Here is a 57,671-nt window from a genome sequence, read left to right on the forward strand (position 1 = left end):
TTTATGCGCATCAATCGCTCTTTTATTGTTCCCTTAGATAAAATAAGTTCGATAAGTAAAAACTCAATCTTCATTGGTAAAACCGAAATTACAGTTGGAGAACAATACAAAGAAACCTTTAAAACCATCGTAGACAAATGGTTGAAATAATTATAATACATAATACCGCATGGAAAAAAGATCTAATAAATATTCCCTCACATTAAGCTTAAAGGAATATGCAAACGGGGAAACTGAACCCGCAAAAGAACTAGGAATTGAATTTGATAATCACGACGAAATATTTGGGATTATCGAAAGAATAAAAGACAAAAATATATTTGAAAATCCGCATGAAGCAACGCAATTTGCGCTTGGTTTAAAATTGTTCAGCGAAATCAAATTAAAGCATCGTAAGAATCCACTTTTTGAAGAATTGAATGAAGTGTTTCCTGTCTTCATGAAAAAATTAAAAAGCATGTAAAATAAGAAAGACTGTCGTAAAAGGCAGTCTTTTTTTTGTTTTTATAGCCAAAGCTGCGTCATTGCGAGGAACGAAGCAACCACACTAACAAAAATCACGAATTGAATCTTACAAATGAGATTGCTTCGTTCCTCGCAAAGACCAATCTTTGTAGAGTTTCTTGCGAGGATTTCTCCCTTCGCTCGAAATGACAAACTAGTTCGCCAATCTTTGTCGATCTGCTAGTGTGATTTCTCGTTCCTCGAAATGACAAAAAAATCAATTACAGTTTTCCATTTCAATAATTGAATAACCGTTTTTAAGAATTTGATTTTCTATTTCTATTGGAGCTTTATCGATATGGCAAAATTTACATTCTTTTGAAGTTAAAGGCTGACCTTCTTGCGAAACCGTTTTAAGATATTCTTTTCCATATTCAAAAACCTTTTCGGCGTTGTCTGTACGTTCGTCAACCAGAATATCAAAATGCATAATTTTTCCATCATTTCGGGTTACATAAGTATCCCATACTGCTACTTTCATATGATTTTTATTGTTTTAAATTAAATCTTTTTGGTTTTCTTATTGGTACAAAATTACTCGAGTTTGTAATCTGCTGAATAATCCAGTTTTTTGATTTATAACAATATTCTGGTCTACTTCAAACCCAAACTGGACTATTTATAATACTCAAAACTGGATCTTTTGCCTACTCCACTCTTTTATTACTTTTAACAATTACCAATCTAGAACTTTCAATGAGAATGTCTCAGGATTTAGAATTGGCTATTGCCGAAGGTTCAAATCTGGTAAGAATTGGAACTTCTGTTTTTGGAAATCGCTTTTTAGCAAAAGAAATCTGGAACCAAAATATTGCAGAATAAAGTCTAATTTTGCACCAAATAAAAACTCAAATGAATCTGTTCGAACTTGTTTTAAATGATACTGAAAAAGTAGCGCTGAATGATTTACATTTCAGTCAGGAGAATAAAACTACGCTGCTTCAAACGATTAAAGAACATACTTATATCGAAGAATTAAAAAAGTACAATCTTGCCGTAGACAATAAAATACTTCTTCACGGTCATTCCGGCTGTGGAAAAACGACGACTGCAAAAGCCATTGCAACTTCTTTGAATAAAAAGATTATTATAATAAATCTCAGCACTTTAATCGATGCTAAAATTGGAGAAACGTCAAAAAATCTAAAAGCAATATTTGATCGCGTAATCTCAGAAAAAGCAGTTTTATTTCTGGATGAATTTGACCAAATTGGAAAAAGCAGAGATAATAATGACAAAGATGTTGCCGAAATGAAACGTTTGGTAAACACCTTAATTCAATTAATTGATTATTTCCCAAATAACAGTTTGCTTATTTGCGCCACCAATTATTACGATAGTATCGACACGGCTTTGCTTAGAAGATTTCAGATTAAACTAAAATTTGAAATGCCAAACGAAAATGAACTTCGTGCTTATTATGATAAACAATTAGAGCGTTTTCCTGTTCATTTTCAAGATATTCCACGTAAATTAAATATTTCATACGCTGAAGCTAAAGATTACATCAACACAACAATGAAAAGGCAAATCATAGCTGAATTAGAGCTTCAGAATCAACAAAAACTTAGCGAAACAATACTATAAAAAAAAACACGAATTTCACAAATTTGCACTAATTCATTCGTGAAATTACTTCAGCAAAAAAGTAACCTCCAAAATTTGTGCAAATTCGTGAAATTCGTGTTTGAATTATTTAATAAGTATTAAGCTTTTGCTTTTCTTTTTACTGTACAGCCAATTTCCTTAGTTTGTGTAATCGCTGGTTTTTGATTGCTTTTTAAGGATGCAATTACATCTTCGGCATATTTTGTTTTCTCCGTTTTAGTTCCTTCCGGATCATTATCGATTGCACCTACATATTCTACAACATTTCCTTTAGCGCTTTTTGAAACAATAAAAAGATGTGGTGTATGTTTTGCTCCATATTCATCAGTAATTTTTTGTCCTGCATCAAATAAATAAGGGAAAGGATATTTTTTATCTTTTGCTAAATCCTGCATTTTATCAAACGAATCTGCTTTTGAAGCTTCAGGATCATTTGGATTAATTGCAATTACTGGATATCCTTGAGATTTGAACTTTTTATCAAGCTCAATTATTCTTTGCTCATAAGCCACTGCATATGGACAAGTGTTACAGGTAAATACAACAATAAATCCTTTGGCTTTTGGAAAACTTGCAAAAGAAACTTCTTTTCCATCTACATTTTTCAATTTGAAATCCGGTGCAGTATCTCCGGCTTTAAGTGTTGTTTGCGCCTGAGAAAGCAACATATTAAACAAAAACACCATGGTTGCGGTAATAAAATTTTTCATAATTTATAGTTTTTTATATTCAGTTAATAATTGTTCATAGGTAAATTCAGATTCGACAAATTTCCTTTTATCACCTTTAATAAAAAGTGTTGCGGGAATACTTCCGGACCAATTAGGATCGATTCTGTCAATATATTCTTGTGGATTACTTTCGTTCAATAGAAAAACCTGGCTTTTCATGTTTTTCCTTTTCACAAACGGTATTACCGCGGAAGTCAATTTGGATTTAAAATCAACACTAACTAATAATACAGCCAATTTCTCGGCTTTGTATTCGGCATTTAGTTTTTCAAAATGAGGTAATTCCTTAATGCATGGAGCGCACCAGGTTGCCCAAAAATTCACGACATAAGTACTGTCTTTTCCGTTTTTGATTCTTTCCTGTAATTGATCAATGTTTATCAACTTTACGTTTTGACCAAATGTGGTTATCGAAAAAGCAAAAAACAAAAAAGTATATATTTTAAAAGCGTGGATTTTCATATTTGCGAGTGCTTTAGAAGTTTGCCTTACAAATATAAACTAATGTTAAATTATTTTTTGTTAATGAAAGTTTAATGGTTTGAAAATTGTCCATGAAGCCATGAAGTCGCAAAGTAAAATCTACTATTAATAGCATTATGCGAATCAAGAATTGAAATTTATAATTTGTACCGTTAGGTACTAAATGTTGGTAAACATATCGATTCGAAATTCGTTAGCGTGCCGTAGGTACGCAACAATATCATAACTATTGCGTACCTACGGCACGCTAGATTTTTTCCAATTCATACTTACTACCAACATTTAGTGCCTAACGGCACAATTCAATTTCTTACATTGTTGCTTTTATGTTTGTATTATTTACAAACAAAAGTTTCTCCATATTACTCATATTGACAAGGGATAAAATGCCATTCTTATTTTGATTAATAGCATTTATTTTAAAACAAAATTCATCTCCATCTTTGTCCATTAACGTTAAATACTCAATATTATCATCTGAATTATTCTGACAACTGTGCGAAATAGAATATCGATACATAACCTTGAAACTATCATTGACATAATTATAAACCTTTCCGTCTGGCGTAAAAACCCATCTCGCACTGCGATTTGCATTATTATACCAGGTTCCAATAATTTTTTTAGACGAAGGATCTTCATCTTGATTGTTTCCGAAAATTGTAGGGATTTGTAATACCAATAGCAAAATTAAAAATAGCTTTTTCATAGTTTTTTTTATTTAATTATGTATCTGATTTTCAAAAATAAACTTGAATATTTTTTATATAAAAATAATAATTATTTGATTAACAGAATATTTTAAAAGAATTTAAAATATCCTGTTAATTATTCATTGTTCCATCGGAACATCTCATTGGTAACAAAAATATCTCGATTTCACGTTTTCGTCCCAGAGGGACGTTTGGATTCACGCAATTGGTTCTTTAAAAATATATTGTTCATCATATTCTACTTCAAATGCTTTTAGTATTTTTAGATATTCCTCCAAAAACGTTTCTTTCTTATGATGTTCCTCTTGATTTTGTATATAACGAATTACATTTGGAACATGACTTCTTGAATACGAAAACGCACCATAACCTTCCTGCCACGCAAAAGCCAAACATAATTTCTCTTGTTTAATCCATTTTGTTGTTTCTGTTTTTACATTCTGAATAAGCGAAGAAATAGATTGAGTTGGACGCATTCCTATAAAAATATGGATGTGATCCGGCATACTATTTATACAAAGCATTTTATGCTGATTCGATTGAATTATACCCGTTATATATTGATGCAATCTGTCTTTCCATTCTTTGTCTATTAATGCTTTACGAAATTTTACTGCGAAAACAAATTGTATGTGTAGCTGTGTGTATGTATTTGCCATTATCGATGAGATGTTCCGATGGAACATTAAAACCATTATTTCCAATTATATTGATACCGATGAAACATTTCTATAGAAACAAACATTCAAATACAGGTTGTTCCATCGGAACATCTCATTGGTAGAAAAAAAATATTTATTTTTCGATATCGTTCCGGAGGGACGATTGAAATCGGACAATGTTTTTTTTATATATTGTCCCCATGAAATGTTCCGATGGAACATTAAAACTGTTATTTTTTTATTGTCTACTACCAATGAGTTGTTCCGATGGAACATTTTTTTATGCGAATGTCTAGATTACTATTTTCTTTGTAAATAAATCAATCAAAACTGCAAAAATTTCAAATATAATATCTTCCCCAAAAGATTTAAATATATCTAATTAAGACAAACTACAATTATTAGAAATCTTATTACATGTAACAAATTTTAAAAAATACCGACTTATAAAAAAACCAAAAGCTATGGATACGAAACCAAATACCAACTTGAAAGATTTTGAAGTTAATATCAAAGTTAAACTTGCTTTTCTCTGGACATCAGTAACCTTATGTTATTTATATGGAGATTATTTTGAATTGTATGTGCCCAAAAAAACGGCGGGACTTGTAAGCGGAGACAATTTGCTTGACAATCCTGTAAAATTATTTATGGCAGCAGTTTTACTTGCCATTCCGGCGGTGATGGTGTTTTTTTCTATTCTGTTGAAACCAAAAATTAATAGATTTCTAAATATCTTATTTGGAGTTTTCTATACTTTAATTATGGTTTTAATTGCTTTTACTTCGCTAACGCCATGGAGAAGTTTTTATGTTTTTCTGGCTCTTCTGGAAAGTTTAATTACACTTCTGATTGTGTTTTATGCCTGGAAATGGCCTAGAGAATTGTAATAAATTCAGATTTCTCCAAATTTATCTTTATATCGTTCCAGTTCTGCTTCTGTTTTATGAAGAAGTTTTTCGAGGAGCTTTATTTTATCTTCGTAGAGAACTTTTAACGTTGTGGTATTTTCGGTGTTAATCAGAATGCTTCCGTTGTTGTTTCCGATAACTTTATTGAAATTTCCGAAATATCGCTGACCATCAAAACTTAGAATATCTTCGACGCTGACTTCTAAAATTCGGGCAATTTCGACCAGCTTTACATAGGATAAAATGGTTTTTCCTTTTTCAATTTTGCTATAACCTGCCTGAGTAACGCCAAGTTGTTCTGCCATGTATTCTTGTGTGTAATTTTTGAGCTCTCTGATACTTTTAATTTTATTTTTTATAGAAGTAGACATATTTTTTGGTTTGGGGGATGTAGAATAGACAAAACAACTCAATATCAAAATCTGATATTACAGCAGTTCCATCTTGAATTGTATGCTAAAACTATTTCACTTGTAGGGAAATGAAATCGGGTATTTTGTTATTTTTTCTTTGCAATAATTACAAATCCATATATTACAGCAATAACAATGCATACCAAATCATAATTGGAAATTGGAGGTAATAACATTTAGTAAAATTTTAGTAGATTAGGCAGTTTTCTTTATCATTCGATCAAACTGTAGGTTCAAGTATTGATCTATTTGCCTGCCTATGAGATTCCGGTCTTCGGCTTTGATTTTGATTGAAATTTCTTTTTGATAAATATCCCGAACCAAAACGAAATATTCAAATTCTGTGCGATCATTAAATCTTAAAATGATAAGAAATGTATAACACAATAAGGTTGGAATGATATAATAAACGTCGATTATATCCGAAAAAATCATGCAATAATAAGCTATCGCGGTGACGAGAATAAAGATGGCATTGACGAGAAAATACGTTTTCTTTTTTCGGGATATACCAAGTTCAATTATTTCATCAAAAGAATATTGCCATTGATTTTTGCCATAACAAAAATGGACTTGATTTGGGGTAAGAGTAATGAACATAATAAATAGTAGGTAAAAACAATTTAGGGATTTGTTTAAGGAATATTGCAGTTTTTTGAATGCAATAAACTCTCTTCCGCAATATTACGCAATAACTTCTTTTTTTTCTTACAACACATCTCATAGAATATAACTAAAAGTTATAATTAAATCCTAATTACAATTTAAAACCTATCATAGTTAGATTTTCATAAAACAAGTCTTACTTTTTAGTTTTTTCGATGTTTATCTTAAATATTTTTTACTGGAGAAATAATTTCTGACAATTAAATAAAGAACTCAATTTCCTAAAAAATCCTTCAATACCAAAATATTTAAAAGATTACAATATAATCAACTGAGAATTATAGAAATAGAAACACATATTTTGTAATATTTTGCGTAAATTACTGGGGTAAATTAGCAAATGTAAAAGCCTGTAAAATTAAGTTCGAAAATAAGCCACAAAAACTACTTAAAATAAAATATCATGGAAAAGCTAAACAACCAGAATTATCGCGATTATAGTGATCTTGATACTCTTATCGAAAAGGAAAACAACTATGCTGACAACATTTTTAATGAAGAAGAGCAATTGATAACTGACATTAATCATGAAACAAATGATTATAACAGAAACGAAAATACTCCAAATGAAGAAGCGATCATAAATGGCGAGGAACAAATCACAAATGACGAAGATTCAGAAAATGTGGATAACACTTTAGAAAAAGACGGTGATCTCGACGATGATGATTCTGAGGATGAAGATGATTCTGATGAGATATCTCACGATCCTTTTCCGAGTCTTGAACCTGGAAATTTCTAAAAAATAGCACCCTGTAGAAACAGATAACTGCTAAGAATTATTCTTGGCAGTTACCTGCTTTTGATTATAATCGGCATGAAATTCTATAAGAAAAAATTAAAACTATATAATTTTTCTTCTTCGGATTACCGTAATTTTAAATTATCAGTTTTAAAGAAATTAAACTGATTTTAGAAAATGCAGTAACATATGGATATAACAATTCAAATCATCTGGCTTTTTGTTCTCGCTATTCCAATTGCTTGTATAAGTTGGACGGTTACGCATGAAGAAATTTTTAAAGAACCTCGAGAATGGTGCATTAAACATTCTAAAAACGAAAAGACAATTCTTGGCAGAAAGGCATTTTATCTCTTTACTTGTGAGTACTGTTTTAGCCATTATGTCACAATTGCATTTTTGGTTCTTTGTAATTATAAACTTTTCTTAAATGATTGGCGCGGCTATATTTTGGCAGGATTTTCGCTTGTTTTTATAGCAAATGTCTATATGAGCCTTTTTGCATTATTAAGACAAGCTATAAAAAAAGAAAAAGTCGAAATTGAAAAAATCGAACAAGAAACTGATACTGAAAAGCTATCTAAATAATAAAGTATAACAAACAAAATTCAAAAAATCATGGAAAATTTAAATTTCATAGACCCTCTACTTCACGGAATTACTCCTGAAAAATCGAAAATGCCAAATCTAACTACAAAACAATTGCTTTTTGCCGGAGTAGGTTCACTTATTGCAAGTGCCGTTCTTAAAAAAGCAGGACAAAATAAAACAGCTGCAGTTGTTGGCAGTCTTGCATTGCCTTTAATAGCTTCGGCTTGTTACAAACAATATTCTAAAGTTTCGAAAGCAAAAAGCGAAATCAATGACAGTAGTGGTATTGAATACAATCACTAATTTTTTGTTTCAGGTTTAAAAAATTTGTTTCAAGTTTCAGGTTTTCTTTGTTTGAAGATTACCTTTATCTAAAAAAATAAGCCACGAATTCACGAATACTTCTACATAATAGTAGACAATCATTCGTGAATTCGTGGCTATTTTTTTCATCAGAATTCAACCTGAAACCTGACCCGAGGCTTAAAGCCGAATTGGCGAAGCAAACAAAGAAAACTTGAAACGAGCTTTTAAGAGATATTTATATTTCCTTCGACCCAATTTAAAGCTTTGTTGAAAGCTTCTTTTTTAAAGCCGTGAAATTCTCCCGGAACTACATAACTAAATCCGTTTGTGAAGGAAATTATTTCATCAGAATCTGTAATTATGGCGGCACGATTCCATTTTCCAAGATGTTTAAGTCCTAATAATGCATCTTGCAACCATGCACCCGAAGTAAAGTTTTCTAAATCAGTATCCAAAACCAATAAAAAATTAATCTCATTAGTCTGTTTTACCAAATGTTCTACTGCGGGAACAACTACAGTTAAAAAATCTTCTGTTGTTACTTCTGCCAATGCTCTAAATGCTACAATATTATCTGTTGTGTCGATTTGATGTATCATGATATTTCTATTTTGAATGTTATTAATATCGGGTTTGTGATTTTTAGTTTTCACCGAAATTCCTATCAAAAATACCTATAGAATAGTGTTTAGGTATTATATCATCTCTTTGTATTATTATAAAATAACTACCTGCTTTTTAAGATGCTGATTTACTGAAGCTCTAAGGTGCTAAGTTCTCGATTTACTTTGTAAACTAATTTTGTTTTGCTAGATATTTTAACATACTAAGTTACTGATAATCTGCGAGTATTAAACTCTTATAGAGCATGTTTTTTATAAACCACCGTTTCCTTCATCAACAGATTTTTTGGTTCGTTGGAAGGATTTTATAAGATCTGGAAGAAAATTATTAAAAATGAGTTTTACCTGTACTGCATTAACGAATTTATTGGTGTCTTTTCTTGGCATGATTTCGTTATTATAAGAAGCCTCAACAATAAAATCTTTAATAAATTCATAACCCAATCCAAGTGTAAGCCTGTTTCTGTCAAAATTTTCGGGACCTCCTACTTGGCTGTCCGTTTTAAAAAAAACTTCTTCGGAAGCAAACGAATACAATACGCCTTTGTGAATTTTAAGATCTGTAATAGGATAAACTGCTTTGACCTGAAGCCGAAGTCGTTCTACTGCTTCAAAATAACCGTCGTCGTTATGCAAATGCCGATCTTCAAGTCGGAATCTTAAATTTACTTTTATCCTGTAATCTTTCAATAAACTATAGCTTACCTGCAATGCTGATCGCCATTCGGGTGCTTCAGTCTGATTTAGCTCCGGTACATTTTTATTCGAATAGTAAGCATAAAATATAGACATTTTCCATCGGTCACCGGGATAATAATGTGCCCAGCCTCGAAGATATGTTTGTGTAATATCATGAAAAACAGCTTTATCTTCCGGCGTACTGCTCGAAGTAAATCCTGCATCTAATTCGACTACCCAATTTTGGCTTAAATCTTTTGTAAATGCATATTCGTTCCAAAACTGATTTAGATTATCCGTTTGCGATTTTACAATTGTGGTATATACCAGTAAGAGAACATAAATACTATATTTCATGCTTTATGTGTTGCTTGTGTTGCGATTGAATTTGTTTTTGTTTGCACAAATCTTACTATTACCGGTATTCAAGAAAGCGAAAACACAAATGAATGCATTTTCGCTTTTGATCTTTATTTTATCAATAATTGAAGTTTTTTATCGAAAGTTCTTTACTTGCTAAAATCGTAACTTAAAGAAGCTCCAAGTCCAAATTGAAATGTCGACACATAATCATTAACTGCTACAGGTCCATAATAGTAAGTCCAATAATAATCATATCCAACAGCAGCCGACATAGATTGCAAATAAGCATGTAGGTTTATTGATAATGGTGAACTGGTTTTGATTTTTACACCTCCTTTAAGTTCCCAGGCAAAATAAGTTCCACTGCCGCTTTTTGGTGTTTCAAGAATCGCAACACCGGCACCAGCACCTAAAAATGGTCGGACTTGTTGTGAGCTATCCATAAAATAATAGGTATAATCAGCTAAAACATAGTTTATAGCTCCTTTATCGTCTCCTGCATTAAGTTGAGTTCCAGGAGTAATACCACCAGTTAATGCAGTCTTTGTGTAAAGAGGCATATTTGTATCAAGTCTGTTATATTTTAATTCGATAGAAGCGTTATCCATTATAAAATATTCCAAGCCTAAACCATATTCAAAACCATCTTCGACACGTGCGTATGAATCATCAAAATCTACTCTGTCCGAAAAGGTATAACCTCCGTACAAATTAAGCAAAAATGCTCCTGAACTTTGAGCTGACATTGCCAGCGAGAAGAAAAAAACAACGAATAATAAATGATTCTTTTTCATAATTTGATTTTTTTTAATGGGTTTCCAATTTTGCCACAGCAGCAAGATGTTTTATATTATAAATTTTACCTTACAATATTTTTCAAATTGCCAGATATAGCTTTGATTTTACATTTTTCCAAAATTATCCAAAATGAAAATAAAAATCTTTGAGATACAGCCGTTTAATGGTTGCAAATTAGAATTTGAAACCAATTCTTCTAAGGTTCTAAGGTACTTAGGTTCTGAATTACCAATAAAAAAAAAGCCTGCTTCTTTCGAAACAGGCAATTTGTAAAAAAATAAAACTAACACAAAACTTTTAATTATATCCTTGATTTTGTTTAATTACCTTTTGATCGATAACCGTTTGCGGAATTGGAAATATTCTTCTGAAAGGTTGAGAAGCCGCTTTTGCAGTTCCTGCTAAATCAAATTTTCCAAAACGAATACTTTCTGGTCTTCTTTGTAATTCCCAGTACAATTCATAACCTAATTCTTTATATAACTGCTCTGAGTCTAAAGTAGTAAGTGCTTTTCCCGGAGCGTTTCCAAATAATGATTCTCTTTTTCTGCTTGTACGCAATTTGTTAAGATCGATCATGGCTAAACCAGCGCTTCCTTTTCTAAAATAAGCTTCAGCTCTCATCGCATAAACTCCACCTAAACGAAATAACGGAATATCAACATTACTGTTACCGTTTCCACCTTCCGGATCAAATTCGTATTTAAAAACACGAGCTCCCTGATTGATTTCGTTTTGAGCAAAAACAGATTTCGTAGGATCTGCAAATGTCAATGATGGTGTAAAATTCATTCTGGTAGTCGTGCTTTTTTCCATAAATAATGGAGAAACTTTTATACGATTACCTGCCATTTCAAGAGATCCTGAAGGCAATAATATAGGACCATATTGAAGCCCAGCCTGAATACCTCTGTTAAAATGGAACCAAGGCAATCCCGGACTACTTTTAGGTACAATGTCTGTTGCAGGAACACTTACATCTGTACCATCATTCATAAACCATGTACCATCAGCATATTGATAATGTTGTTCAAATCTTGGATCGTCATGATTTCCATCCCAAGATGCGTAGAACTCCGGAGTTGTACAAGCAGCATTTGTTCCTCTGTTTGCGGCAGATGTTCTCTGGTTACGTTCCATACATACATAAGCAAAACTGTTAGAACCGTTACGGATGTAATCTATCTTTTGAGAAATTGCAAAAATAAGTTCTGTACCATTCTCGTTTGTTCTTGCAAAGTTTTTGAAGAAATCACTTTCTAAACTGTATTTTCCTGAATCGATCAATAATGATGTATAATAAATAACGCGATCCATATCTGTTCCAGTTCCGCTTACAGCAGCTTCATTAAAATTAAAAGCAGACGTAGCATTGAAACGATCTTTAAAAACCGCACGATTCAAATACATATTCGCTAAAAAAGCATAAGCAGCTTGTTTAGTAAATCTTCCGTGGTGCGTTCTTTGCGTACCAATATCAGCCAAATCAGGGATTAGCGCTTCAACATCTTTTATTAACTGATCAATTTGAGTATCAGCTTTTAAAATTTGTAAAGGTGCTGTTGTACTCGATGGATCTCTATATGGTGCTTGTCCGAATAAATCTAATGTTGTGTAAGTATAAAAAGCTAAAAGCGCTTTTGATTCTGCCAAAAACAATGTCTTTTCCGGGAAAGTACTGGCTTCTGCTGACCTAACTGCAGTCAAAGAACGAGTAATACCGTTATTCAATAAATCCCAATTCGAAACGATAATAGCATTCGTTGAACTCCATGTAAATTCGTGCATATCTCTCCATTTTCCACCATCTCCCCAGTCACTTCCGCGAGTTGGCAAAATAGCTTCGTCAGTAGTATATTCCTGCATCGCAAAAACGGCTCCGTGATCTGTAAAAGTTCCGTCTCCAAGTCTGTCATAAGCAGCTGCAAGTGAACCTGCAGGATCTGAAACAGAATTTCCTGATTTCTCATCTAAAACAACTTCATTTAAATCAGTACAACTGTTTAAGAGGATAATAAAAGAGAATAATGTTAAAGTTTTTATGCTAAAAAATGTCTTTGTCTTCATGATTTATAATTTTAAAGTTGCTCCGAAACTGAACGTTCTCGAAGTTGGATAAGCCGCATAATCAATACCAATAGATTGGTTTCCCTGGCTTGGTTTCGGGCTGTTAATTAATGGGTCAAATCCTGAGTAATGCGTTATTGTAACCAGATTATTTCCTGTTACATAAAGTGTTAATCCGTTTAACCAGTTCAGTCCTTTTAAGTCGAAATTATAACCAATACGCGCTGTATTTAATCGGATAAAATCAGACTTTTCTAAGAAAAGAGTCGACAAAATTGGTGAGTTTGTTGGGTTTGCACCAGACTCATAATAATTTGTAGAAACGTTTCTGTCAGAAGCAAGGTTGTTGATATTTAAGGCATTTAATCCTGTATTGTTCAACAAATAACCTCCAGTTTGTCCGATAATTGAGAATGAAAAACTAAAGTTTTTATATCTCATATCACTATTAAATCCGTAGTAAAAAGTTGGTAAAGCTCCTTCGATAATAACTCTGTCGCTGTTATCAATTTTACCATCTCCGTTTTGATCTTTAAAGATGTTACCGCCTTTACTGTCAAAACCTATGTGTTGCAACAAGTAGAAAGATCCTGCAGCATAACCACTTTTATAAATATTAGCATTTACGCCAGATTGTCCAGGTCCTGAAATAGTTCCTGTTAGGATTTCTGAAATTGGTAAATCTTCAATTTTATTATTTAATGTTGCTCCGTTTACATCTACATTCCAAGTAAAATCTTTAGTATCAACTAATTTTGAACCTAACATAAACTCAAAACCTTTGTTCACGATTTTACCTTGATTACTAAGATTTGTCCAAACTGTTGGTGTTGGGCTTAATAGCGGTGAAGTAACGTTTAAGATTGCATCTGTAGTGGTTTTGTTGAAATAATCAAGTGTTCCGTACAATTTATCTCTCCATAAATTAAAATCTAAACCTAGATTGTATTGGGTAACAACCTCCCATTTTAATTCAGGATTTGCTGTTCTTACTACAGAAACTCCGTTTACTAAATTTAAATCATCATATAAATAATACCCGTCAGCACCAGATAAAGAATAACTTGCTTTCGTAATTTTATTTTCAACTTCCTGATTTCCTGTTTGTCCCCAACTTGCTCTTAATTTTAAGTTGTTGATAGCCGTTACATTTTCTAAGAAACTTTCTTTAGAAATATTCCATCCCAAAGCAAATGAAGGAAAGTAACCGTATTTGTTATTATCTCCAAAACGAGTCGAACCATCCGCTCTCATCGAAGCCGTTAAAAGATATCTTTCGTTGAAAGTATAATTCAACCTTCCAAAGTAAGACTGCAATTCATTTTCCTGAGCATATCCAGAAAGTACAGGCAATATTCCTTTGAATCCAGGGTTGATTTCCGGTTTTACACCAACACCTTTTTCAGTAATACCTTCAATACTAAAACTTGTTCCTGATCTTTCGAATTTTTGATAAGAGAAACCACCTAAAGCTTCTACTTTATGTTTTCCAAATGTTCCGTTGTACGTTAAATAATGCTCGATTAATGAGTTTTTTGAATCAAGATTATTCTGAACATATTTACCAATTTTACTTATATCAGTTATGTTTGGATAAATAGTAGTATTTCTTTCAGAAGTTGAACGATCTACACCAACGTTTAATTTATATTCTAATCCGTTAACGATTCTAAAAGAAGCTTCAAGATTTCCTAAAACACGCAAAGTATTCGTTTGATCCTCATAAATACTTAATAAATAAGCAGGATTATAATGCGCATTCATATTAAAATTCGTGTATTTTCCGTTTGCATCAAAAACTGATCTTGTTGGATTTGCCATCAAAGTATGAATAACCAATTGTCCGTTAGAACCACCGTCATCACTTGTTGGAACTCCGTCATCTACAGTTTGACTCGCTGTAAGATTCACTTTTAATTTTAAACGTTTGTTATCCAAAAATGATTCAGCAGCATTAATTCTACCAGAAAGACGTTTGAAATTACTGTTACGAATAATTCCTTGTTGATCCATTTGCGCAACAGACGCATAATAATTTCCAGATTCTGTTTGTTTTGCAAAAGACAAAGCGTTGTTTGTAGTAATCGCAGATCTAAAAATTACATCCTGCCAATCTGTGTTTCCACCATGATCAAAAGACTTATCTTTTATCGCATTTCTATATTCACTTGCATTTAAAACATCCAATTTGTGAGCAACATTAGAAACTCCCATATAAGAGTCATACGTTAATGTTCCTTCACCTTTAGAACCTTTTTTGGTTGTAACCAAAACAACTCCGTTTGATCCTCTTGCTCCATAAATAGCAGAAGCAGAAGCATCTTTAAGAACCGTAATCGATTCGATATCACTTGAATTCAAGAAGTTTAATGGATTTTTTGCAGTCGAACTTCCAAAACCAACATTTGTTCCGCTTGGACTTACATCATCATTAGACAACGGCATACCATCAACTACGAACAAAGGCGTACTTCCGCTTCTGATAGATCCAACACCACGAATCGTAACGTTTACTCCAGCTCCCGGTTCTCCACTTGTGCTTACAACACGAACTCCGGCTACTTTTCCTTGTAATAAATTATCAGGCGAAACAGTAACTCCTTGTCTAAAATTTGCCGCTTCAAGTTGCGTAACAGCTCCGGTAACATCTCTTTTAGCTTGTTTACCATAACCTACAACCAAAACTTCGCTTAATTCAGCAGTATTTGGTTCCAATTGAATTGTCATGAAACCAGTTTGTGCAACAACAGTTTTGGTTTTATAACCCATATAGGTAACTTCGATCGTTTTGCCTTCGCCAACAGTAATTTCAAATTCTCCATCAAAATTAGAAGTTGTTGAATTTGAAGAACTTGTTTCCTTGATATATGCACCAGGAATTGGCACTTTATTTTCATCAACAATTTTTCCTTTAACTTTAACTCTGTCAATTGCTTTGCGAGAGATAGTTTTTGGCGCTTCTGTTTTTTGAATTAAAACTAATTTACCATTAATATTATAGTTAAAATTTGCTTTTTTAGAAAGATCACTTAAAATTAAAGTTACAGAATCATCTGAAAAATCTACAGTATACACCGTATTATCAGCGATAATTGCTTGACCGTAACTGAATTTGTAATCTGTTTGTTTGCTTAATTTTGAAAAAATAGAAACAAGTGTAGCTTTTTCTGTTTTATTTTTTACTTTTGAATTCTCTAGGAAATTAGTTTTACTGTAACCATTTTGAATGGCCAGTAATGCCAGTACTAAAAAGAAAATTCTCTTTAGATTTAAATAGGAAAGTTTAAAATACATGATTTAAGTTATTGGTTTTTTATCGATACTTAATTATTAATCGCAGTTGTTCTCAGCAACTGCTTTTTTTTTGTTTTTAATCCACTTTTACTATTTCGTCATAAACTTTGAATTTTAGGTTTGTGATATAATTAATTTGTTCTAAAACATTCTCTAATGATGCGTCCTTCTTGATGAACACCGTTAATGGCGTTGCTAATACTTGTTCATTATTGTATTTAAATGAAACACCGTATTTATATTGTAAAATGGTAATAACCTGTTTAAGAGTAGTTTGATTTAATGTCACATCCGTATTGTACCAATTAACCAAAAATGATTTATCAGCCATTTGTTTCGTCAGTTTCTGAGATTCAAACAAAGCTTCTTCATTTGGAACCAAGTCAACACTTTGTCCTTTTGAGCTAACATTTACTTTTCCGGTAACGACAATTACTTCACATTTTGATTTTGATAACTGAATGTGAAATGAAGTTCCGACAACTCTGGTTTTTATTTCGCCCGAAGAAATGATAAAAGGATGTTTTTTGTCTTTGGCAACTTCAAAAAATGCATTTCCTTTTAATAGCGAAACTTTTCTTTCATCTCCTTCAAATTTTTCAGGATATTGAAATAATGAATTTGCTGCCAGATAAATTTTCGAGCCATCACTTAATTCGATAGATTTGGGGGAATCTGAGGTTTTAAATGAAAGTTGCTTTTCGACAGCAATATTTGATTTGAAGTAAAAACCCAAACCAACAAGAAAAAGAATACTGGCAGCTGCCATATATTTTAAATAAGGATTAAAGCTTTTTTTCTTCCCTATTCTAAGTTGAATATTTTCGTAGATCTCCTGAGAAACTTCATCTGAATTTCCCATCGAAGCATCATTCCATTTTGAAAGTTGATATTGCGTAAAAGCAAAATCATTTAATAAATTTTCTTCTGCTATAGAAGTTTTATTTCGAGAACTTTTATCTATAAGATATTCTAAACTGTGCTTGATTCTTTTTATCATAATACTTATTATTACTAGTAAGTACTGGAAATGCAAAATCGTACTATCGAGAAATATTATGAAACCATTAACAGAAAGTTATCTTAAAACTTTTGATTCAAAATAATGAATGGAGCAAGCCACGCAAGGTCTTTTAAGCCTTCGCGCAATTGTTTTAACGCCGAAGAAATTTGATTTTTAACCGTTTGTTTAGAAATTCCAAGTTCATCAGCAATCTGATCAATAGACATATCCTGAAATTTGTACATCAATAAAACTTCCTTTCGTTTCTCCGGAAGTTTATCTAATAAGGAATAAAGTAAATCCATTAATTCAGGATCGATCGTCGCAAAATTATCTATAATGTAATCTTCAAATTGATCTTCAAGAATCGTCTTGTCAAAGCGGTTATTTTGATAATGTTTGAAAACCTGATTTTTTACTGCTCTAAACAAATATGGTTCAATAGCATTTATATTCAAGTCGTCTTTTCTTTCCCATAAATCGATAAAAACATCCTGAACAATGTTCTGTGCCAAGTCTTTATCCTGAGTCATCGTATACGAAAACGCATTCAGCTTTTTCCAGTATTCAGTATACGTTTTTTCAAAAATTTCAGGGTTCTTCATAACTAATTTGGGGACTATTTGGTGATGTAAAATAATAAAATGTTATACCAAAGTTTTTTTCCTGAACGTTATCTTTAAATTAAGGAATGAATTCATTTGTTTTACTAATACTACTTTTTTTACCTAAAAATGACACTTGGTTTGCGATTTCTTTTTCTTTAACTAACATAAAAACCAAATAGCGTATCTACTTTAGTGCTTTCTAAAAAAGGTGATTTTCTAATGCTGCGTCCTCAGTACTAATAAAAATTACACTTTTCAATCATGAAACAAATTCTGTTTACACTATTTCTTGCGGGCGCAATCCACAACGGCGTACAAGCGCAAAATGACACACTAAAAATTAATCAAATACAAGTAATTGGATCACACAACAGTTACCGTCAGAATATTGAACCCGATTTATACAATTTCATTCAGGCAAAAGACACTTCTCGATCTCTGAAAGGTCTTCAATACACACATATTTCGCTTACAGAACAATTAAATAAAGGACTTAGAAATTTAGAAATTGATGTTCAGGCCGATAGTAAAGGCGGAAAATATGCACACCCAAAAGGATTAGATCTTGTAAAATCTGAAGCCGCTTATGATCCAAAAGGAGAAATGAATAAGCCAGGTTTTAAAGTTTTTCATATGATCGATATTGATTTCAGAACCTCTTGTTATACGCTACAAATCGCTTTGGCGGAATTAAAAAAATGGTCAGACGCAAATCCAAATCACATTCCTGTTTTTATTACGCTGGAACCAAAAGATGATGATAGTTTCTTGGGTACAAAAGCAGAAAAATTTACTCCGGAATTATTTGACGCTTTAGACAAAGAACTTCGAAAAGGATTAGGTAATAAATTAATCACGCCGGATATGGTTCGCGGAAAATACAAAACCCTCGAAGAAGCCGTTCTAAACAACAATTGGCCAACACTAAAAAAAGCAAAAGGTAAATTCTTGTTTATCCTCGACAATAACGGAGCAAAAAGAGATATGTATGCTTTAGATCATCCTTCGCTGGAAAAACGTGTCGCTTTTATTTGCGCAGATCCCGGAAAACCAGAAGCTGCAGCATTATTAATAGGCAATTCTGAAGATCCAAGAATCACAGATTTAGTCAAAAAAGGATATATAATCCGTACAAGAGCCGATTCAGATACTAAAGAAGCTCGCAAAAACGATTATTCACACTTTGAAGCAGCCAAAAAATCAGGCGCACAAATCATAACCACCGATTATTATTTGCCAAGTACACTTTTTAATTCTCCTTATCAAATAAAATACGATGATGGAACTTATGTGAGAGTGAATCCTGTTACAGGAGAAAAATAGTTTTCAGTCTTAGTTTTCAGGTTGGGATAAATAAAAATTTAACCGCAAAGTTCGCAAAGTATTTTTTTGTTGATTGCGTTTAGTAAACGCTAAGTTCGCAAAGCCTTATCACTTAGCTTTACGAACTTTGCGTTTTATATAGGGAGAAAAATAGTTTTTAGTCTCAGTTTTCAAGTTGGGATGAATAAAAATTTAACCGCAAAGCGCGCAAAGTTTTTTTTGTTGTGGATTGCAGTTAGTAAACGCAAAGTTCGCAAAGCTTTATCACTTAGCTTTGCGAACTTTGCGTTTTGTATAAAACCTTATATATAAAAACCTTTGCGCGCTTTGCGGTTAAATTCATTCCAATTTTCACATACAGTAAAACCTGAAACCTGAAACAAAATAAACTTGAAACTATTTTTCGCTTTTAACTTCGCCGTTCTTCAAATCAACACTAAAATGATCAGCAGGAACTTCGTGCATGAATTTATTGAAGATAATCAGGAACAATCGCATTTGGTTTTGCAACGGTTTATCTTTTGAAGCATCATCTTTATGATTTTCAAAAAACAATTGAGATAAGACTTTATATTGTTTTGCTCTCGCGATTCCAACATCGGCTAAAGCCAATTCATCAGCGCTTCTAAAACGGTAGAAATCCACTAATAAATCATAACCTGTCCAGTTTAAATCCTCCCGTTTTATTTTCTTATCCGATAAAATTAAATCAGTTTTTCCTTCGGCTTCAATCCATTGTTTTTGAAAATCATCTTTATGCTCAAGATTATAATCAAAATCTTTAACCGATTGAATATTCGCTAAAATGAATAAATCTTTTGCAGAAACATTCAAAATAAAATTCTTAAATCCTTCTGGCCAATCATCTTTTAGAAATCTTAAACGAACTAATTCCTTCAAATGAAAATCGGTGAAATCATGATAATTCTTGGTTTTCAAAATATCAATATTCCAAATGTCTTTTGTTTGTTGACTTTCTAAGAATTTATATTCCATTTTATACAAATCAAAAAGTTCGTTATATCTCGGAACGGCATCAATTGTAATCGTTTGAATGTCTACAAGATTGTCTTTTTTTATAGTCAATAGTTTATACGCAGGAATATATGCTGCCAATGAAGGCGTTTGAATATTTACCAAAGTATTTCCTTTTTGTGTCGTGCGCATTCCCGTATCATTGATATGCATATGTCCGCCAAAATGAATTTTCAATCCTGCATCGGCAAAAACCTGCGCCACTTCTTCAACAGGAACTCGGTTTAACTGCCATTTATTTGGACCCAATAATTCTTTTATTTCCGCGGAAGCGTCATCATTAAAATCAATCATCGGAAAATGACTAAAAGCGATCAAAGTTTTGCCTTGTAGTTTGGCTTGCGCCGAAATTTCTTCGACCCATTTTATAAGATGTTTTTTATTCGAAAGCACGTTATTATAACCCGTACTTGCCTCTGAATAATTTTTAGGATCTTTTGGATCTCCATCATTTTTCTTCGGAATATAAACATTACCATCGATTGCCATTAACCAAAGTCCGTCGATAGGTTCAACGACATAACTCACATCCGGAACCTCATAACCGGGCGTAACATTATAAACTCGGTTTGACAATTGAGCGGCTTGTGAAGCCTTTTCGAAACTATAATTTTGAGAACTATAAGTAGAAAATGGAGTTGCCCAGAATTTGTATTTTTTATTTGGATAAAAACCAAAATCTTTCAGATTATCCGTAATTCCAAGATAACCCATTTTAGCAATATCGGCGGTTACAACTACAGGCTGTTCGATTGTTAAGTTTGGCTTATAAAGGCCTTCTTTGCTATAAATGGGTTGACTTTTTCCTTCTGCACCAAGAAAATCTTCCTTGCCTGATTCTTGTGCAAAAGGCCCAACAGGATCGTGATTTCCTGTTGTGATAAAAAATTCTATATTGTATTTCTTTTTATATTGTTCTAATATTTTTTCCAGACCTTTTACATGAATTGGCTGACCGTCATCTGTATAATCGCCCGGAAGTGCTACATATTTTATTTTTCGCTTGGCGATATCTTCCAAAGCAGCAATAAAAGCAAAATAGTTTTCATTGAAGATTCGGGTCGAATGCAACTGCGACGCCATTGTTCTCATTAACGTGTATTTCCCCGTTTTCGTATTCAAAACACCTTTATAATCATTATCAGAAAATGTTCCGAATAAATCCTGCAAATGCACATCTGATAAAAAAGCAATCTGAACACCGTCAAGTTTGGTTTGCTTTTGTGCCGAAATATTGGAATTAAAAAAAAGAAAAAACAGAAGTATAAAATAGGTTTTATGGATAGATATAATTTTTAAATTCATTAGGTTAAAATTTTAAAAGGATTTATGAAGTGGGCGCAATCATAAATGAGGATTTGCAATTTTATGGATTAAAACCCGAAATACCTTTATCGTATTGTTACCTAATGATAATGTTTATTGTAGGTCATAATTTTACCGCAAAGTGCGCAAAGGTTTTTTGTTCTGGATTGCGCTTAGTAAACGCAAAGTTCGCAAAGCTGATTATTGACAAAGCATTGCGAACTTTGCGTTTTTATAAAACCACGCATAGAAAAAAAACTTTGCGCACTTTGCGGTTAAATTCCCCCTACTCTTTACAGTAAAAAATTTTCCTTAAATTTATATTCAAATTCGGATTAGTTATGGAAACAAAAGATGGAAAACTAGCCATTTATGCCCAAACCAGAAAAGATTGGCGGAATTGGCTTCAGGAAAACAGTCAAATTGAAAAATCGGTTTGGTTGATTTTATACCATAAAAAAAGTAAAGTCGAAAGCATTAACCTCATCGATGCCACCGAAGAAGCACTATGTTTTGGATGGATTGATAGTTTGTGCAAAAAACGTGATGGTGAAAGTTATTATCTGACTTTTACACCTCGAAATCCTAAAAAAAGTAAATGGAGTCAGCCCAATCGCGATCGCGCAGAAAGAATGATTGAACAAGGTTTAATGACAGAACATGGTCAACTTTTGATTGATATCGCAAAGCAAAACGGAAAATGGGAATCTGCATGAAAATACTATCGTAAACGCAATTAAACCCGACAGGTTTTAAAAACCTGTCGGGTTTGAACACAAAAAAAAACCTTTGTCAAAGTTTAAAACTCTGACAAAGGTTAGAATAAATATAACTAACTATTTATTTCTTTATAAAACGTTTTATTGTTTTGATTCCGTCTTTCTCCAAAACAATAAAATAAACGCCTCTGTTCAACCCAGAAACATCGATACTATTATTATAGACTTTCTGTCCAGAAACTACAGTTCCCGTTTGAGAATCTATAATACTTATATTTCCTCCAGTTAAATCTGTGGTTATAAAAAGTATGTTTGCAACCGGATTTGGATAAATATTCAAAGCAACTGAATCTGCTCTTTCCGGATTAATTGGTGAAGCTGTAGATGCTGCTCCAATTTTTGTAATCCTGATCCAGTTGATATTCATTCCAGTATTCTGAATGTAGATTCCAAAATTGTAAGTTCCGGCATTTACGTTTACGGTTTGCGTAACGGTTTGCCAATTTTGCCATCCTCCGGTATTTGGAATATCAACATTTCCTAAAAGAATTGTTCCTCCATTTAAATCAGATGATAATTTACCGCCTGTTACACCACTTGCCACACGATATTCAATTAAGTAAGAACCAGTTGTTGGAAAATTAATATTGTTATAAGCCAACCAATCTCCAGTTTCTGTATAACCAACATTCGAACCGCCGCCAGTATCTGTCGTTGCTTCAACCTGGATTCCGCTCATTGCTGAATAATCCTCAGCCTGAATTAATGTTGAAGTTTGCGCAGTAGTTGTTGCGATTAATTTCCATTGTCCGCAAGTCTGATTGTTATTATCCCATTGCTGCACATTGGCACCATTTGCAGTACTTGCTCCGGCAACCTCAACAATTCTACCACTATGTCTGGCAACTATTTTGTAAAATCCGTCTCCTGTAGAAACTAAAACAAACTGCTGATTTGTTGTTCCATTATACGGATATTGCTCAACATTGGCGCCATTTGCTGTATTAAAACCATTTACATCCAATGATTGTCCGCTATGATTTACTATGATTTTATACAAACCATCGCCCAAATGTGTAAATGTATACTTTTGATTGTTTCCTGAATTTGGAGTTCCCTGCGCTACATTGGCACCATTTGATAAACTGGCACTCCAAACATCCATATTTAATCCGCTGTTTCTGTTTTGCAAAAAGAAAGTTTGATTTCCTAAAGTTGTAACTCCGTTTGCCAAAATTCTAATAGAAGTTACTTTATCGTTCCAAGTTGTATTCAAACAAGAATTATCAGAATTAATTACAGTTGAAGCTCCTGTAAAATTATCATCCTGATACAAAATCGCCTGAAAACCCTGAGTAATTCTTAGCGAAGAAATATCATCGTTTAAAACTCCTAAAGAATTCAAACGCGCCATATTATAATCACCAATTGTTAAACCTCCCGAAAATCCGGTATAATTACAATCTTTATAAACCGTAATAACATCTGTCGACGGATTGATATTTCCTCCTGGCGGAATTGTTCCTGTAACCGAATAACTTCCTATAGATCCATAAGCCGAATATCCGCCATAACCAACATTTCCCGCTCCGTTTCCATCAACGCCTATAAAATATTTACCGGCTGGCAAATTTACATTCATAGAAGCGTTTAGTGCAAAAGGATCTGAATTCCAATACGTTCCCATTTCGGCTCCAACCGAATTATACAAACGAATTAAAAGGTGAAGGTTTCCGTCTCTTCCAACAGTATTAGCATTAATCGAAACATTTCCTCCTCCGGTTGTAAACGTAAAAAAATCATAATCGGCTTCACTTGAAATGATACCATTTTTTTGATTGATAGTTCCGCTTGCATTATAATCTAAATTGGCTGCCGAAGCGGTCGTATTTCCGTAGTCGTCATTTCGATATCCTACGCCAAATTTTGCACTTGCTATCGAAGCCACATCATCTTGTTTGTTATCAGCATAATTGTATTCACCTTTACTCCATTGAACTACAGGTCTATAATAACCTGCACCCATAATTGGAGCCCATGAAGTTCCGTCAATTCCCAGAAAATAACCTTCTACAGGATTTGTACGCCCATCGTGACCAAGATCAAATGTATGTCCTACTTCATGCGCAGAGGCATCTCCACCTGATTTACCCGAAGTAATAAATACCCAGCAAGGTACATCATTGTCCCAATTGAAGGAACCAATATAAGCTACACCTCCTGCTCCCGGAGCCGCTGTATTGGTTGGAGTTACCACCACACGCATTCTTCTGTTTCTTGGATACGAATTAAAAACGGCTTCGTTCGTCGTAACATTTAAATTAAAAGGTCTGTAATCTTCAGATACTACTTCCCAATGTTGCTGTACATCGGCATCACTCATTCCGGATGGTGCAGCATTAATGGCATTTCCGTTGTTCCAAAGATTTCCTGCCGGCATATTATATCCGTCAAAATCTAATAAAACACAACCTGCCGCGCCCGGTAAACTTTGTAGATTTAATAAAGCCGGAGCAATTTGAGTCGCTGTTACTTTACTTGTAGTTTTTGTATTCGAAGGAACATTTCTGTAATCAATACAAACCAAAGTATTGATGTCTACTTTAGAAACAAAAGCGTTTCCTTTCGCATCTGAATAATATTTATAAGCTTCTTTTGTTTTCTTCAAAATAATATGTCCTTCAAGCGATTGGTCTTTTACTTTTATGTAAAAAGAAGATTCGGGAACATTTTTGATTTCTCCAATCAGAAATTCGCTTGACGCATTTGATTCTTTATAATTTATTTTTCCGTTAAAGTTTTTCGAATTTTCAACCTGAAGTAAAACTGTTTTTTCTGCATTTTTTGAGGTTGAAACAACTAATTCTTTCTTTAGATGATTCATAAATACTTTACTCGAACCTAAAGAAGTCTGCGCAATTGCAAAACTGCTAAAGGCTAAAAAGACAAGTAAAGCGAACTGAAACTTGTAATTGTTTTTCATATAAAATTTGGGGTTAAAAAAGTTATGAATTATAAATTATGAGTTATGAGTTTTTTGAAATTTGGGATTTGAGTAGTATTGGCTAAAATATTTTACCGCAAAGCACGCAAAGGTTTTTATCCTGGATTGCATTTAGCAAACACAAAGTTCGCAAAGCTAGATCAACAAAAAACTTTGCGAACCTTTGCGGTTTTTCCTTTGTGAACTTTGCGGTTAAACTTTTGCAGTTAAATATTTTACCGCAAAGCTTTATCAACACAAAGCTTTGCGGTCTTTGCGTTTGTATAAAACCTTGCATATAAAAAAACTTTGCGCGCTTTGCGGTTAAACTTTTGCGGTTAAAAACTTATTTTTTAATAAAACGTCTCACCGTTTTGATTCCGTCTTTCTCTACTAAAACCAAGTAGATTCCAGATTTTAAACCAGAAACATCAACACTATTATTGTTTACTTTTTGAATCGAAACAGTATTTCCTCCCTGAGAATCAATAATGCTCACATTTGCACCTGAAACTTCTGTTGAAAAAGTCAGTGAATCTTGTGTAGGATTTGGAAAAACATTCAAACTTGCGATTCCTTCTTCTGCAGTTATTGCTGGCGAAACTGTTTTTGCTGCTAACGCTGATCCAGATTTTGTGATTCGGAACCAGTTTAAATTCACACCAGAAGCTTGGATAAAGATTCCGAAATTGTATGTTCCCGCATTTACGTTTACGGTTTGAGATACCGTTTGCCAATTTTGCCATCCTCCAGTATTTGGAATATTAAGTGCGCCTAACTGAATTGTTCCTGCATTTAAATCAGATGATATTCTGGCGCCGTTTACAGCACTTGCAACTCTGTATTCAATTACATAATTACCTGAAGTTGGGAAATTGATATTGTAATACGCCATCCAATCGTTTGCATCTGCGTAACCTACATTTAATCCTCCTCCGGTATCTGTTGTAGCTTCGGTTTGCACGCCACTCATTGTTGAGTAGTTTTCTGCCTGAATCAAAGTTCCTGTTCCTGGAGGATTACTTCCGGTAATAACCTGATTTACGGCAGTTAATAATGATTTTGCGCCAGTAGCATCTTGTGATAATTCCCAAATCATAACTCCGCCAGCATTTTGAACTGCAAAAGTTGTTTTGGCTTTAATTGTTGGAATTCCGTTATAATAAATTGTGTTTCCAACTTGGTCTAAATTTTCAGCTCCGGGATATTGTGCTACGATATTCGCATAAGAAATTCCCTGATTTGCCGAAGCTCCAAATCCATATCCGTAAAACGGAAGACCAATAATAGCTTTACTTGCCGGTAATCCTCTTCCTGTCCAGTAATTAAACTGATTTACAGCCATACTATACGGAGAATGTTGTCCCGGACTTCCCGGAGCCCAAGGTCCTGTTGCATCATAAGCCATAATATTAATCCAGTCATAAGCTGCAAAAGTCGATGCTGGAACATTTGCTCCTCCATATCCTTCTGAAAGTGCTGCCGAAATCAATTTACCTCCCGAATGTAATTTAGCTGCAAGCGCTATTACAAATCCGCCATAATCACCGTTAATTGCCGGACCTTCAAGATCTACGTCGACACCATCAAAATTATGCGCAACGACATAATCGTATATTTTTTGGATAAAAGCCGTTCTGTTACCACTCGTAATAAGATTAAAATAATTATCGCGAATAGGTCCTCCTTCAGATACTGCGCCTCCACCAAGTGAAACAAATACTTTTACGTTTTGTGCGTGCGCGGCATTAATAATGGTAGTACTTCCTGAATTCCAGGAAAGATATCCGTTTGCATCCGGATTTTCAAAAGCAATATTGATATGCGTTAATTTACTGTACTGAACGCTGCTCGAAAACGCATTCAAGTCTACCCAATTTGGGATGTAAGCTATTACTTTCTTCTGGGCCATTGACAAATTGAAAACTCCCAAAACTAAAATGATCATCCATTTTAGTGGCATTTTTTTGTAATTGTTTTTCATGGTAATTGTTTAATAGATTAATAAAAATTTGTAAATAATGGGGGAAACTTATTGTTAATTGTAGATTTTAGACTTTAGATTTTTTGATTCGAACAACAAATCTGAAATCTAAAGTCTTAAATCTAAAATTTGCTTTAAAACTATTTTTTAATAAAACGCTTAATCGTTTTTGTTCCGTCTTTTTCAAAAACTACCAGATAAACGCCTCTTCTTAAATGCGAAACATCTATACTATTATTCGATAATTTTTGTTTTGAAACAATATTTCCGGTTTGAGAATCTACAATACTGAAATTTCCTCCAGTAACATTTGTCGTTACAAAAAGTGTGTTTTCTACCGGACTTGGATATACATTTAAATCCGTTTCAGCTGGTTCTTCTTCAATTGCAGCCGAAGCCATTTTTGCACTAGAACCTGTTTTTGTAATTTTAATCCAGTTGATATTCATTCCCGTATTCTGAATGTAGATTCCAAAATTGTACGTTCCTGCATTCACATTTACAGTTTGCGAAACCGTTTGCCAGTTTTGCCATCCTCCCGTATTTGGAATATCAACATTGCCCAATACAATTGTTCCTCCGTTTAAATCCGATGATAATCTACCTCCGGCTACAGCACTTGCAACACGATATTCGATTAAATAAGATCCTGTAGTTGGGAAATTAATACTGTTGTAAGCCAACCAATCTCCAGTTTCGGTATAACCAACATTTGAACCTCCGCCAGTATCTGTCGTTGCTTCAACCTGAATTCCGCTCATTGCAGAATAATCTTCGGCCTGAATTAAAACTGAAGTTTGAGAACTTGTTGCCGGAACTAATTTCCATTGTCCGCAAGTTTGGTTGTTATTATCCCATTGCTGCACAACTGCGCCCGAAGCTGTACTTGCTCCGGCAACTTCAACAATTCTACCGCTATGTCTGGCAACAATTTTGTAAAATCCATCTCCTGTAGAAACCAATACAAATTGCTGATTCGTTGTTGCATTGTATAGGTATTGCTCTACATGCGCTCCATTTGCTTTATTGAAATTATTTACGTCAAGAGATTGCCCGCTGTGATTGGCAATAATTTTATATAAACCATCGCCTAAATGTGTCAATGTGAATTTTTGATTGTTTCCTGAGTTTAAAGCACCTTGATTAATTGCTGCGCCATTAGTCAAACTCGCTCCCCAAACATCCATATATAAATTGCTATTTCGGTTTTGTAAAAAGAAAGTTTGATTTCCTAACGTAGTTGTTCCGTTTGCCAAAATTCTGATCGAAGTTACTTTATCATTCCAAGTTGTATTCAAACAAGCATTATCAGAATTAATTACAGTTGAAGCTCCGGTGAAATTATCATCCTGATACAAAATCGCCTGAAATCCTTGTGTAATTTTTAGAGACGAAATATCATCGTTTAAAACTCCTAAAGTATTCAAACGAGCCAAGTTGTAATCTCCAATTGTTAATCCGCCTGAAAATCCTGTATAATTACAATCTTTATAAACCGTAATTACATCCGTTGTAGCTGGCACAGAAGGCACCGTTCCTGCATATCCTCCAAAAGAAGCAATTACTTTAGTTGGCTGTGGCGAATGAAGCGATGGCGATTGATCAGCAACATCATCATAAGCAAATCCATAAGCCAGATTATCAACACTTATTCCTGGCAAATGCCAAAATTTAGAATAATGATTCGTTGGATTCACCTGATAAAATTTCGATGCATCGTACCAATTTTGCTGACCCGGATTTGGCGTTGTTGTATTTACAACATGTCTGTTAATTGCAGCCGTTAATTGCGCCTGAATTACAAGATCCAAATCTCCGTCAACCAATCTTCTGTCCAGAACACCTTTTCCTTCAAGGGCTTCCTGAGTCGAGGGTCTGTTTTGAACACGTCCTGTACGACCAACAAAACCTCCTGATTGTCCAACCATTTCTAATTGTTCACCATTTACTCGGCCTTTAAAAACTCCGGCATCTCCGGCATAAAATATTAAATCTTCATTTTTATATTTATTCCAAATGGCATCAATATAAGACTTCAAATAATTGGCTTGAGGTCCTACAGAAGTTCCTCCAGTTCCATCGGCGAAAGCTGGCGTTTTAGAAGGTGCCGTAATTTCTCCCGTTGCATCATTAACACAACCTTGAAATTCTGCCGGAACATTGGCTTTAAAAGCCGCAACAATATCTGCGTGTTTTTTTAATTCACCCACACGTTTCTGATATCCATTGGCACCAAATAACTCCAATCCCATTGGATATTTATACGAATCAACTCTCGATGGATTTCCGAAGAAACCATATTGATTATTGGTCAATTCGATTATTTCATATAAAATTCCCTGATTTGGATCTGTAGCATTCAACGGATTTGGTGACGTATATCCTGACGGAGCGCCGCTTGCACCAAAAAAGTAGAAATACAACTGTTGTCCTTTGGCAATAAAAACTCTACAACCTGCAATTTGTGGCAACGTAAAAGTCTTATTGGGAATTTCGCTTAATTTGGTAAAACAATTGGCATATTTTGAGTTTTGTCCAGGTCCCGTATTCCCGCCAATTGTTGGTCCTGTAACGGTATTATAAGACGAATTCATTGGCAAAACCTGACTTGTTTTGGCATTAACCCAAACGTGATTTCCTGTATTATAATCAATACCAACGATGGCAACATACAACTCGCTGTCGCTAAATGTCGAAGTATTGCTAATCGTAAACGGTATTGGCCCTTGGGCGTAACTAAAATTAAATAGCAATGCCAACAGCAATGCCGCAAAAATGTTTTTTTGTAATTTAAAATTTCTCATTGTTTAATTGTTTTGGTTAATAAACTCGTTTTTAATTAATTAGTAAGAATGAGAAAATAAGATTAATCCGTTAGGTGTAATTTTAACACATAGAAACATAGATTCTATAGATAAAAAAGGATACAAAAAGAAATACATTTCTTTCACATAGCCAGCTATGCGCTTTTTAATAAAATGAAATGCCTTTTTTCGTAAACAAAATCTATGTTTCTATGTGTTTAAAAAATTACATCTAACAAATTATTTTATAAAAAATTGGGTGTAACTATTAAGGATCATTACACCCAACTGTATTTTGGTTATTGCTTAATCAATTTTTTAGTCCAGCTTTTCTGGTCCGATTTAAAGTTCAGAATATAAATTCCTCTTCTAAGTCTGCTGATATCAATTACACCTTCAGTAGTATTTGCATCAAATTTATTCTGAGATACCAATGTTCCAGCATCGTCATAAATCGTTACGACTTTGTTGTCTAATTTTTCAGGCAATAAAAGCTGAACATAACTACTTGCCGGATTTGGATATATGGCAAAAGTTGTATTTTCTGCTTGAGCTTCTTCAGTAATAGCCGAAGCTTTTTTGGCTGTTGAAGCAGATCCGTAAGCTTCAATTTCGAATAAAGAATATCCGTATGGAGCCAAAGCTTTTGTGGTACATAAAACTCTAATGTATCTTCCGGTTCCGCTTACCGTTAAATCATCTGTTCCTCCGTCGCTTGCCGTTTGAGTGTTTACAGTTTCATTTTCGGTGAAAACATTATCAGTAGAAATCTGCACTTTATATTGAGTTGCAAAAGCTGCTTCCCATTTCAAAACCACACGATTGATGTTGTAATTACTTCCTAAATCAACATAAATCCATTCGCTTGCATTCGCAAAACTACTCGCCCATCTTGTTCCTGCATCTCCATCTGTGGCTTTCGCCGAAGAAAAAGTCGCATTCTCTTCTGTAGAAGCCGTAGCAGTTTTGGCTAAAGCCAAATTGACATTGTTGGTTGGAGGCGTAATATTTCGAACAATAACATCGCTGAAAACTCCTGTTGCCAAAGTTCCGTTTGCATGAGAAGTTACCGCCATTCCCGCATAAATAGTATTTGCCATAGCGATTGTTTTTGGCGCTCCAAGTTGCGTCCACGTAGTTCCATTATCAGAAGTATAAGATGTAAACACGTTTCCTGCTCTTGTAACACGAATCCATTTTGGAGCCGTTCCTGCCACTACTGTAGCAGTTGTAATTCCCGAAACAGCATCTCTTGTTAGAAATTCTAAACCTGCTGCAGCGCTCACATCTGTCATCGCATGTTTTGAAGTAGTAGTTAAAGTTTCACGGAACATAACTCCCGCTTTTGCGTAAGTATTGGTATTTGTAAGTGAATTTACTTTAGCAATAATTTCGGCATCACCCGTAATTGGTTGGTTCACAAACTGAAATTGATCACCTGTATCCCAAATATCATTTCCAGATCCTTTTATAGTGAAAGTTCCGCTGGCGTGAGTTGCTTCTCCTGCTGGAGTAACTGCGCCTAAATCTGTGCTTACCCAAGGAGCTGGCAAAGTTGCCGGAGGATTTTCTGTAGAAACTAAATTTACAGCTCTGATATTATCAAAATAATACGTGTTTCCAGAGCTCGTTCCCGGTTCTAATAAAAAAACAAAACGATTTACTTCGCTGTCTAAAGTCGAAGCATCAGGAGAACTTGCATATGTAAATACAAGTGTATGCCAAGTATTAGTTTGTTTGACAACTGCCTGATAAATACTATGTCTTCCTGTTGGATAATTTGATGGAATCGAAGCGCTGCTTTCTGCCTGCCAGGAAATTATAGATCCAACCGGAGCCGAAGTATAAACATCCATTGCAAACTTTTTAGTGCCTGATTTGAATTCTCCAATATTGTTTAAAGTCGTATTGAATGAAAAATTATCATACAATTCAGTCGATTTTCTAACATATTTTCCAACGTTTGTAGACGTATTTATTCCGCTTGCATTAGGATTTGCCGTGTTTGGCGTATAAGTTCCAATCGCGTCTCTGAAAGTAATATTATGTACCGTTTGATAATCTTCGTACACAACTCCCGGCGTATAAGTATCCGGTAATTTAGTAGAACCAATTCTGATATTATCAAAATAATACGTATCGTTTGTATAAGAACCTGAGTTTGCCAAAATCACCATTTGGTTTACCGCAAGGTTTGAAGTTCCCGCATCTGGACTTGAATTGTAGTAGAAAGTCAGCGTTTCCCATTGATTTTGTTTCGTCGTGATTGCTACATAATTACTGTTTCTTCCTGTTGGATAATTTGCCGGAAGTGATGTTGCGCTGTTTTCTAAATTCAGACTTACAACCGTACCAATTGGCGCCGTCGTATAAACATCAATCATGATTTTATTCGTCTGATTTTTCAATAAACCGGCATCTTCAATCGTACTTTGTGTATTAAAAAAAAGCACATCATATTGTTCCGTTACATTACGAACATATTTCGCCACATTTGCAGAATTATTAACCGAATTAGTTCCAGGATTTGCAACCACAGAATAAGTTCCGGTTGTAGTTCCTTTGATAATTTTATTGATTCCGTCGTAGTTTTGTAAAACATCCGTCGCAATAATTGGTTTTTCAGGCGCAGCTTTTGTCAGCAGATTATCAAAATAATAAGTCGCTCCGGAATTCGAATTAGATTCAAAAAGAAAAACTACATTATTGATCGTCAATGCGCTTGTATTTGGGTCGATTACTTTTTCGAATTCAAATTCAATCGTTTCCCATTTATTCTGAACCGTCGTTGTGGCTTTGTAACCGCTATGTCTTCCTGAAGGAAAATTTGTAGCCGTTGTTACCAGACTATTTTCTAATTGCATCGAAATTTTTGTTCCAACAGGCGCCGAAGTATAAATATCAAAAGAGATTTTCTTTCTGCCATAAACATAATCATTAGCATTGCTGATCACTACATTTTTGATATTTAGAACATCATATAATTCAGAAGCATTACGAACATATTTCCCCACCGAAGCCGATGTATTGATTCCCGTAGCCGACGGATTTGCAACCGCTTCAGTCAAAACCCCCGTTTTAAGACCGTAAACTATATTGCGATTTGTTTGAAAATCTTCGTAAATTCTTTCTACCGGCAAAGGAACTTCAGTAGTTACAGCCAGTTTATAAGTATTTGCAGCACATCCCGAAACTGTAGTCGCTACCGAAACATCTCCCCCAGAAGTTCCCCAGTTTACAGTAATCGCATTTGTGCCTTGTCCTGACGTAATCGTTGCTCCCGCAGGAACTGTCCAGTTGTAAGTTGCTCCTGCAATGCTATTTATAGAATAGGTTTTACCCGTTTCGTTGTTATATACTTTTGCATCGCCCAAAACTCCATAAGTAAAACTTCCGCTGTAAACGCGAACATAATCTACTTGTAGTTTTGCCGGAAAATCAGCTGGAATTGGTTCTACACCAGCGCCATTTACACTTGTATAAGGCGTTCCCGCGCTACCAACAGCCAGATTTAAAATGATATAAAACTGTTGATCGTTAAAAGGCCATCCGCCATTTACAGTCGTATTTGGTGTTGCAGTGTGAAATAAATTGCCGTCAATAAACCATTTTATGATATTTGGTCCCCATTCTACAGCATAAACGTGAAATTCTGTAGACAAATCAGTTGGAGAACTGTAACTTCTTCCTGTAAAATGATAACCTCCGCCATCGTAATGTATTGTTCCATCGATAGATTTTGGGTTTCTGTGTTTGGCTTCCATGATATCAATTTCACCTGTAAAAGGCCAATTTGACGTCCCCGCCGGTAACATCCAGAATGCAGGCCAAGCGCCCATTCCGTTAGACAATTTCATACGAGCTTCGATTCTTCCGTACTTAATCGAATACTTTCCTTCAGTAGTTAATTTTGCCGAAGAATACGGTTGCGCCGGAAATGCAGCATTTGGTTCGTATTTTGCCTGAATATTCAAATAACTATCCGTTCCTTCCTTGACAATCGTTGCCTGATTAGGATCATAACGTTGTGCTTCACCGTTTCCGAAACCACAAAGAGAAGGACAACCGTTTCCTGTAATGCTTTGCCATTTTGTTGCATCTACAGTTGTGCCATTAAATTCATCAGACCAAATTAAAGTGTTGCATTGTGCCTGAAGTTTTAGAAAAGGAGACAACATAATAAGTGTCATTATAAAACACCTCTTTAAAAAATAGTAATTGCTTTTCGGTGGTCGGCCGAAAAAAGGGTCATTTTGTTTCATTTTTTTAGTTTTTTGTTAGTAAAGTTCCATTAACCCAACAAATCCTATATCTCGCAAAGAAATAGCTATTATTGTATTAATAAGATGACAATATTAACAAATAAACCACCTAAAAGGTCAATTTTGGGATACGGTTTGACTACGGTGTTTATAAAAAAATGTAATAAATAGCCCGCAAAACCCGTGAAATCACTTCAGATTTTACTTAATAATAAAAATCGAAATTGAAATGTGCCTTTAGGCACTAAATATTGGTAGAAAACACAATTGAGAATAAATTTGGCGTGCCGTAGGTACGCAACAAAATGACGACTATTGCGTACCTACGGCACGCCAGCGAATGTTAAAATCTAATGGCTACCAACATTTAGTGCCTAAAGGCACATTTCATATTGTCAACCCTGCATTTGTATTAATAACAAAAATCAAAAATTCAAAATAAATTCCGTGATATTTGCCTCAGATGAAAGCTGCAGTTTCTTACGAATGCGATATCTGGTATCTTCAACACCTCTTACAGAAATTCCTAAAAGCGGAGCAATTTCTTTAGTATTAAAATTCATTCGTAAATAAGCACACAATCTCATATCTCGTGGCGTCAATTCTGGGAAACTCGTCTTTAAACGTTGCATGAAATTATCATGAAGCTGATTAAAAATCTCTTCAAACTCGTTCCAATGCTGATCTCCTTTTAATTCGTGATCAATTATTCGGTTGATTTTAGTCAGTAAACTGAAATTTACATTTGGATCATTCTTCTTATCAATTTGCCCAATAAGTTCTTTTATCGAAAGTAAAATTTCATTCAAATGAATAAGATTCACCGTACTTGAAGCAACTTTTGCATTTTTAAGATTGATTGTCGTTTCGAGATTTTCTCTCATGATCGTCATATTTTCCTGTTCCAATGCCAGTTTTTGCTCGTTTAATTCAGCACGATTTCGGAGTAATTCCTTTTCCTGATTCAAGATCAATTGTTCGCGTTCGCGTTCGGCAAGATTTTTTTGATACTTGATAATCGCATAAATCAAAACTCCAAATAGTATTAAATACAATATATAAGCCCAACTTGTGCGATACCACGGCGGCGAAATTTCAAATCTAAAAACGGCTTCTTCGCTTACAACATCATAAATATTTTTTGCCCTTACGTGAAAAACATATTCGTTTTCAGACAAATTCGTGTATTCTTTTTCCGTTTGAAGGCTCCAATCAGACCATTTTGGCTCAAAGCCTTCCAGCCAATATTCGTATTGTGTTGCATCTGCTTCATCATAACAAAGTGACGCAAATGAAAAGTGCAGCGCATTATTCGAATACGATAAAACAGGAGAAAGCTTCTCATTTACAGATTCCGTATTGGTTGGAAGAACATCATACCGACTCGAAAACAACAAACTATCTTTTGGAAAAATACATTTAACCTCAGATATAATTGCTTTGTATTTTGACTGATACTTTTTGTTTTTAATCGCATTATAATGAATCAAACCTTCTTGAGTTCCAAAAAATACATCTCCATTTGTAGTCGTTTGAATATTCTCGAAACCAGGAACATACAAATACCTGAGTTTTCTAAAAGGTAATTCTTCAACCTCAAACTTCCCTCCTACTTTTTGGCTCATTTTTCCAGTATTCTCTCCGGAAATGTACCAGATATTGTTTTGATTATCTGCTTTAAGCAAACGAATATGGCTTTTCAATCCGAGATATTTTTTGAAAAGAGCGTCAGGAATCATTTTCTTCGAATTATAATCTTGTTTGTAAACTCCTTTAGTAGTTCCAAACAAAATCTGATCGTTTATTTTGAAAGTATTCAGAAACAAACTCGACGGAAAACCCGCTTCCTGATTGTAAAAATCGATATTTGAAACGACATCAAATGCGGCATTAAACTTGATTTTATAGATTCCTTTATAGCCGTGAGCAATCCAGATATTTCCATTTTTTTCGGTTATAATAATTCTACTGCTTTCTTCAAAACCTTTTATTTTATGCTGATATACCCACGAATTATTTATGTTTTTTAGCAAATACAAACCATTGTAACCGCCAACAAGCAATAAATCAGGGTGATTCGGAATTAATACTCCTTGCCAAGCTCCATCTGTTTTAGCCAATAATTGCGCTGAATTTCCTTTTATTTCGAAAATTCCATTTTTTTCAAAAGCCAAAAGTGAATTTCCGAAAATGCCAATATTCCACACATTTTCAGACATTCCCGAAATATGTTGAAAACGTACATTTTCATTTTTACCACTTTTATAAGCTTCCCAATCCAACCAAAAAACGCCATTATCTGTAGCTATATAAAGTTTGTTTTGATAAATTAAACTGCAATATATTTTGGTTTCAGCACTTGAAGTATCCAATATTCTTGATAATGGCGACGAAATCTGAATCATCGAAATTCCTTCTTTCAAAGTCACCCATAAATTGCCTGCTGTATCTGTTTTGAGATTCGTGACATAATCATTCTGCAAGCCCATTTGCTTGTTGATATGCTGAATTAAATTCCCCGCACGATCAATGACTATCAATCCGGTTTGGCGCGTTCCAATTCCTAAATATCCATCTGAAAGTTGAATTCCGGTCGAAATCTGATATTGCTTAAACAAATCATCGGCTTCGGTCACAAATGCTTTTAGCTGATTATTTTTATATAGAAAAAGTCCTTTTTTCTGTGTCAGAATTAGCAAACCATCTTTAACTTCAAAAATTTTCCGAATCTTCATTCCGATAAACTGAGCACTATTTGGAATTTCTACCAAAACGTCATTTTTCAATTTCAATAATCCTTTTACATCATCTGAAACATATATCTCTTTATTGACTTCAAAAAACTCATCAAACTTTGAATTCGGACGTATTGTCTTGATTTTATTATTCTTATAAATAAACATTTCTTCATTTGAAAAAAATATCACTTCATTATTTCGAATAACAGTATGCAAAACATCTCCAAAATTCTTAGCCGAATTAGAAGCCAATTTCACTAAAGATGTATATTTATATTGCCCATTTGATAACTGAACCGCATAACCAAAATCACCCTGAGCGCCAACATACATTCGATTATTTTTATCAATGGCAAGCGACCGAACCATACTTCTGTTTTCGGGTTGCGTCACAATATTCCATCGCACGCCGTCAAATTGCATGATTCCAAAATGATTGGCAAAAAACATCATTCCTTTAGAATCTTGTAAAAGATCCCAATTTTCTGAAGCGGCTTTGTAAGTTTTCGGATTGTAATTGGTAATAAAAGGAACTCCAATTTTCTTAATTTGAGCGGTTCCAATTATGGGTACAAAGTATAGGTATAGAATTAAAATTCTAATTATAATTTTCGTCATTTTGCTGCTGAGTGTAGGTTATTTTGTGATGTCGGAGTGCCACAATCTTAAAAACAACTACCGGGGAGAGGTTGCTTTTAAGGCAAAATAAAGTCGGTTATTAAGGCTTTAGAAATTATAATTTGATAACTTAAAGCCATTAAAAAAACGAATCTCTATATTCAAATATATAAAAATTTATTTTAATGCAACAAATTACATTTGAATTAGCGAATTTGATAATGGAGGAAAATTAGATAATGTGGCAATTAGAAAATTAGATAATTTCTCAATGTCAAGCTTTGTCAAAGTTTTAAACTTTGACAAAGCTTATATAGCTACAATCTTGTTATTTCGCGCCAAACCCGACAGGTTTTTAAAACCTGTCGGGTTTACTATGTGTTAATTACTAGCGTAGAATGGATTAAAATCCATCCCTACAATATAATTCGTTCCTTCGGAACTTAAAAAATATGCAACGCAATCGATCTCAACGAAACCTGAAACTTGAAACAAAAATTTAGACCTGAAACAAAAATTTAGACTTGAAACAAAAAATTAAATCAAATCCCATAACTCTTCGTAACTATCAAAAAGTATTGCTCCTTCATTTTCCAGATCTTCGTTGTTATAACCATTTGCAAAACCATAGACTTTAAAACCACCTTTTGTTCCTGATATTACTCCGGCTTTGCTATCTTCTATAACAATGCAATCTTTAACCTCAAAACCCATTTCTTTTGCGGCATGCAGAAAAATTCCGGGATCGGGTTTCCAACTATTAATTTGGTACGAGCTATAGATTTTATTTTCGAATTTATCGAGTAAACCTGCAACTTCAAGATTCAATCTGATTTTATCAACAGGACCGCTGGAAGCTACACAATATGGGATTTCAAGTTTATTTAAGAATTCAACAATACCTTCCATTGGTTTAACCTGCGTTTTGAAGGCTTCGAAACTTCTTTGACGATATTCACTTTCAAAATTATCCGGAAGCTTTTTACCAATTGCATTTTCAATATGTAAAAAACATTCTTTCAAATTACGCCCGTTAAATTCGCGATATGCATCTTCCAGTTTCATTTCGAAACCATATTCGGCACCCATCGAAAGTAAAATTCCGTTACCAATCTTTTCAGTATCAACAAGAACTCCGTCACAATCAAAAATAATACACTTAACTTCCATACTTTTTATTTACAATTTTAAACTATCTGACAACTTTAATCAGATGATTGGAATGTAAATTACAAAAATTAGGATGAAAACTGAACTTCACAAACTTAAAAAAATCCCAAATATTTAATCGTGATTGACCATTTGGCGATAAAGCATCAAAACACCTTTTTCATTTCTTTTCCAGACATTAGTGCTTTTTCCGGTAACAATTGCTTTCCCTTTTTTATTATCCCACGAAACATCTACATAATAATATCCATATTCTAAAACAAATTTACCAAGCGAAATCATTGTACTTGCCCTGATTTGTATAGCGTCAATTGATAGACCGTTTGGCTTTTCGTGTTCCTGAAAATAGGATTTTATGTTATCAATTCCCACCAACATTGGCGTATCATATGTCATATATATGGCATCTTTTTCAAAGAATTCTGTAGCATGTTTTTCGCCATCTCTTTTTTTTACAAGTTCTGCAATGCGTTTATTACGCTTATTTACTTCATCAGAAATGGTTTTAGTTATCGAAAGCTTTGGCATAATAGTGGCTTCTGGCTTTAAAAATGAAAAATTAGATTTATCTACAGCACTATTTGCGCCCCAGATTTCAGAAATAAGTTTGAGATCCTGATTCTTTTCAATTCGCCAAACATTCATATATTTTCCTTCATAAACGAATAAAGTTCCTCCGTTTCTGGTAAAATTATTCGTAAAAGTTCCAATCTCAATTAAGTAATTTTTGATTAACTGAACTTCATAAATATCCCTTTTATAGGTATTGATCGTAACATTTTCGAACCATTGTTCATAATAGGATTTTATGCCGTTTTTTGTATATATCGTCGTATAATATTCCGGCATGCAAGTTGGCTCTTTGTCATCATAATATTTCATGACGACGTAGATATCTTTAGTTACAAAAGCATTCGCCAATTCACTATTTATAGATTTTAGTTTTTCTTTCCATTGTTCCGCATCTTTATTTTTTGGCTCTTGGCCAAAGGATTTTGAGAAAAATAAAAACACGATTACAATCCATAAATAGCTATTTCTCATTTTTCTTGTGGTATTTGAATTGATAAGTTAAATATAATAAATAACTATTTAAAACACTAAAATTCAATAGATTAAATAGGAACACGCAAAATCCACCAAAAATCGACAACAATTTCATTCACAAGCTTTTGGACGTTTTTATACCAATAATGTATTTTTATTAAATAATTGATTTGTATTTTTATAGAGTTATAAAATTCACATTGAACTCAAAACAAAAAACAAATGTCAATATCCTACGAATCACGATATGCGTCAAGTCCGCAAGCTGTAAAACAATACGACACTACACAATTAAGAGCCGAATTTTTAATTGATAATCTAATGAAAAAGGGAGAAATCGCCCTTACTTATTCTCATTATGATCGTTATATTGCAGGTTCAGCAGTTCCGGTTTCGCCTTTGAAATTGGAAACTATTGATCCGCTTAAAGCTTCTTATTTTCTGGAAAGAAGAGAATTAGGAATTATTAATGTTGGTTCAAAAGGTTCGGTTGAAGTTGACGGAACTTCCTATGAATTGGGTCATAAAGACGCACTTTATATTGGAAGCGGAAATAAAGAAGTAATCTTCAAAAGTGATGATTCTGAAAATCCTGCTTTATTTTATCTGAATTCGGCTCCAGCCCACACTCAACATCCAATTAAAAAAGTGAGTTTGGCTGAAGCCAATAAATTACAATTGGGAACGATGGAAACGGCGAATCACAGAACGGTAAACCAAATGATTATTGGCGGAATCGTAACGACTTGTCAATTGCAAATGGGAATGACGGAACTAAAACCTGGAAGTGTTTGGAATACAATGCCGGCGCACGTTCACGATCGTAGAATGGAAGTTTATTTCTATTTGAATATTCCGGAAAATCAGGCTGTTTGTCATTTTATGGGTGAACCTCAGGAAACGAGACACATTTGGATGAACAATCATCAAGCGGTGATTTCTCCGCCTTGGTCAATTCATTCAGGTTCAGGAACTTCAAATTATACTTTTATCTGGGGAATGGCTGGTGAAAACCTTGATTATGGAGATATGGATGTTGCTAAAATCACTGATTTAAGATAAGAATTATGACAAACTTATTTGATATAAAAGGAAAAATCGCCTTAATTACAGGAAGTACACACGGACTTGGATTGGCAATGGCGAAAGGTTTAGGTCAAGCCGGAGCGACAATTATCGTAAACGGAAACTCTTCTCAACAAAAAATTGATGACGCTGTAGCTGAACTTAAAAATGAAGGAATTAATGCAATCGGATATAAATTTAATGTAACCGATGAACAAGATGTTATAACTGCAATTCAGAAGATTGAAAGTGAAGTTGGACCGATTGCAATCCTGATTAACAATGCGGGAATAATCAAAAGAATTCCGCTTATCGAAATGGAAGTTGCCGATTTTAAAGAAGTAATTGATATTGATTTAGTTTCGCCTTTTATAGTTTCAAAACATGTTGCCAAAGGAATGATCGAAAGACGTCAAGGAAAAATAATCAACATTTGTTCGATGATGAGTGAATTGGGTCGAAATACAGTTGGAGCTTATGCTGCTGCAAAAGGCGGACTGAAAATGCTGACCAAAAATATGGCAACGGAATGGGCAAAATATAACGTACAAATCAACGGAATTGGTCCCGGATATTTTGCAACCGAACAAACAAAACCTATTAGAGTTGACGGACATCCGTTTAACGATTTTATTATAAGTAGAACTCCTGCTGCAAAATGGGGCGATCCAAGTGATTTAGCCGGAGCAGCAATATTTTTATCTTCTAAAGCTAGTGATTTTGTAAACGGTCACATTTTGTATGTAGACGGCGGAATTCTCGCTACAATTGGTAAACCTTCTAACGAAAACTAAAACCTCAAATTTTGAAAAAAAATCTATTATTAACCGCAATTTTGGTAAGTAGTTTTGCCGTTTATTCGCAAAATAAAACCATAACTATTACCAATTCTCTAGCCATTGACAGAGAATTTGAAACGATTGAACTGACTAAAAAATCTCTTGGTTTGCCTTCTTCTTCCAAACTTGAAGATTATTCGGTTAAAGAAAGCGGAACAAGTACGTTTTTAGAAACTCAGGTTGTCGATACTGATGGTGATGGTAATTCGGATTTATTGTTATTTCAGCCAAAAATTGGAGCTTCTTCAAAAAAAGATTTTCAGGTTTTGGTGGCTACAAATCCTGATGCTACAAAAATTGTAAACTGTTATTCGAGATTTGTTCCGGAAAGAACGGATGATTATGCTTGGGAAAACAATAAAGTAGCTTTTAGAACTTATGGTCCGGTTGCTCAAAAAATGGTTGAAGATCATGTTGAAGGCGGAACTTTAACAAGCGGAATCGACGCGTGGTTAAAAAGAGTCGATTATCCAATTATCAATAAATGGTACGAAAAAGCAACTTTAGGAACAGGAACTTATCATAAAGATACGGGCGAAGGCTTGGATAATTTTCATGTTGGAGAAAGTCGTGGCGTGGGCGGAATTGCCGTTAAAGTAGATAATAAATATTATTTTTCTAAGAATTTCACCACTTGGAAAACCATTACTACAGGACCAATCAGAACGAGTTTTATCCTGACTTATGCAGATTGGGATGCAAAAGGCAATAAAATAACCGAATCTAAATTAATTAGCCTCGATTATGGAAGTTATCTTTCTCGTTTTGAAATCAATATTAAAGGCACAAAAGAAATCGCTGCAGGATTAACGCTTCATGACAAAAAAGGAACTATTGGAACCAATATCAAAGAAGGTTGGTTAAGCCATTGGGAACCTCTTGATGATTCAGAATTAGGAACTGGTTTGGTTGCTCCAAAAGGTACTTTAAGCGGATTTGACAACTATATTACCAACGATAAAGACTTGAGCAACTTATACGGAAACTTAACCGTGAAAAACAATAAAGTCGTTTATTATGTTGGTTTTGGATGGAAAAAAGGAAGTCCATTTCAAACTAAACAAGAATGGGAAACTTATTTGAGTTCATTTGCTTCTAAAATAAATAATCCTCTTACAGTGAAGGTTAAGAAGTAGTTTTTTTGCCCACGGATTTGGCAGATTTTAACTGGTTTACACGGATTTTTTTGTTTTTATTCGCATTTAATGTCATTGCGAGGAACGAAGCAACCTCACTAATAATGAGACACAAAGTTTGATTTAGCAAATGTGGTTGCTTCGTTCCTCGCAATGACTTTGATTGTGGACAAGATTGCGCGAAATCTTTGTCAAAGTTTAAAACTTTGACAAAGATTTACAATAAAAAAGATCTGTGTAAACCCGCCTAAACCCGCTCAAATCCGTGGGCAAAAACTATTTCCTAGCCGGAAAATAATTCTCTTTCAATATAATTTCCAACGGAATATAATGTGTGTCTTCAACGGGTTCCTGAAGCACTAATTTCTTGTATAAATGATTGATTCCCATATATCCTTGTTCTTCGGGTCTTTGATTAATCAGGAAATCAATTACACCTTTATTGAGATATTCGATGTTATCATTTAGTAAATCGTAACCAATAATTCGGACGCCTTTTATATTGTTTTGCTCTAAAAATCGCGCTACAATATAAGCTCTGGAATTAGGTACAAAAACACTATTTATACCTGAAAACATCTCGAGATTTAACTGATCAATTCCAGAATCTTTGATGGTAACTTCTGAAAATTTGAAGTTTTGAAGTTCTTCATGGTCTTTAAAAAAGGAATAAAATCCATCAATACGCTGCAAATAAACAGATGTACTTTCTATCTCTCTGGTAATTTTAAAGATCAAAACCTGTCTTTCGTTTTTGACAGCAAAACTTATTAATCTTCCCGCCAAATATCCGCTTTGAAAAGCATCTTGCCCGACGTAAGCATGATTCTGATTGGTTTTTATATTCGAATCAATCATCACAACCGGAATATTCTTTTTTTCATATTCGTTTAAAAAACGAACAGATTCTTCATAGAAAATTGGAGCAAATAACAATCCATCACAATCAAATTCTAATACTTTTTTGACCGCTTCTTTAAACGAAGCAGTATTAAAATCATAAAAGAAATAATCCAGAACAATTCCGAATTTACTGAATTCTACAGCCGCTTTTTCTATTCCTTTAATTTGGCTTTTCCAATATTCCAGATTTTCATATTTAGGCAAAAAAACCACAAAATGAAATTTTTTATTCAGCGCTAAATTACTCGCCAGAATATTTCTTTTGTAACCGTATTGTTCGATTATAGCATTGACTTTATCGACATTCTCCTGAGTCACTTGCCCACGATTATGGATAATTCTATCAACTGTTCCAGGCGAAACATTGGCTAGTTCTGCAATTTTTTTAATCGTTATGATATTGATTGTTTTTAAGTTAAAAAGATTCTGTAAGACTGTAAAATTAATTTTTTTTATTAAAGATAAGTTGTTTTAGTTAACTTTTTATATACATTTGCAATAACCCGTGTGCGTACACGTAAAATTACACATATGTCAAAAACAATCATAACTTTTGGTGAAATCCTGCTAAGACTTTCACCTCCTAACCATTCAAAACTTTATAAATCAAGAACATTTGAAGCACATTATGGTGGCGCTGAAGCAAATGTTGGCGCATCATTGGCTTTATTTGGATGTGATGTAAAATTTGTAACCTCAGTTCCAGATAACGAGTTGGGAGATTCCGCTTTAAGCGAATTAAAATCTTATGGAGTAGAACCAATTGCTGTAAAACAAGGAAAACGTTTGGGAGTTTATTATTTTGAACAAGGCGCATCAGAAAGACCGGGGAAAGTTTTGTACGACAGAGACGCTTCATCATTTGCAAATCTTAAAAAAGGTATGATCGATTGGGAAGCTATTTTTCAGGATGCCGATTGGTTTCATTGGTCTGGAATAACAGCGTCTTTAACCGAAGATCTTGCTATTTTATCTAAAGAAGCTCTTGAAGCAGCTTCAAAATTAGGATTAACAATTTCTGCAGATTTAAACTATCGTCCAACGTTATGGAATTATGGTAAAAAAGCGTCTGAAATTATGCCTGATTTGGTTCAATATTGTGATGTATTGTTAGGCGGTTCTGATGATTCTGAAAAGTGTCTGAATATAAAAATAGAAGAATCTGAAAGTATTGATTCTGTTTTTAGCAAATGGAAAAAACAGTTTCCGAGACTTAAAACAATTGTTTCGACAATGCGCTATGATGCCAATGCTTCGTCAAATACAATTGGCGCTGTTTTATGGAACGACGGAAAATCATTAAAATCTAAAGAATATAAAATTTCACATATTATTGACAGAATTGGTGCCGGCGATGCCTTTATGGCGGGATTAATTTACGGACTAATAAGTTGGCCAGAATCATATCAGGAAACTCTTGAATATGCTGTTGCTGCTTCTTGCCTAAAACATTCGATACCGGGAGATATTAATTTATCGAGCGTATATGATGTTACGGCGCTTATGAATGGTGCAAGTGGCGGAAGAGTTATTCGGTAATTTATTTACCCACTGATTAAACGGATTGAACAGATTAACACTGATTTATTTTAATATACAAAGGCTAGTTTTTTTTCTAAAGATGGTATAAAATGTAGCGATAATTTTAACATTCGCCTATAATAATTTAGAAAAAACAAAACACTTATTTAAGTTTAAACTTCTACCTTTCTCTGTATTAATTAAAAATATAAAAACAAAAAAATGATAGTAGATTCATTACACAACGCAGCAAAATATTACGGTTTACATCCAAATTTTCAAAAGGCATTTGAGTATGTAGAACAAAATGATATTTCGGTTCTTGAAGAAGGCGCTTTTGAAATTGCAGAAGGTTTAAAAGTAATTGTAATTATTGGCGAAGGAGCAACTCGAGAAGAAAGTATCAAAGGATTTGAATGTCACGATCAAAATATTGACATTCAGATTTCGATAAAAGGACCTGAAACTTTTGCGTGGAAACCAAGAGAAAAATGTATTAGTCCAAATGGGGATTATAGCTACGAAAGAGATGTTCGTTTTTTTCATGATAAACCAGATATGTTTTTTGAATTACAGGAAGAACAATTTACAATATTATTTCCCGAAGATGTTCACGCAGCGATGATTGGCGAAGGATTATTGAAAAAAATAGTGATTAAAGTTAAAATTTAAGGTCATGAAAACAATTCAAAATACGATTGATATTATTTCGGAACAAGGGATTTTGCCTTTGTATTTTAATACTGATGAAAATATTAGTATTGAAGTTTTACGTTCCCTTTACAGCGTTGGAATCAGAGCTGTAGAATATACCAATAGAGGTTCGCAAGCATTGGCGAATTTCGAGAAAATGGTTGCCGTGAGAAACACCGAAATGCCTGAAATGTTATTAGGAATTGGTACTATAAAAAATCTGGATCAGGCGAAAGAATTTCATGCTGTTGGAGCTGACTTTTTTATAAGTCCGGGTTTTGTTCCTGAGGTTTCAGATTTCTTGAAAAGTAAGGAAATATTATATGCTCCGGGTTGTATGACGCCAACAGAAATTATCGCTGCTGAAAATGCCGGAATAAAATTCATTAAACTTTTCCCGGGAAACATATTGGGGCCTGAATTTTTAAGCAGCATTAAAGATGTTTTTCCTTCTCTAATTTTTATGGTAACCGGCGGTGTAGATACCACTCATACAAGTATTAATAGTTGGTTTTCTGCTGGAGCTTCGGCTGTGGGATTAGGAAGCAAACTGATTAGTAAAAAACGCATGGAGGAAGGCGATTTTAATTTAATCGAAAATGAAGTTAAAAAAGCTATTGAGATCGTACAGATCATTCAAAAACAATTAGTAAACTAATATATGGATTCAATCTTTAATCTAAAAGGCAAAATTGCCCTTATAACTGGCGGCGCCGGAGTATTGGGAAGTAATTTTGCCAATGTTTTGGCCAAACAAGGCGTTATCACCGGAATCGTTTCTCAATCGATTGAAAAAGCCAATAAAACCGTAGAAGCAATTCAAAATAATGGCGGACAAGCTTTTGCGATTCAGGCGAATGTTTTAAATCAGGAAGAGCTTGAGAAAGCAAAAGATTTTATCGTAGAAAAATATGGTCGGCTGGATATTTTAATCAATGCGGCTGGCGGAAATATGCCCGGTGCAACAATAAGCCCGGATCAGGCATTTTATGATATGCAAACTGAAGATTTACAAAAGGTAATTGATCTTAATATTATTGGTACAATGTTGCCATCACAAGTATTTTCGGAGCTTTTTGCGAAACAAAAACAAGGTATTATCATTAATATTTCATCGGCATCTGCGCAAAGACCTTTGACGAGAGTTGTTGGATATTCGGCTTCAAAAGCGGCTATTGACAATTTTACACAATGGATGTCGGTTGAACTTGCTTCGAAATATGGTGAAGGAATTCGGGTAAATGCTATTTCTCCGGGCTTTTTTATTGGGGAACAAAACAGGGCTTTATTATTGACGCCGGAAGGAAAATTGACGCCTCGAGGCGAAAAAATAATCGATCATACTCCGATGGGAAGATTTGGAAAACCCGAGGATATCGATGGCGCACTTTTATTTTTATGCAGTGATATGTCAAAATTTGTGACGGGAACTATTATTAAGGTTGATGGAGGATTTTCGGCATCTAGTATTTAATTTTTTATGTCGATTATACTGTAAGAAGTTTTACCGCAAAGTTCGCAAAGGTTTTTCGCAAAGTTTGCAAAGCTTGTTTTTATCTCGCTTTGCTTTGAGATCGCAAAGGGATTGTGAAAATTGAGAACGTTCTTGGCAGAACGAAAAATACATAAAATAAGAAAAAATTCTTTTGAAAATGAATGTCCTAGCCCCGATAGAAGTGGAAATCCTTTTATTTTTTTTCTTTAAAAAAATAAAAGATTGGAACGGATAGCGGGAAATAGCTCCTTAACATTATTAATAAAAAAAATATCATAATATCTATAAGGTTTTGAAAACCTTGCAACACAAAAAATAAGTCAAAAAATGGAACAAACATTAAGATGGTTCGGACCAAATGATCCTGTTTCTTTACAAGATATTCTGCAAACTGGCGCAACCGGAATCGTAACGGCATTGCATCACATTCCGAATGGAGAAGTTTGGAGTATTGATGAAATTATCAAGCGAAAAGTTGAAATTGAACATGAAAACGGAGATCCGAAAAAAGGGGCTTCGGGTTTGACATGGTCGGTTGTAGAAAGTATTCCGGTTCATGAAGACATCAAAAAACAAACGGGAAATTATCTGGAATACATCGAAAATTATAAAGAAAGTATTCGGAATCTGGCTTTGTGCGGAATCAAATGCATTTGCTATAATTTCATGCCGGTTCTTGATTGGTCCAGAACTGATTTGGCTTATGAAGTTGCTGACGGTTCAAAGGCTTTACGCTTTGATATTAATGCATTTGCAGCTTTTGAATTGTATATTTTGAAAAGACCAGGAGCCGAAAATGAATATTCGCAAACGCAAATTCAAAAGGCAAAAAGCTATTTTGAAACCATGACTGACGCTGATAAAGTGAAGTTACAGCAAAACATTTTGGCAGGACTTCCGGGTGCTGAAGAAGCGTATTCGGTAGAAGATTTTCTGGTGACTTTAAGCGGATATAATCATATTGACAGAGCGACTTTGAAGCGAAATCTTTTCTTCTTTTTGAAAGAAATTATTCCAGTTGCAGAAAGCAAAGGCGTTTTGATGGCGATTCATCCTGACGATCCGCCCTATCCTATTTTGGGTTTGCCAAGAGTTGTAAGTACTGAGGAAGATTTAATAGAATTAATGGCTGCTGCCGATTCAAAATCGAACGGATTTACGATGTGTACAGGTTCATACGGCGTAAGAGCAGATAATGATTTACCCGGAATTGTGAGACGTCACGGCGATAAAATGAACTTTATTCACCTGAGAAGTACGGAAAGAGACGAAGAAGGCAGTTTTTTTGAAGCGAATCATCTTGAAGGCGATGTCGATATGTATGAAGTTGTAAAAGCGATTATTGAAGTCGAAAAAAGAAATAATAGTTCGTTGCCAATGCGTCCGGATCACGGCCACCAAATGCTGGATGATTTGAACAAAAAGACAAATCCGGGATATTCGGCGATTGGACGTTTAAGAGGTTTGGCTGAGTTAAGAGGTCTTGAAATGGGAATTAAAAAAAGCTTATAAAATACTGTTGTCGGGATATTAACACGAATTGCACGAATTATCACTAATTCTGTTCGTGTAATTAATTTCACAAACTAAGTTAATCATTAGAATTAGTGCAAATCTGTGGAATTCGTGTTCAAATATTTCTAAATAGTGCTCAAAAAAATATTTTATGTCTGAAAATAAATTTATTACTGAGGATTTTCTGTTGTATAATAAAACAGCGGTTTCCTTGTATCACAACTTTGCCAAAGCACAACCTATCATAGATTATCATTGTCATTTGTCTCCAAAAGATATTGCCGAAGATCGTCAGTTTTCGACGATTACGGAGATTTGGATTGAAGGCGATCACTATAAATGGAGAGCGATGCGCGCTAATGGAGTTTCTGAAAAATACATTACGGGAGACGCTTCAGATTTTGAGAAGTTTGAGAAATGGGCTGAAACTTTGCCTCATACTTTGCGAAATCCTTTATATCATTGGTCACATTTGGAATTGAAACGTTATTTTGGAATTGATTTATTATTAAATAAAGAAACGGCAAAAGAAATTTATAATTCTTGTAATGAATTGCTAAAAAAGCCTGAATTCAGTGTCAAAAATTTACTTAGAAAAATGAATGTCAAAGTTGTAGGAACAACTGATGATCCTACTGATGACTTACAATTCCATCAAAAACTTCGTGACGATCAATTCGAAATTTTGGTTTTGCCTTCTTTCAGACCTGATAAAGCGACTGAAATCGAAAAAGGACAACTCTTTGTAAACTGGGTTCAGAAATTGGAAACTGCTGTTGGTTTTTCTATAAAAGATTATGCTGATTTTATAAAAGCAATCGGATTAAGACATGACTTTTTTCATGAAATGGGTTGCCGAATTTCGGATCACGGACATATTAAATTCTATGCCTCAACTTATACCGAATCTGAAATAGAATCAATCTTTAAGAAAGGATTAAATGTTTCGGAATTGAGTGTTATTGAAATCGAAAAATTCAAATCGGCGGTACTTTTTGAGATTGCTTTGATGAATCATAAAAGGTCTTGGGCGCAACAATTTCACGTAGGTGCAATCAGAAATAATAATAGCAAAATGATGCAATTATTAGGTCCAGATCAGGGATTTGACTCAATTGGCGATTTAAATATGGCTGATAATATAAGTGGTTTCTTTGATAAATTAAATTCTGCAAATGGATTGACAAAAACTATTGTCTATAATTTGAATCCGCGTGATAATGAAGTTTTTGCTTCTATGGCTGCGAATTTTAATGATGATCTAATTCCGGGGAAAATGCAATATGGCGCTGCGTGGTGGTTTTTAGACCAAAAAGACGGAATGGAAAAACAATTAAATGTGCTTTCGAATTTTGGTTTATTAAGCCGATTTGTTGGTATGGTTACGGATTCGAGAAGTTTTTTGTCTTTTCCGCGTCATGAATATTTCCGCCGAATTTTATGTAATATTTTAGGAAATGAAGTCGAAAATGGTCAATTGCCAAATGATATTAATTTGATTGGTGAATTGGTCAAAAATATCTGCAGCGAGAATGCTGAACGTTATTTTAATTTTAAAGAATAAAAATGTTTTTGCTCTCGCAGATTTTGCAGATTAAGCAGATTTCATTTTTTAATCTGTTAATATAATTTATAAAAATAAAGATTACCGTTTGAGGAAAAAAGTTCAGAAAACAGCTTTTTTATAACCACCCCAAACTTTTACCATTTAAAAACAAAATGCTCTTAACTAACTATCATGACTATCAAAACCGAATCAATCGGAAGGTACCGCTGGACCATCTGCGGGCTACTTTTCTTTGCTACTACAGTTAATTATCTGGACAGACAAGTCCTGAGTTTACTGGCTCCCAGCCTTTCTGAAGAATTTAATTGGAGTAATACCGATTATGCTAATATAACAGCCGTTTTTCAGTTTATTTATGCGCTTTCGATGTTATTTGCAGGACGATTAATAGACAAATTAGGCACGAAATTAGGCTATATTCTAGCCATTTTCATTTGGTCAATTGGCGCGATTATGCACGCATACGCAATCCCGATTGGGAATACTTTTAACAACTTATTAGTTTGGCTTGGTATTGGAGCTGTTCCGGTTTCGATTGCCGGTTTCATGATTTCGCGAGCTTTTCTGGGCTTTGGAGAATCAGGAAATTTTCCCGCTGCGATAAAAGCTACAGCCGAATATTTCCCTAAAAAAGAACGTTCTCTGGCAACCGGAATATTTAATTCGGGTTCAAATGTTGGAGCAATTTTAGCTCCATTAACCGTGCCTTGGATTGCTGTACATTGGGGTTGGCAAATGGCTTTTATAATCATTGGAGCAATTGGTTTTATATGGATGTTTTTCTGGTATGTTTTGTATGAAAAACCAAGAAACCAAAAAAGAATGTCGGCTTCAGAACTTGCTTATATCTTTGAAGAAGAAGCTATTGAAGAAAGTTCAGCAGAAAATTTAAAACCTGAAAAAATCTCGTGGCTTAAACTTTTAAGCTATAAACAAACCTGGGCTTTTGCAATTGGAAAATTCCTGACGGATGGAATTTGGTGGTTCTTTTTATTCTGGTTGCCAAAATATCTTGAAGCACAATTTGGAATGGAAAAAACCGAAATTACGATTCCGTTAGCCGTTTTATATAGTATGACAATGGTTGGTAGTATTTACGGCGGATATTTTCCCATGTATTTCATCAACAAAGGTCACAATCCTTATGAAGCCCGAATGAAAGCGATGCTTATTATTGCGCTTTTCCCTTTGTTTGTGCTTCTTGCGCAGCCTTTGGGTTATATCAGTTTTTGGATTCCGGTCTTATTAATTGGTGTTGGAGCTTCTGCACATCAGGCTTGGTCGGCTAATATTTTCACCACAGTTTCAGACATGTTCCCTAAAAAAGCGATTGGTTCTATTATTGGAATTGGCGGAATGGCGGGCGGACTTGGCGGTGTTTTGGTGTCGAAACTAGGCGGTGCTTTATTTGATTATTACGAAGGTTTAGGTCATATCGAAACCGGATACACCATCATGTTTGTGCTTTGCGCTTTGGCTTATTTAGTGGCTTGGAGTATTATGAAAACATTGGTTCCTAAATATAAACTGATTACAGATTTGTAATGTTTTTGCCCACGGATTTTACGGGTTGAACGGGTTTTCGCTGGTTGTCATTGCGCAACATCTTTGTCAAAGTTTAAAACTTTGACAAAGATTAAAAAAATCCGTGCAAACCAGTTCAACCCGCCAAATCCGAGGGCAATAATTCTCTTAAAAAAAACTCAAACATGAAACGTCAAGCCCTTATTATCTATAGCCTTTTCATTAGTATGAATGTTATTGGGCAGGAATTGCCTAAAATTCTTATGCAAAAACCTGTCACTAATTATCTTCCTGATTTTAGTTATGCGGGATATCATTTCGGCGAAAGCCAACTTCCTGAAATTGACGGAAAGATTATAAATGCAGTGGATTTTGGCGTAAAAGCTAATGATGGTTTAGATGATTCTAAAGCTTTATTGAAAGCCGTAAAAGCAGCAAATGCAGTTGAAGGAAATGTGATTTTGCAATTGCCTGCCGGGAAAATTATTCTGAGTGATATTATTTATATCGAAAGAAGCAATTTTGTACTTCGCGGAACTGGTTCTGGTGAAAACGGAACTGAAATTTATTTTCCAAGACCAATGATGTATCTCCAAAATCCGGAATCATTGGCCGAATTGAGAGAATATTTAACCACGTTTGATAAAAGACAACGCGAATCTGAAAATAATATCGATTTGCCTTTTTCTCAATATGCTTGGTCTGGTGGATTTATCTGGACGCAGATTCCGGGTGAACGTGTAAAATCTTATTTGGATAAATACGAACCTGTACCAAATATTCTTGCCAAAGTAAGCGTAGGAAATATGGGCGAACATATAATTACGGTTTCGGAAATTAAAGGTTTAAAAGTTGGCGATATTGTAGAACTTCAATTGTTTAATAAAGACGGTGAAAATGGCGAAATCATCAAAGATTTATACAAAGGTGCCAATGTAAAACCGGGTTCTCATCATTGGAAATTTCCAAAACTTCCAATCGTAAGACAACAAGTTGAAATCACTAAAATTTCAGGTTCTAAAATTACTATCAAAACGCCTTTGACAATTTCGATAAAGCCAAGTTATCAGGCGCAATTGGTTGAATGGAAACATTTGAATGAGGTTGGAATTGAGCATATTCGCTTTACTTTTCCGGATATTCCAAGAGTGGCACATCATGTTGAACCGGGAAATAATGCCATATTTTTAACGCGCGTTTTTAATAGTTGGGTCAAAGATGTTACGATTACCAATGCTGACAGCGGAATTTTGGGCGAAGAAATTTCGAATGTAATGATTCAGGATATTGTGACTGATGGAAATCATATGGCGCATTATACGGTTACTTTGGGCGGTGTTCACAATGTTTTGGTTAAGAATTTAAAGATTTATAATAAAGCTGTTCATCCGTTAAGTTTCAACACTTTTGCGACTAAAAATGTGTATCAGAATTGTGAAATATTTGCTGATCCGCTTTTAGATCAACATTCGGGAGCTAATCATCAAAATTTATTCGACAATATTACCGTGCATTTTACGCCGGATAAAAATAATAGTTACGCCTTATTTGGCGGCGGCGGTGCTGATTATTGGAAACCGTCTCACGGACCTTTCAGCACTTTTTGGAATCTGAATGTTCAGATTGAAAAACAATCTGATAACACAAAACCTGTTTTACTTTACGGAATGAAAGATGGTCCTTTTGCCCGAATTATCGGCGTGAACGGAAATGTTAAATACGAAGTAAAATATGAACCTGACGCTTATATTGAGTTTCTAAATACGGCAATGGATAAAGTTCCTTCGTTGTATGATTATCAATTGAAAAAGCGGTTGAAAAGATAATCTCGCAAAGACGCGAAGTCGCAAAGTTTTTTGCCACAGATTTCACAGATTAAAAAAATTAATTACTATGCTTTAAATAGCCACGAATTCACGAATGATTGCGCGTAATGATTATAAAAAATTCGTGAATTCGTGGCGAAAAAAACCTTTATAATCTCTGGCAAAATTAATTACGAATTCACAAATGATTGTGCGTAATGATTATAAAAATTCGTGAATTCGTGGCGAAAAAACCTTTGAACCTTCAACTCTGAACCTTTGCACCTTAAAAAAAAAGCTATGAAATATAAAATTGCTTTTCTGGTTTTGCTATTTGTTTCGGGGAATACATTTTCCCAAAATAAATATCGGCTAAAAAATATCTCCACTACTGACGGGCTTTCGCAGAGTTCTGTTATTGCCATTCATCAGGATAAATTTGGGCAAATGTGGTTTGGTACGCGCGACGGACTCAATAAATATGACGGAAGCAGATTCACGGTTTTTAGAAATGATGTTACGGACAAAACCTCAATTAGCAACAATGATATTTTATCGATTGAAGAAGATAATTTAGGTCAATTATGGGTTGGAACTTACAACGGACTTAATTGTTACAATCCGGTTACGAATACTTTCAAAAGATATCTGCACAACAAAACTAATCATACGATAAGCGGAAATGCTATTTGGGCAATCAAGGAAATTGGCGGCGAAATGTGGTTTGGAACTTCAAAAGGATTGTCGATTTATAATAAAAAAACAGGGTTATTTACTTCTGTTTTTCATTCGGATACAGATAATTCGACTTTGCCGAGTAATAATATTACCAGCATCGTAAAATCTAAAAAAGGAGAAATCTGGATTGGAACAACTAAAGGTTTATGTCAACTTTCAAGCCGAAAAAACGATAAATTTTCTTTTAAAAATTATCCGCTAAATACTACTGATCTCCTAAATATTCAATCAATTAAGGAAGATAATCTGGGAAATTTATGGATTGGAAGTAAAAACAAAGGACTTCTGAAATTTGATAAATCGGCGAACAAGTTTGTTTCTTTTTTATCTGAATCTAATTATAAAGAAATCAGCACTGATATTCGCGCTTTGGCTTTTGATAATCAAGGTTCTTTGTGGGTTGGAGCTTATGATGGAATCTATATTTTAGGTAAAGATAAAAGCATTCAAAAAATAAACAACAGCAATAATAACAGCGGAATTGACAAAGTAAAATCGGTATTTATTGATAAAAAAGGTTCGGTTTGGATTGGCTGTTATTATAAAGGCGTGAATATTTGGGATGTTTCCAATGTGAATTTTTCGAATTATAATCAGAATTCCAAAAAGATTCCGATGAGTTTTGATGTCGTGAGTTCTATTATTACCGACAAAAATCATAATGTTTATTTTGGAACTGAAGGCGGCGGAATTACCATCTATAATACAAATACCGAAGCTGTAAATTATATAAACAGTAAAACGTTTCAAACGAATAAAAACGACATTAAATCAATGTGCCTTTCTGAAGATAATATTCTCTGGATTGGAACTTTCTCTAAAGGATTATCGGCTTACAATGTGATTTCTAAAAGAATTGAAGACAACCGAATTGCTCCGGAATTAAGTAATTTATTGAAAGAAAGCGGCGTTTATTCTCTTAAAACAGAAGGAAACGGGGTTTTATGGATTGGAACTTTTGGCAAAGGTTTGATTCGATATAATACTATTGCCAAGACTTTTCAGGTAATTGGAAACGATCCAACTTCTGCCAATTTTCTGACGAATAATATCGTTCGAACTATTTTGGTCGACAAAGACAAACTTTGGATTGGAACTCAAAACGGACTTAATTGCATTTCGCTAAAAGATTTTCAGCATAATAATTATACTATAAAACATTACTTTTTTGATGCTTCGGCTTTGTCCGGCGATGATATTCTGACTTTGTTTAAGGACAGTCAAAATAAAATTTGGGTTGGAACGAAAGCTAAAGGATTGCATTATTTTGATGGAAAAAAATTCAACAAAATCAATCTCAAAGTTGGAAACACGATTATTACTTCGATACATTCTATTCTTGAAGATGCCGAAAAAAAGCTTTGGATTAGTACTAATCAGGGAATTATAAAATACAGTACGACTCAAAAAACGATTGTACTTTATGATCAGAAAGACGGTTTAGCAAGCAATGAATTCAATGATAATGCGGCTTTAAAATTAGATTCGAATAAATTTTATTTCGGAAGCCCGTCTGGAGCAACTTATTTTGATGCCAAGAAAATATCTTTAAATCAATATGCTCCGCAGGTTTTAATTACTGATTTGAAGATTAAAAATCAAACGGTTCGTGCCAACGATACTACGCAAATTCTGGAGAAAAGCATTGGTTATACCAAAACGATTACGCTGGATTATGACAAATCTAATTTCTCGATCAATTTTGCGATTCCAAATTACATTCGATCCAAAAATAATCAATACAGTTATCGTTTGACAGGATTGGAAAACAACTGGACAACGACCAAAAATACAGAGGCAATATTTGCAATTCAGAATCCGGGAACTTATACTTTTGAGGTAAAAGGCGCCAACAACGACGGCGTTTGGAATAAGGTTCCGACTACTTTGACAGTGATTGTAAAACCTGCTCCGTGGCGCAGTATTTGGGCATTTTTATTCTACGGAATTGTAATAGGTTTGGGATTATACGGTTTAATCTGGATTATGAAATCGAAAGCTAGTCTGAAACAAAAACTGGAATTAGAATATCTTGAAACGAAACGTATCGAAGAAAATAACAGAGCAAAACTGGACTTTTTCACCAATATTTCGCATGAATTCAGAACGCCTTTGACTTTGATTTTAGGTCCGTTGCAACAAATTTTGGCCGATTATAACGGAACGAACGAAATGTACAAAAAGCTGTTGGTTATTGAAGGAAGTGCGAATCATCTTTTGAGTCTGATTAATCGTTTGATGGATTTCAGGAAACTCGAAAACGATCAGGTTGCGCTGGAATCTGCTAACGGAAATATTGTAAAATTCACTAAAGAAATCTTTTTGTCTTTTATCGAATATGCCAAAGATGGCGGTTATACGTACACTTTTGAATCATCTGAAGAGGAAATACTGGTTTATTTTGATCGTTATAAATTAGAACGTGTTTTTTATAATTTGATTTCAAACGCTTTTAGATACACTCCAAAAGGCGGAAATATTAACATCAAAATAAATCACGATCACGAAAATCTTTTTATAAATGTAGAAGATTCGGGAGTTGGAATTGCGGAGGAACATATCGATAAAATTTTCGATTTATTCTTTGAAGTTCCGCTACACAATAATGTTCAAAAGAATTATAATAAAGGAACGGGAATTGGATTATCAATTGTCAAAAATATCGTAAAACTTCATAAAGGAAGCATCGATGTGATTAATAAAAAATCGGAAGGTGTTATTTTTAAAGTAACGCTTCCGTTGGGTCGCGCGCATCTTTTGGATAGTGAAATTATTCAGGATTTTAAAATCAGTGATGACATTGCGCAATATACGGCTCAACTTGAAACTCCGGAAATAACAAATCATGAAGACATTGATGATCTTGTTGTTAATGCCGAAAAACAAACGATTCTGATTGTTGAAGATCATAAGGTTTTGAGAACTTTTATGAAAAATTTACTCAAAAAAGAGTACAATATTATCGAGGCTGAAAACGGAAAAGTGGCATTGGAAAAAGCATTGCAATTTATGCCGAATTTAATTATCAGCGATGTTATTATGCCTGAAATGGTGGGAACAAAACTTTGTTCTATGATAAAAGAGAATATCAAAACGAGTCATATTCCGGTGATTTTAT

43 protein-coding genes and 1 pseudogene (2 of these 44 cut by a window edge) are annotated in these 57,671 nt (G+C 34.2%); 22 read left to right on the forward strand and 22 right to left on the reverse strand.

The window, feature by feature from the left end; genetic code table 11:
- Positions 1-150 carry the 3' end of a LytTR family DNA-binding domain-containing protein gene (locus tag WN975_RS08160; protein ID WP_337966094.1) on the forward strand. 582 nt of this gene lie to the left of the window's left edge, so 150 of the gene's 732 nt are visible here — the last part of the coding sequence; its start codon lies beyond the left edge, outside the window; its stop codon occupies positions 148-150.
- A 19-nt stretch (positions 151-169) separates the two neighbouring features.
- Positions 170-463: a DUF3861 domain-containing protein gene (locus tag WN975_RS08165; protein WP_337966095.1), complete on the forward strand. Its 294-nt coding sequence runs from the start codon at positions 170-172 to the stop codon at positions 461-463.
- Positions 464-721: 258 nt separating this feature from the next.
- Here the strand turns inward: WN975_RS08165 and WN975_RS08170 are convergent, their stop codons facing one another.
- A complete protein-coding gene (locus WN975_RS08170; protein WP_337966096.1) occupies positions 722-985 on the reverse strand; it encodes a DUF2024 family protein in 264 nt (87 codons plus the stop codon).
- Between the two features lie 200 nt (positions 986-1,185).
- Here WN975_RS08170 and WN975_RS08175 point away from each other — a divergent pair.
- Together WN975_RS08175 and WN975_RS08180 are read left to right on the forward strand one after the other, a co-directional pair.
- Positions 1,186-1,326, forward strand: a pseudogene (locus tag WN975_RS08175) (YggS family pyridoxal phosphate-dependent enzyme); the annotation flags it as partial.
- A gap of 30 nt (positions 1,327-1,356) precedes the next feature.
- Complete coding sequence (locus tag WN975_RS08180; RefSeq protein ID WP_337966097.1) at positions 1,357-2,091, forward strand: ATP-binding protein; 735 nt, start codon at positions 1,357-1,359, stop codon at positions 2,089-2,091.
- A 119-nt stretch (positions 2,092-2,210) separates the two neighbouring features.
- Here the strand turns inward: WN975_RS08180 and WN975_RS08185 are convergent, their stop codons facing one another.
- The 4 genes from WN975_RS08185 to tnpA form a co-directional block, all read right to left on the reverse strand.
- A complete protein-coding gene (locus WN975_RS08185; protein WP_121330295.1) occupies positions 2,211-2,822 on the reverse strand; it encodes a thioredoxin family protein in 612 nt (203 codons plus the stop codon).
- A gap of 3 nt (positions 2,823-2,825) precedes the next feature.
- The gene (locus WN975_RS08190) at positions 2,826-3,305 is read right to left on the reverse strand and encodes a TlpA disulfide reductase family protein (protein WP_337966098.1); all 480 of its coding nucleotides are present in this window, start codon (positions 3,303-3,305) and stop codon (positions 2,826-2,828) included.
- Positions 3,306-3,636: 331 nt separating this feature from the next.
- Positions 3,637-4,035, reverse strand: coding sequence for a hypothetical protein (locus WN975_RS08195; RefSeq protein WP_337966099.1), 399 nt, complete (start codon positions 4,033-4,035; stop codon positions 3,637-3,639).
- A 201-nt stretch (positions 4,036-4,236) separates the two neighbouring features.
- On the reverse strand, positions 4,237-4,698 hold the full coding sequence (gene tnpA, locus WN975_RS08200) for an IS200/IS605 family transposase (protein WP_337966100.1): 462 nt from the start codon (positions 4,696-4,698) through the stop codon (positions 4,237-4,239).
- A 467-nt stretch (positions 4,699-5,165) separates the two neighbouring features.
- On the opposite strand from tnpA, the gene WN975_RS08205 reads away from it, so the two are divergent.
- Positions 5,166-5,591 (forward strand): DUF6326 family protein, encoded by a 426-nt coding sequence (locus WN975_RS08205; RefSeq protein ID WP_337966101.1) that lies wholly within the window; start codon positions 5,166-5,168, stop codon positions 5,589-5,591.
- Between the two features lie 5 nt (positions 5,592-5,596).
- On the opposite strand, the gene WN975_RS08210 is transcribed toward WN975_RS08205, so the two are convergent.
- Entirely contained in the window at positions 5,597-5,983 is a 387-nt protein-coding gene (locus WN975_RS08210) for a helix-turn-helix transcriptional regulator (RefSeq protein WP_099708175.1), read from the reverse strand.
- Positions 5,984-7,094: 1,111 nt separating this feature from the next.
- Here WN975_RS08210 and WN975_RS08215 point away from each other — a divergent pair.
- The 3 genes from WN975_RS08215 to WN975_RS08225 all read left to right on the forward strand — a co-directional run bounded on the left by WN975_RS08215 (position 7,095) and on the right by WN975_RS08225 (position 8,327).
- Positions 7,095-7,433 (forward strand): hypothetical protein, encoded by a 339-nt coding sequence (locus WN975_RS08215; RefSeq protein WP_337966102.1) that lies wholly within the window; start codon positions 7,095-7,097, stop codon positions 7,431-7,433.
- A 189-nt stretch (positions 7,434-7,622) separates the two neighbouring features.
- Entirely contained in the window at positions 7,623-8,021 is a 399-nt protein-coding gene (locus WN975_RS08220; protein WP_337966103.1) for a hypothetical protein, read from the forward strand.
- 30 nt (positions 8,022-8,051) lie between these two features.
- A complete protein-coding gene (locus WN975_RS08225) occupies positions 8,052-8,327 on the forward strand; it encodes a PrgI family protein (protein WP_099708178.1) in 276 nt (91 codons plus the stop codon).
- Between the two features lie 227 nt (positions 8,328-8,554).
- Here WN975_RS08225 and WN975_RS08230 read toward each other — a convergent pair whose 3' ends face one another.
- The 7 genes from WN975_RS08230 to WN975_RS08260 form a co-directional block, all read right to left on the reverse strand.
- The gene (locus tag WN975_RS08230; RefSeq protein ID WP_337966104.1) at positions 8,555-8,929 is read right to left on the reverse strand and encodes an STAS/SEC14 domain-containing protein; all 375 of its coding nucleotides are present in this window, start codon (positions 8,927-8,929) and stop codon (positions 8,555-8,557) included.
- 276 nt (positions 8,930-9,205) lie between these two features.
- Complete coding sequence (locus WN975_RS08235) at positions 9,206-9,988, reverse strand: DUF2490 domain-containing protein (protein WP_337966105.1); 783 nt, start codon at positions 9,986-9,988, stop codon at positions 9,206-9,208.
- Positions 9,989-10,140: 152 nt separating this feature from the next.
- Positions 10,141-10,788: an OmpW family outer membrane protein gene (locus WN975_RS08240; protein WP_337966106.1), complete on the reverse strand. Its 648-nt coding sequence runs from the start codon at positions 10,786-10,788 to the stop codon at positions 10,141-10,143.
- A 301-nt stretch (positions 10,789-11,089) separates the two neighbouring features.
- The gene (locus WN975_RS08245) at positions 11,090-12,859 is read right to left on the reverse strand and encodes a RagB/SusD family nutrient uptake outer membrane protein (protein ID WP_337966107.1); all 1,770 of its coding nucleotides are present in this window, start codon (positions 12,857-12,859) and stop codon (positions 11,090-11,092) included.
- A 3-nt stretch (positions 12,860-12,862) separates the two neighbouring features.
- The gene (locus tag WN975_RS08250) at positions 12,863-16,153 is read right to left on the reverse strand and encodes a TonB-dependent receptor (RefSeq protein WP_337966108.1); all 3,291 of its coding nucleotides are present in this window, start codon (positions 16,151-16,153) and stop codon (positions 12,863-12,865) included.
- 76 nt (positions 16,154-16,229) lie between these two features.
- Positions 16,230-17,153, reverse strand: a complete 924-nt coding sequence (locus WN975_RS08255) for a FecR family protein (protein WP_337966109.1) — start codon at positions 17,151-17,153, stop codon at positions 16,230-16,232.
- Positions 17,154-17,236: 83 nt separating this feature from the next.
- The gene (locus WN975_RS08260) at positions 17,237-17,761 is read right to left on the reverse strand and encodes an RNA polymerase sigma-70 factor (RefSeq protein WP_089351515.1); all 525 of its coding nucleotides are present in this window, start codon (positions 17,759-17,761) and stop codon (positions 17,237-17,239) included.
- A gap of 264 nt (positions 17,762-18,025) precedes the next feature.
- On the opposite strand from WN975_RS08260, the gene WN975_RS08265 reads away from it, so the two are divergent.
- Positions 18,026-19,087 (forward strand): phosphatidylinositol-specific phospholipase C1-like protein, encoded by a 1,062-nt coding sequence (locus tag WN975_RS08265; protein WP_337966110.1) that lies wholly within the window; start codon positions 18,026-18,028, stop codon positions 19,085-19,087.
- A 396-nt stretch (positions 19,088-19,483) separates the two neighbouring features.
- On the opposite strand, the gene WN975_RS08270 is transcribed toward WN975_RS08265, so the two are convergent.
- Entirely contained in the window at positions 19,484-21,427 is a 1,944-nt protein-coding gene (locus WN975_RS08270; RefSeq protein ID WP_337966111.1) for a metallophosphoesterase, read from the reverse strand.
- A 341-nt stretch (positions 21,428-21,768) separates the two neighbouring features.
- Here WN975_RS08270 and WN975_RS08275 point away from each other — a divergent pair, with 341 nt between their 5' ends.
- Positions 21,769-22,143: a hypothetical protein gene (locus WN975_RS08275; RefSeq protein ID WP_337966112.1), complete on the forward strand. Its 375-nt coding sequence runs from the start codon at positions 21,769-21,771 to the stop codon at positions 22,141-22,143.
- 124 nt (positions 22,144-22,267) lie between these two features.
- On the opposite strand, the gene WN975_RS08280 is transcribed toward WN975_RS08275, so the two are convergent.
- From WN975_RS08280 to WN975_RS08310, 7 genes are all read right to left on the reverse strand, one after another.
- Positions 22,268-25,129, reverse strand: coding sequence for an RICIN domain-containing protein (locus WN975_RS08280; protein ID WP_337966113.1), 2,862 nt, complete (start codon positions 25,127-25,129; stop codon positions 22,268-22,270).
- Positions 25,130-25,475: 346 nt separating this feature from the next.
- Positions 25,476-27,113, reverse strand: a complete 1,638-nt coding sequence (locus WN975_RS08285; RefSeq protein ID WP_337966114.1) for a glycosyl hydrolase family 18 protein — start codon at positions 27,111-27,113, stop codon at positions 25,476-25,478.
- 140 nt (positions 27,114-27,253) lie between these two features.
- Positions 27,254-29,917, reverse strand: a complete 2,664-nt coding sequence (locus WN975_RS08290) for a beta-1,3-glucanase family protein (protein WP_337966115.1) — start codon at positions 29,915-29,917, stop codon at positions 27,254-27,256.
- A gap of 299 nt (positions 29,918-30,216) precedes the next feature.
- A complete protein-coding gene (locus tag WN975_RS08295; RefSeq protein WP_337966116.1) occupies positions 30,217-34,107 on the reverse strand; it encodes a family 16 glycosylhydrolase in 3,891 nt (1,296 codons plus the stop codon).
- Between the two features lie 497 nt (positions 34,108-34,604).
- Positions 34,605-37,535 carry a triple tyrosine motif-containing protein gene (locus tag WN975_RS08300; protein WP_337966117.1) on the reverse strand — a complete coding sequence of 977 codons (2,931 nt, stop codon included), beginning with the start codon at positions 37,533-37,535 and terminating at the stop codon, positions 34,605-34,607.
- Between the two features lie 537 nt (positions 37,536-38,072).
- The gene (locus WN975_RS08305) at positions 38,073-38,705 is read right to left on the reverse strand and encodes an HAD family hydrolase (RefSeq protein WP_337966118.1); all 633 of its coding nucleotides are present in this window, start codon (positions 38,703-38,705) and stop codon (positions 38,073-38,075) included.
- Positions 38,706-38,819: 114 nt separating this feature from the next.
- On the reverse strand, positions 38,820-39,749 hold the full coding sequence (locus WN975_RS08310) for a hypothetical protein (RefSeq protein WP_337966119.1): 930 nt from the start codon (positions 39,747-39,749) through the stop codon (positions 38,820-38,822).
- 225 nt (positions 39,750-39,974) lie between these two features.
- On the opposite strand from WN975_RS08310, the gene kduI reads away from it, so the two are divergent.
- The 3 genes from kduI to WN975_RS08325 are packed head-to-tail and all read left to right on the forward strand — an operon-like array spanning position 39,975 to position 42,792.
- Positions 39,975-40,814, forward strand: a complete 840-nt coding sequence (gene kduI, locus WN975_RS08315) for a 5-dehydro-4-deoxy-D-glucuronate isomerase (protein WP_337966120.1) — start codon at positions 39,975-39,977, stop codon at positions 40,812-40,814.
- A gap of 5 nt (positions 40,815-40,819) precedes the next feature.
- Positions 40,820-41,611 carry a gluconate 5-dehydrogenase gene (locus tag WN975_RS08320; protein WP_337966121.1) on the forward strand — a complete coding sequence of 264 codons (792 nt, stop codon included), beginning with the start codon at positions 40,820-40,822 and terminating at the stop codon, positions 41,609-41,611.
- A gap of 11 nt (positions 41,612-41,622) precedes the next feature.
- Entirely contained in the window at positions 41,623-42,792 is a 1,170-nt protein-coding gene (locus tag WN975_RS08325; protein ID WP_337966122.1) for a DUF4861 family protein, read from the forward strand.
- Between the two features lie 276 nt (positions 42,793-43,068).
- Here the strand turns inward: WN975_RS08325 and WN975_RS08330 are convergent, their stop codons facing one another.
- Positions 43,069-44,151 carry a LacI family DNA-binding transcriptional regulator gene (locus tag WN975_RS08330; RefSeq protein ID WP_338140828.1) on the reverse strand — a complete coding sequence of 361 codons (1,083 nt, stop codon included), beginning with the start codon at positions 44,149-44,151 and terminating at the stop codon, positions 43,069-43,071.
- Positions 44,152-44,226: 75 nt separating this feature from the next.
- Here WN975_RS08330 and WN975_RS08335 point away from each other — a divergent pair, with 75 nt between their 5' ends.
- The 9 genes from WN975_RS08335 to WN975_RS08375 all read left to right on the forward strand — a co-directional run.
- Positions 44,227-45,234, forward strand: coding sequence for a sugar kinase (locus WN975_RS08335; protein ID WP_337966123.1), 1,008 nt, complete (start codon positions 44,227-44,229; stop codon positions 45,232-45,234).
- Positions 45,235-45,438: 204 nt separating this feature from the next.
- Positions 45,439-45,888, forward strand: coding sequence for a YhcH/YjgK/YiaL family protein (locus WN975_RS08340; protein WP_337966124.1), 450 nt, complete (start codon positions 45,439-45,441; stop codon positions 45,886-45,888).
- A gap of 4 nt (positions 45,889-45,892) precedes the next feature.
- Positions 45,893-46,567 (forward strand): bifunctional 4-hydroxy-2-oxoglutarate aldolase/2-dehydro-3-deoxy-phosphogluconate aldolase, encoded by a 675-nt coding sequence (locus tag WN975_RS08345; RefSeq protein WP_337966125.1) that lies wholly within the window; start codon positions 45,893-45,895, stop codon positions 46,565-46,567.
- A 3-nt stretch (positions 46,568-46,570) separates the two neighbouring features.
- On the forward strand, positions 46,571-47,383 hold the full coding sequence (locus WN975_RS08350; protein WP_337966126.1) for an SDR family oxidoreductase: 813 nt from the start codon (positions 46,571-46,573) through the stop codon (positions 47,381-47,383).
- A gap of 348 nt (positions 47,384-47,731) precedes the next feature.
- A complete protein-coding gene (gene uxuA / locus WN975_RS08355) occupies positions 47,732-48,916 on the forward strand; it encodes a mannonate dehydratase (protein WP_337966127.1) in 1,185 nt (394 codons plus the stop codon).
- 154 nt (positions 48,917-49,070) lie between these two features.
- Positions 49,071-50,483 (forward strand): glucuronate isomerase, encoded by a 1,413-nt coding sequence (gene uxaC / locus WN975_RS08360; protein ID WP_337966128.1) that lies wholly within the window; start codon positions 49,071-49,073, stop codon positions 50,481-50,483.
- Between the two features lie 174 nt (positions 50,484-50,657).
- The gene (locus WN975_RS08365; RefSeq protein ID WP_337966129.1) at positions 50,658-52,031 is read left to right on the forward strand and encodes an MFS transporter; all 1,374 of its coding nucleotides are present in this window, start codon (positions 50,658-50,660) and stop codon (positions 52,029-52,031) included.
- Between the two features lie 164 nt (positions 52,032-52,195).
- A complete protein-coding gene (locus WN975_RS08370) occupies positions 52,196-53,836 on the forward strand; it encodes a DUF4955 domain-containing protein (protein WP_337966130.1) in 1,641 nt (546 codons plus the stop codon).
- 279 nt (positions 53,837-54,115) lie between these two features.
- On the forward strand, positions 54,116-57,671 hold the 5' portion of the coding sequence (locus WN975_RS08375) for a two-component regulator propeller domain-containing protein (RefSeq protein ID WP_337966131.1). Its footprint extends 536 nt past the window's final position; 3,556 of the gene's 4,092 nt are visible here — the first part of the coding sequence; it begins with the start codon at positions 54,116-54,118; its stop codon lies off the right edge, out of view.

It is taken from the genome of uncultured Flavobacterium sp. (assembly GCF_951805225.1).
GTDB lineage: Bacteria > Bacteroidota > Bacteroidia > Flavobacteriales > Flavobacteriaceae > Flavobacterium.

Coding starts and splice junctions, on each gene's coding strand:
- WN975_RS08165 (WP_337966095.1), top strand. CDS start 170: ATGGAAAAAAGATCTAATAAATATTCCCTCACATTAAGCTTAAAGGAA.
- WN975_RS08170 (WP_337966096.1), bottom strand. CDS start 985: ATGAAAGTAGCAGTATGGGATACTTATGTAACCCGAAATGATGGAAAA.
- WN975_RS08180 (WP_337966097.1), top strand. CDS start 1,357: ATGAATCTGTTCGAACTTGTTTTAAATGATACTGAAAAAGTAGCGCTG.
- WN975_RS08185 (WP_121330295.1), bottom strand. CDS start 2,822: ATGAAAAATTTTATTACCGCAACCATGGTGTTTTTGTTTAATATGTTG.
- WN975_RS08190 (WP_337966098.1), bottom strand. CDS start 3,305: ATGAAAATCCACGCTTTTAAAATATATACTTTTTTGTTTTTTGCTTTT.
- WN975_RS08195 (WP_337966099.1), bottom strand. CDS start 4,035: ATGAAAAAGCTATTTTTAATTTTGCTATTGGTATTACAAATCCCTACA.
- tnpA (WP_337966100.1), bottom strand. CDS start 4,698: ATGGCAAATACATACACACAGCTACACATACAATTTGTTTTCGCAGTA.
- WN975_RS08205 (WP_337966101.1), top strand. CDS start 5,166: ATGGATACGAAACCAAATACCAACTTGAAAGATTTTGAAGTTAATATC.
- WN975_RS08210 (WP_099708175.1), bottom strand. CDS start 5,983: ATGTCTACTTCTATAAAAAATAAAATTAAAAGTATCAGAGAGCTCAAA.
- WN975_RS08215 (WP_337966102.1), top strand. CDS start 7,095: ATGGAAAAGCTAAACAACCAGAATTATCGCGATTATAGTGATCTTGAT.
- WN975_RS08220 (WP_337966103.1), top strand. CDS start 7,623: ATGGATATAACAATTCAAATCATCTGGCTTTTTGTTCTCGCTATTCCA.
- WN975_RS08225 (WP_099708178.1), top strand. CDS start 8,052: ATGGAAAATTTAAATTTCATAGACCCTCTACTTCACGGAATTACTCCT.
- WN975_RS08230 (WP_337966104.1), bottom strand. CDS start 8,929: ATGATACATCAAATCGACACAACAGATAATATTGTAGCATTTAGAGCA.
- WN975_RS08235 (WP_337966105.1), bottom strand. CDS start 9,988: ATGAAATATAGTATTTATGTTCTCTTACTGGTATATACCACAATTGTA.
- WN975_RS08240 (WP_337966106.1), bottom strand. CDS start 10,788: ATGAAAAAGAATCATTTATTATTCGTTGTTTTTTTCTTCTCGCTGGCA.
- WN975_RS08245 (WP_337966107.1), bottom strand. CDS start 12,859: ATGAAGACAAAGACATTTTTTAGCATAAAAACTTTAACATTATTCTCT.
- WN975_RS08250 (WP_337966108.1), bottom strand. CDS start 16,153: ATGTATTTTAAACTTTCCTATTTAAATCTAAAGAGAATTTTCTTTTTA.
- WN975_RS08255 (WP_337966109.1), bottom strand. CDS start 17,153: ATGATAAAAAGAATCAAGCACAGTTTAGAATATCTTATAGATAAAAGT.
- WN975_RS08260 (WP_089351515.1), bottom strand. CDS start 17,761: ATGAAGAACCCTGAAATTTTTGAAAAAACGTATACTGAATACTGGAAA.
- WN975_RS08265 (WP_337966110.1), top strand. CDS start 18,026: ATGAAACAAATTCTGTTTACACTATTTCTTGCGGGCGCAATCCACAAC.
- WN975_RS08270 (WP_337966111.1), bottom strand. CDS start 21,427: ATGAATTTAAAAATTATATCTATCCATAAAACCTATTTTATACTTCTG.
- WN975_RS08275 (WP_337966112.1), top strand. CDS start 21,769: ATGGAAACAAAAGATGGAAAACTAGCCATTTATGCCCAAACCAGAAAA.
- WN975_RS08280 (WP_337966113.1), bottom strand. CDS start 25,129: ATGAAAAACAATTACAAGTTTCAGTTCGCTTTACTTGTCTTTTTAGCC.
- WN975_RS08285 (WP_337966114.1), bottom strand. CDS start 27,113: ATGAAAAACAATTACAAAAAAATGCCACTAAAATGGATGATCATTTTA.
- WN975_RS08290 (WP_337966115.1), bottom strand. CDS start 29,917: ATGAGAAATTTTAAATTACAAAAAAACATTTTTGCGGCATTGCTGTTG.
- WN975_RS08295 (WP_337966116.1), bottom strand. CDS start 34,107: ATGACACTTATTATGTTGTCTCCTTTTCTAAAACTTCAGGCACAATGC.
- WN975_RS08300 (WP_337966117.1), bottom strand. CDS start 37,535: ATGACGAAAATTATAATTAGAATTTTAATTCTATACCTATACTTTGTA.
- WN975_RS08305 (WP_337966118.1), bottom strand. CDS start 38,705: ATGGAAGTTAAGTGTATTATTTTTGATTGTGACGGAGTTCTTGTTGAT.
- WN975_RS08310 (WP_337966119.1), bottom strand. CDS start 39,749: ATGAGAAATAGCTATTTATGGATTGTAATCGTGTTTTTATTTTTCTCA.
- kduI (WP_337966120.1), top strand. CDS start 39,975: ATGTCAATATCCTACGAATCACGATATGCGTCAAGTCCGCAAGCTGTA.
- WN975_RS08320 (WP_337966121.1), top strand. CDS start 40,820: ATGACAAACTTATTTGATATAAAAGGAAAAATCGCCTTAATTACAGGA.
- WN975_RS08335 (WP_337966123.1), top strand. CDS start 44,227: ATGTCAAAAACAATCATAACTTTTGGTGAAATCCTGCTAAGACTTTCA.
- WN975_RS08340 (WP_337966124.1), top strand. CDS start 45,439: ATGATAGTAGATTCATTACACAACGCAGCAAAATATTACGGTTTACAT.
- WN975_RS08345 (WP_337966125.1), top strand. CDS start 45,893: ATGAAAACAATTCAAAATACGATTGATATTATTTCGGAACAAGGGATT.
- WN975_RS08350 (WP_337966126.1), top strand. CDS start 46,571: ATGGATTCAATCTTTAATCTAAAAGGCAAAATTGCCCTTATAACTGGC.
- uxuA (WP_337966127.1), top strand. CDS start 47,732: ATGGAACAAACATTAAGATGGTTCGGACCAAATGATCCTGTTTCTTTA.
- uxaC (WP_337966128.1), top strand. CDS start 49,071: ATGTCTGAAAATAAATTTATTACTGAGGATTTTCTGTTGTATAATAAA.
- WN975_RS08365 (WP_337966129.1), top strand. CDS start 50,658: ATGACTATCAAAACCGAATCAATCGGAAGGTACCGCTGGACCATCTGC.
- WN975_RS08370 (WP_337966130.1), top strand. CDS start 52,196: ATGAAACGTCAAGCCCTTATTATCTATAGCCTTTTCATTAGTATGAAT.